Source organism: Flintibacter sp. HCN-6482 (assembly GCF_037892565.1).
Lineage (GTDB): Bacteria > Bacillota > Clostridia > Oscillospirales > Oscillospiraceae > Lawsonibacter > Lawsonibacter aceti.
Genome location: NZ_JBBKBK010000006.1, coordinates 1 through 49,278 on the forward strand (window position 1 = coordinate 1; position 49,278 = coordinate 49,278).

44 protein-coding genes and 3 tRNA genes are annotated in these 49,278 nt (G+C 51.9%); 22 read left to right on the forward strand and 25 right to left on the reverse strand.

Annotated elements, in window-relative coordinates; all coding sequences use genetic code 11:
* Positions 1–60: 60 nt before the first annotated feature.
* Positions 61–996: a hydroxyacid dehydrogenase gene (locus WKS99_RS13085; protein WP_262670479.1), complete on the reverse strand. Its 936-nt coding sequence runs from the start codon at positions 994–996 to the stop codon at positions 61–63.
* Positions 997–1,710: 714 nt separating this feature from the next.
* Here WKS99_RS13085 and WKS99_RS13090 point away from each other — a divergent pair.
* The 3 genes from WKS99_RS13090 to WKS99_RS13100 all read left to right on the forward strand — a co-directional run bounded on the left by WKS99_RS13090 (position 1,711) and on the right by WKS99_RS13100 (position 4,568).
* Complete coding sequence (locus tag WKS99_RS13090) at positions 1,711–3,078, forward strand: TRAP transporter large permease subunit (RefSeq protein WP_147573433.1); 1,368 nt, start codon at positions 1,711–1,713, stop codon at positions 3,076–3,078.
* A gap of 13 nt (positions 3,079–3,091) precedes the next feature.
* Entirely contained in the window at positions 3,092–3,328 is a 237-nt protein-coding gene (locus WKS99_RS13095; RefSeq protein WP_147573432.1) for a hypothetical protein, read from the forward strand.
* Between the two features lie 286 nt (positions 3,329–3,614).
* Positions 3,615–4,568 carry a LysR family transcriptional regulator gene (locus WKS99_RS13100; RefSeq protein WP_240286597.1) on the forward strand — a complete coding sequence of 318 codons (954 nt, stop codon included), beginning with the start codon at positions 3,615–3,617 and terminating at the stop codon, positions 4,566–4,568.
* A 352-nt stretch (positions 4,569–4,920) separates the two neighbouring features.
* On the opposite strand, the gene WKS99_RS13105 is transcribed toward WKS99_RS13100, so the two are convergent.
* Genes WKS99_RS13105 through WKS99_RS13120 form a run of 4 tightly spaced genes read right to left on the reverse strand, consistent with a single transcriptional unit; the run spans position 4,921 to position 8,556 of the window.
* Positions 4,921–6,150: a UxaA family hydrolase gene (locus tag WKS99_RS13105; RefSeq protein ID WP_186853389.1), complete on the reverse strand. Its 1,230-nt coding sequence runs from the start codon at positions 6,148–6,150 to the stop codon at positions 4,921–4,923.
* A gap of 15 nt (positions 6,151–6,165) precedes the next feature.
* Positions 6,166–6,438: a UxaA family hydrolase gene (locus tag WKS99_RS13110; protein WP_240286599.1), complete on the reverse strand. Its 273-nt coding sequence runs from the start codon at positions 6,436–6,438 to the stop codon at positions 6,166–6,168.
* A 60-nt stretch (positions 6,439–6,498) separates the two neighbouring features.
* Positions 6,499–7,806, reverse strand: a complete 1,308-nt coding sequence (locus tag WKS99_RS13115) for a GntP family permease (RefSeq protein ID WP_240286601.1) — start codon at positions 7,804–7,806, stop codon at positions 6,499–6,501.
* Between the two features lie 24 nt (positions 7,807–7,830).
* Positions 7,831–8,556 (reverse strand): N-acyl homoserine lactonase family protein, encoded by a 726-nt coding sequence (locus tag WKS99_RS13120; RefSeq protein WP_340406447.1) that lies wholly within the window; start codon positions 8,554–8,556, stop codon positions 7,831–7,833.
* A 254-nt stretch (positions 8,557–8,810) separates the two neighbouring features.
* Between WKS99_RS13120 and WKS99_RS13125 the strand changes: the two genes are divergently transcribed.
* Positions 8,811–10,607: a sigma-54-dependent Fis family transcriptional regulator gene (locus WKS99_RS13125; RefSeq protein WP_240286603.1), complete on the forward strand. Its 1,797-nt coding sequence runs from the start codon at positions 8,811–8,813 to the stop codon at positions 10,605–10,607.
* 223 nt (positions 10,608–10,830) lie between these two features.
* Here the strand turns inward: WKS99_RS13125 and WKS99_RS13130 are convergent, their stop codons facing one another.
* The 7 genes from WKS99_RS13130 to WKS99_RS13160 all read right to left on the reverse strand — a co-directional run bounded on the left by WKS99_RS13130 (position 10,831) and on the right by WKS99_RS13160 (position 18,400).
* A complete protein-coding gene (locus WKS99_RS13130; protein WP_240286606.1) occupies positions 10,831–11,523 on the reverse strand; it encodes an MgtC/SapB family protein in 693 nt (230 codons plus the stop codon).
* A 14-nt stretch (positions 11,524–11,537) separates the two neighbouring features.
* Positions 11,538–12,248 (reverse strand): MgtC/SapB family protein, encoded by a 711-nt coding sequence (locus tag WKS99_RS13135; protein ID WP_240286607.1) that lies wholly within the window; start codon positions 12,246–12,248, stop codon positions 11,538–11,540.
* A 33-nt stretch (positions 12,249–12,281) separates the two neighbouring features.
* Positions 12,282–12,977: an L-ribulose-5-phosphate 4-epimerase gene (locus WKS99_RS13140; RefSeq protein WP_317246522.1), complete on the reverse strand. Its 696-nt coding sequence runs from the start codon at positions 12,975–12,977 to the stop codon at positions 12,282–12,284.
* Positions 12,978–13,089: 112 nt separating this feature from the next.
* A complete protein-coding gene (locus WKS99_RS13145; RefSeq protein ID WP_147573427.1) occupies positions 13,090–14,202 on the reverse strand; it encodes an extracellular solute-binding protein in 1,113 nt (370 codons plus the stop codon).
* A gap of 80 nt (positions 14,203–14,282) precedes the next feature.
* Complete coding sequence (locus WKS99_RS13150; RefSeq protein ID WP_147573426.1) at positions 14,283–15,935, reverse strand: ABC transporter permease; 1,653 nt, start codon at positions 15,933–15,935, stop codon at positions 14,283–14,285.
* Positions 15,936–15,953: 18 nt separating this feature from the next.
* Entirely contained in the window at positions 15,954–17,072 is a 1,119-nt protein-coding gene (locus tag WKS99_RS13155) for an ABC transporter ATP-binding protein (protein ID WP_340406455.1), read from the reverse strand.
* A gap of 74 nt (positions 17,073–17,146) precedes the next feature.
* On the reverse strand, positions 17,147–18,400 hold the full coding sequence (locus tag WKS99_RS13160) for a sn-glycerol-1-phosphate dehydrogenase (RefSeq protein WP_262670483.1): 1,254 nt from the start codon (positions 18,398–18,400) through the stop codon (positions 17,147–17,149).
* A 220-nt stretch (positions 18,401–18,620) separates the two neighbouring features.
* Between WKS99_RS13160 and WKS99_RS13165 the strand changes: the two genes are divergently transcribed.
* On the forward strand, positions 18,621–19,376 hold the full coding sequence (locus WKS99_RS13165) for a DeoR/GlpR family DNA-binding transcription regulator (RefSeq protein WP_186853396.1): 756 nt from the start codon (positions 18,621–18,623) through the stop codon (positions 19,374–19,376).
* Between the two features lie 89 nt (positions 19,377–19,465).
* On the opposite strand, the gene WKS99_RS13170 is transcribed toward WKS99_RS13165, so the two are convergent.
* On the reverse strand, positions 19,466–20,227 hold the full coding sequence (locus tag WKS99_RS13170) for a DeoR/GlpR family DNA-binding transcription regulator (RefSeq protein WP_186853397.1): 762 nt from the start codon (positions 20,225–20,227) through the stop codon (positions 19,466–19,468).
* 131 nt (positions 20,228–20,358) lie between these two features.
* Between WKS99_RS13170 and WKS99_RS13175 the strand changes: the two genes are divergently transcribed.
* The 3 genes from WKS99_RS13175 to WKS99_RS13185 all read left to right on the forward strand — a co-directional run bounded on the left by WKS99_RS13175 (position 20,359) and on the right by WKS99_RS13185 (position 24,658).
* Positions 20,359–21,081, forward strand: a complete 723-nt coding sequence (locus WKS99_RS13175; protein WP_240286611.1) for a phosphomannomutase — start codon at positions 20,359–20,361, stop codon at positions 21,079–21,081.
* A gap of 23 nt (positions 21,082–21,104) precedes the next feature.
* Positions 21,105–22,454 (forward strand): sn-glycerol-1-phosphate dehydrogenase, encoded by a 1,350-nt coding sequence (locus WKS99_RS13180; RefSeq protein WP_340406461.1) that lies wholly within the window; start codon positions 21,105–21,107, stop codon positions 22,452–22,454.
* A gap of 290 nt (positions 22,455–22,744) precedes the next feature.
* Positions 22,745–24,658, forward strand: coding sequence for an S-layer homology domain-containing protein (locus tag WKS99_RS13185; RefSeq protein ID WP_340406463.1), 1,914 nt, complete (start codon positions 22,745–22,747; stop codon positions 24,656–24,658).
* Positions 24,659–25,032: 374 nt separating this feature from the next.
* On the opposite strand, the gene WKS99_RS13190 is transcribed toward WKS99_RS13185, so the two are convergent.
* From WKS99_RS13190 to WKS99_RS13225, 8 genes are all read right to left on the reverse strand, one after another.
* Positions 25,033–25,635, reverse strand: a complete 603-nt coding sequence (locus WKS99_RS13190) for an IbrB-like domain-containing protein (RefSeq protein WP_240286617.1) — start codon at positions 25,633–25,635, stop codon at positions 25,033–25,035.
* Positions 25,625–26,944 (reverse strand): phosphoadenosine phosphosulfate reductase, encoded by a 1,320-nt coding sequence (locus WKS99_RS13195; protein WP_340406466.1) that lies wholly within the window; start codon positions 26,942–26,944, stop codon positions 25,625–25,627. Before WKS99_RS13195 ends, WKS99_RS13190 begins: the two co-directional genes overlap by 11 nt.
* 470 nt (positions 26,945–27,414) lie before the next feature.
* Positions 27,415–28,785 carry a magnesium transporter gene (gene mgtE / locus WKS99_RS13200; protein ID WP_147573412.1) on the reverse strand — a complete coding sequence of 457 codons (1,371 nt, stop codon included), beginning with the start codon at positions 28,783–28,785 and terminating at the stop codon, positions 27,415–27,417.
* Between the two features lie 168 nt (positions 28,786–28,953).
* Positions 28,954–29,091, reverse strand: coding sequence for a hypothetical protein (locus WKS99_RS13205; RefSeq protein ID WP_186853400.1), 138 nt, complete (start codon positions 29,089–29,091; stop codon positions 28,954–28,956).
* A 272-nt stretch (positions 29,092–29,363) separates the two neighbouring features.
* Positions 29,364–30,470, reverse strand: a complete 1,107-nt coding sequence (locus WKS99_RS13210; protein ID WP_147573411.1) for a DUF3048 domain-containing protein — start codon at positions 30,468–30,470, stop codon at positions 29,364–29,366.
* 128 nt (positions 30,471–30,598) lie between these two features.
* Positions 30,599–31,261, reverse strand: coding sequence for an HAD family hydrolase (locus tag WKS99_RS13215; RefSeq protein WP_186853402.1), 663 nt, complete (start codon positions 31,259–31,261; stop codon positions 30,599–30,601).
* Between the two features lie 109 nt (positions 31,262–31,370).
* Positions 31,371–31,694 (reverse strand): sigma-70 family RNA polymerase sigma factor, encoded by a 324-nt coding sequence (locus tag WKS99_RS13220; protein WP_147573409.1) that lies wholly within the window; start codon positions 31,692–31,694, stop codon positions 31,371–31,373.
* A complete protein-coding gene (locus tag WKS99_RS13225; RefSeq protein ID WP_262670485.1) occupies positions 31,675–31,908 on the reverse strand; it encodes a hypothetical protein in 234 nt (77 codons plus the stop codon). Before WKS99_RS13225 ends, WKS99_RS13220 begins: the two co-directional genes overlap by 20 nt.
* 323 nt (positions 31,909–32,231) lie before the next feature.
* Here WKS99_RS13225 and WKS99_RS13230 point away from each other — a divergent pair.
* Positions 32,232–32,307 (forward strand) — tRNA-Thr (locus tag WKS99_RS13230).
* Positions 32,308–32,316: 9 nt separating this feature from the next.
* Positions 32,317–32,400 (forward strand) — tRNA-Tyr (locus WKS99_RS13235).
* A gap of 353 nt (positions 32,401–32,753) precedes the next feature.
* On the opposite strand, the gene WKS99_RS13240 is transcribed toward WKS99_RS13235, so the two are convergent.
* Together WKS99_RS13240 and WKS99_RS13245 are read right to left on the reverse strand one after the other, a co-directional pair.
* On the reverse strand, positions 32,754–33,164 hold the full coding sequence (locus WKS99_RS13240; RefSeq protein ID WP_147573407.1) for a hypothetical protein: 411 nt from the start codon (positions 33,162–33,164) through the stop codon (positions 32,754–32,756).
* A 113-nt stretch (positions 33,165–33,277) separates the two neighbouring features.
* Positions 33,278–34,603: a glucose-6-phosphate isomerase gene (locus WKS99_RS13245; protein WP_340406471.1), complete on the reverse strand. Its 1,326-nt coding sequence runs from the start codon at positions 34,601–34,603 to the stop codon at positions 33,278–33,280.
* Positions 34,604–34,776: 173 nt separating this feature from the next.
* Between WKS99_RS13245 and WKS99_RS13250 the strand changes: the two genes are divergently transcribed.
* From WKS99_RS13250 to WKS99_RS13275, 6 genes are all read left to right on the forward strand, one after another.
* Positions 34,777–34,852: transfer RNA gene (locus WKS99_RS13250), tRNA-Val, on the forward strand.
* A 394-nt stretch (positions 34,853–35,246) separates the two neighbouring features.
* Positions 35,247–36,014, forward strand: coding sequence for a LamB/YcsF family protein (locus WKS99_RS13255; RefSeq protein ID WP_147573405.1), 768 nt, complete (start codon positions 35,247–35,249; stop codon positions 36,012–36,014).
* Between the two features lie 52 nt (positions 36,015–36,066).
* Positions 36,067–37,341, forward strand: coding sequence for an NRAMP family divalent metal transporter (locus tag WKS99_RS13260; RefSeq protein ID WP_186853406.1), 1,275 nt, complete (start codon positions 36,067–36,069; stop codon positions 37,339–37,341).
* A 69-nt stretch (positions 37,342–37,410) separates the two neighbouring features.
* Complete coding sequence (pxpB, locus tag WKS99_RS13265) at positions 37,411–38,148, forward strand: 5-oxoprolinase subunit PxpB (RefSeq protein WP_340406473.1); 738 nt, start codon at positions 37,411–37,413, stop codon at positions 38,146–38,148.
* Positions 38,145–39,086, forward strand: a complete 942-nt coding sequence (locus tag WKS99_RS13270; protein WP_147573402.1) for a 5-oxoprolinase subunit C family protein — start codon at positions 38,145–38,147, stop codon at positions 39,084–39,086. Before pxpB ends, WKS99_RS13270 begins: the two co-directional genes overlap by 4 nt.
* 55 nt (positions 39,087–39,141) lie before the next feature.
* Complete coding sequence (locus tag WKS99_RS13275) at positions 39,142–39,957, forward strand: putative hydro-lyase (protein ID WP_147573401.1); 816 nt, start codon at positions 39,142–39,144, stop codon at positions 39,955–39,957.
* Positions 39,958–40,260: 303 nt separating this feature from the next.
* Here WKS99_RS13275 and WKS99_RS13280 read toward each other — a convergent pair whose 3' ends face one another.
* Together WKS99_RS13280 and WKS99_RS13285 are read right to left on the reverse strand one after the other, a co-directional pair.
* Complete coding sequence (locus tag WKS99_RS13280) at positions 40,261–40,932, reverse strand: GntR family transcriptional regulator (RefSeq protein WP_147573400.1); 672 nt, start codon at positions 40,930–40,932, stop codon at positions 40,261–40,263.
* A gap of 73 nt (positions 40,933–41,005) precedes the next feature.
* Positions 41,006–42,667 (reverse strand): M20/M25/M40 family metallo-hydrolase, encoded by a 1,662-nt coding sequence (locus WKS99_RS13285; RefSeq protein WP_340406478.1) that lies wholly within the window; start codon positions 42,665–42,667, stop codon positions 41,006–41,008.
* Positions 42,668–43,325: 658 nt separating this feature from the next.
* Between WKS99_RS13285 and WKS99_RS13290 the strand changes: the two genes are divergently transcribed.
* The 6 genes from WKS99_RS13290 to WKS99_RS13315 all read left to right on the forward strand — a co-directional run bounded on the left by WKS99_RS13290 (position 43,326) and on the right by WKS99_RS13315 (position 49,148).
* Positions 43,326–44,387, forward strand: coding sequence for a TRAP transporter substrate-binding protein (locus tag WKS99_RS13290; protein ID WP_147573398.1), 1,062 nt, complete (start codon positions 43,326–43,328; stop codon positions 44,385–44,387).
* Between the two features lie 143 nt (positions 44,388–44,530).
* Positions 44,531–45,028 (forward strand): TRAP transporter small permease, encoded by a 498-nt coding sequence (locus WKS99_RS13295; protein ID WP_340406481.1) that lies wholly within the window; start codon positions 44,531–44,533, stop codon positions 45,026–45,028.
* Positions 45,025–46,305 carry a TRAP transporter large permease gene (locus WKS99_RS13300; RefSeq protein WP_186853410.1) on the forward strand — a complete coding sequence of 427 codons (1,281 nt, stop codon included), beginning with the start codon at positions 45,025–45,027 and terminating at the stop codon, positions 46,303–46,305. The genes WKS99_RS13295 and WKS99_RS13300 overlap by 4 nt, the downstream gene beginning before the upstream one ends.
* 163 nt (positions 46,306–46,468) lie before the next feature.
* Entirely contained in the window at positions 46,469–46,960 is a 492-nt protein-coding gene (locus tag WKS99_RS13305) for a pyridoxamine 5'-phosphate oxidase family protein (protein WP_262670543.1), read from the forward strand.
* A 75-nt stretch (positions 46,961–47,035) separates the two neighbouring features.
* The gene (larA, locus tag WKS99_RS13310; protein ID WP_147573394.1) at positions 47,036–48,322 is read left to right on the forward strand and encodes a nickel-dependent lactate racemase; all 1,287 of its coding nucleotides are present in this window, start codon (positions 47,036–47,038) and stop codon (positions 48,320–48,322) included.
* A gap of 55 nt (positions 48,323–48,377) precedes the next feature.
* On the forward strand, positions 48,378–49,148 hold the full coding sequence (locus WKS99_RS13315; protein WP_147573393.1) for a helix-turn-helix domain-containing protein: 771 nt from the start codon (positions 48,378–48,380) through the stop codon (positions 49,146–49,148).
* The last annotated feature ends 130 nt before the right edge of the window (positions 49,149–49,278 follow it).

Consider the following 49,278-nt stretch of genomic DNA (forward strand, 5'->3'; position numbering starts at 1 on the left):
ATTATTTCCTCCTTCGTATACCTGTTAAAAATAATTGAGTTTGTTCACGTTTTAGAACTCTTATATGAGTCGTCCCACAGGCTCACGGCCAGAAAGATAAGACACAATGTTTTCTGCGGCAATCGTGGATACTCGCATGGCTGCCTCCAAGGTGGTGGGGGCATAGTGAGGAGTGACGATGACATTGTCCATTTGGAACAGAGGGCTGTCTGGGGAGGCGGGCTCCGGATCGGTGACGTCCAGGCCGGCGCCAGCTAGCTTGCCGCTCTGAAGCGCGCTGATCAATGCCGCTTCATCAACCAGAGGTCCCCGTGCGCAGTTGATAAGTAGGGCGGAGGGCTTCATGACGGACAGCCGCTCTTGATTGATGATCTTACGAGTGCCATCTACCAGGGAGCAGTGGAGGGAGACAACATCAGACCGGCAAAGCAGATCGTTTAGGTCGGAAACCAGTGTAATTCCCTCAGGAGCCTCCGTGACAAAGGGGTCATAAGCCAGCACTTCCATGCCGAATCCGTAGAGACACATTTTGGCAAAGCGTGTGCCGATTTTCCCAAGCCCTACCACGCCTACAGTCTTGCCGGAGATCTCCATGCAGGGGGAGGTGTTCTTAGCGGCAAATCCAATCTCCTTGTAAGCCTTAGAGACAGGAATGATTTTTTTAGACAGGGACATCATCAGAGCAAAGGCGTGTTCAGCGACTGACAGGCCGTTGGCATCCGGGGTAATGGTGACCGCGATCCCTGCCTTCTTGCAGTATTCCAGGTCGATGTTATCCACACCCACGCCGTGCTTGCTGACTATTTTCAGGTTTTTCCCAGTCTCCAGCAATGATTGGGGCAACTCGATGATGCGAACAAAGACAGCGTCCGCGTCAACGATTTCACGGCGGATCACATCCATATCCCGATCGGCATAGACCGCCTGATGTCCTGCTTTCGATAGAATGTCAGGCCCTACAGCGTGAACGGATTCTGTAATTAAAATTTTTCCCATGCTGATTGCTTCCTTTCCAGATTTGATTGATTTTGAGTCCCAGTCTGGCATTGCCACGGGCAGCCTGTGAACATCCTCGTTCTGCTTTTCAGCATACCTGATAGATACCGTCTTTTCCAATACTTTAATGCACATGTTTCTATAAGCGAGAACTTATAGTGTGCGGGCTTGCCGTGGCATTATAAGAGTTTACTAATATCGCCATTGGCAACTTTAAAATTGACTTTATCTCTCGTTACTGCTACCATAAAGCATGAAAATGCACAATTAAAAGCGGACAAGTTTGTGCATAATATCCATTATATAGCCTCCTGTTACCCTGCAGCATACGGGTAGAGAGGAAAACTTGCTCCGTCTTAGTACGTGTAAAGATGTTATAAAATTTATATGTCAATCTGTAAATATTGCAGATATTCAAGCCAACGACCACCCTATGGAATACTGAGGCACAGGGGCGGAGAGCCGGTCAGGCTGCGCCTGCCGGGGGTATGTTGGACTACACGTTATGATGACAGCCACTATCGACTTTGTGCTTCCAGCTGAAACCGGGATGCTGACGATACAAAACTATGGTCGGCAAGGGGACACAAAAGGCGATTGGTAGATAGAAAAAGGGGGATTGCCTATCCGCGTAAAAGTGAAACCGTAGAAGAGTAGGAAGTGTATTGCTTCCTTAACCTGAATGTACCAGTATGATAACAAGGAGGGGTTCTTTTGGAAATTGGAATTGGCGTATGGGCATTTGTGGTGTATCTGGCTGTCGTTATTGTGTGGAACGCAGTAATCAAACGGTCTATCACAGAGGCCATGTTGCTGGGCTTTCTCGTTGCGGCCGCATTTGGAGGAATCGACAATTACATTACAACGGTTGTAGAGGCATTCTGTGCGGCAGCTACTGACGAAATTTTCGTGGCCACTATGATGTTCGTCTTTATGTCGGCCATCATGACAAAAACAGGGATTATCGGTGAATTGATTGAGATTCTTAATTCCCTTGTCGGTCGTCTGCGCGGTGGCCCAGGCTATGTGGCTGTACTGGCCAGTGGAATGCTGGGTCTGGTGTCAGGCAACTCTACCGCCAACGCCGCGACTGTGGGTACCATTACTATCCCCTGGCTGGTTAAGACCGGCTGGCCCAGAGAGCTTGCCGCTACTCTGACTGCTGGAAACGCCGGCTCTGGTCAGTCTTTCCCCGCAAGTTCGGCTATGTTCCTGATGCTGGGTATGGCCGAGGTGGCTGCTCTGGTCACCATTGATACTTTCTATGTAGCCATGCTTACTGCAGGCCTTTGGTGTGTGGCCTACCGTCTGCTTGTGGTTCGCTTTTATGTCGGACGCAACCATATCCAGGCCACCCCACAGGATCAAATTCTTCCTCTGGGCGAGTCCCTGAAGAAAAATTGGCCCGCACTGATGATGTTTGTCAGCATTATTGTCCCCCTGGTTCTCACTTTGAGCCCCTTGGCTGGCGTACTGGAATCTATTCCATCCTTTGGTGAAGATGGCGTTGGTTCTATCAGCATTGTCGTCTGGGTCCCCATTCTTATGAGCATTATTGCCATCATTGAGGGCTGGAAGCGTCTGCCTCACAGCGTCAGCGGCTGGATCGGGCTGCTGAAAGAAACACAGAGCAACTTCCTTGGAGTGGGCGGTGTGTTCTTGTTCGCCATCGCCGGCAGCAGCGCTTTGTCCAGCATCGGCTTTGGCGACGATCTGAGTGCTCTGCTGGCCGCTTTGGATCTGCCCAAGGTGGTTATGGTGTTCATTGTGGGTGCTCTGGTAGCGTTGGTTGGAGGCCCTCTGGGCGGTGTAGCCACCACCATGGCTACGGGCCTTGTGGCTTTTACCGCTCTGGTGGGTGTGGGCTGCAGCCCTGTGGCCGCGCTGGCCGCCTTCCTCATTTGGATGTCCACTGAGGGCGCGTCTCCTCCCAGTTCTCCGCCGATCTTTGTCGCCTGCAGCCTAGCCGATGTGAAAGACGTAGGTAAAACCTTCTTCCCACTCGTGTTCCATTACGTTATTCCGATTACAATCCTGGGCGGACTGATTGCTCTGGGAGTCCTGCCTATTGCAAACGCTTAAGGGAGGGTAAGATATGAAGGGATTTTGTAAGCTGCTCGATGTGATATATACTGTTTGCCTGACTGTCTTTGTGTTAAGCTTAATCGCCATGCTGTTGGTTCAGGTTGTCTGCCTGTTCATCATGAACGGTCCTGCCTCTGTATGGATCTATGATTTTATCATGCCAAAAGCTGGCGTTGTGGCCGCGGTGATGGTGGTTGCAGTGGTTCTCCTCAGTTATTTGCGCCCCAATAAGAAAACGAACGATTAAATTGAAATCAATTAGCAGCGCTCCGGCATGATATGCCGGAGCGTGTTTTCATCCTGCTATCCTTTTCTGCTCTGTACAGGGTGAGGGTCCATAAAAAAATTTAATTTTGGATACATAAGAAGATATTTGGCATGAAAAATGGCTCATGAGAACAAATGCGCAGCAGATAAGTGCCTCCTTGTCAGTCAATCAACATCGTGATACAATGGTTAAAGTCATAGACATATAAGTTAATTTTTTTAGTGCCCCAAGGTATCCGCTTTGCTCTGGGAAGGAGATTTATTTTATGGTTATCAATCGAAATCCGGAATATTTTTTAACCATCGCCAGAGAAAAAAGCATATCCAGAGCGGCGGAGAAGCTGTATATTTCTCAGTCCTCTCTCAGCCAGTACATTGCGAAGCTGGAGGATGCCCTGGAAGTCAAACTCTTTGACCGATCCCGGAACCCCATTCAGCTTACTGAAGCGGGACGTATTTACCAGAGTTATTTGGAGAGCAACGACCATTTGTATCAGAAACTCCAGTCCGACCTGTGTAGTCTAAACAGCAATCGCAGTCAGGAGCTCAATATTGGCTTGGGTACTTGGCGGGGATCACTCCTCCTTCCCGAAATTCTCCCCGATTTTTTGGCACAGCATCCCCAGGCTCAGGTGACACTCTTTGAATTTCCAGTGAGCGAGCTGGCAACCCTTACGATCAACGAGCAAGTCGATTTTTCCATCATGAACACTGCTGTGATTGGGATCCCAGACACCCTGGTTCAGGAGGTCATTGCCCATGAGCGCATTTTGCTGGTGATGAACCGTTACAACGAGGCAACACAGAACTTTCTCAATCAGTGGTCGGCGGGTAGGCATCTCGATCTGCAGCCTCTCAGCAGACAACGTTTGATCTCTCTCAGCCGCAGCCTGACTGTGGGCCGGCAAGTGAACAATTTTCTAGAGCGAAACCGACTCCTTTTTCCTGACCGGCTTTATACTACCAACAACAGTACAGCTTTGGGGCTGGTGGCTAAGGGGTTGGGGTTCTGCTTTATGGTGGAGACTGGGCTGAAGGATGCTATGTCTCGACCGGAATTGGTGGCTTTTGACCTGCGGTCCCAAGATTTGATGATTCCGCTCTCTCTGATCTACAAGAAAAACGGTTATCTCACTCCCTTGATTCAGGATGCCATGGACCTAGTTCGTAACTACTACTTGGATCTTTTCCAAAATAATCACCCCCTTCAGCTTACCTGAACCGTTCAGGTAAGGACTCTTTGATCCTGCTATTACCCAGGATATATGTGAGAAAATAGAGATGGAACCCAGTTGCTAAGACGGGAGAGGCATACAACTGCCTCTCCAACCTTTTAATACAACAAAAAACCACCGGCTGTGCCGGTGGTTTTAAAAATCTTTGGCTGTGTAATATTCCGGACAAGAGATGTGCTTGCCCGCGGTGAACACCCCGCGTAGTATTGATGGTGCTATGTATATTGCGGGTGCCGCAGAAAAGCACGTCTCCCTTGTAGCGGTTGAGGCTCTCCTCACTGATCTTATCCCGTAGCGCCTATGGAGCTATAAAAGGCCGCAAAACAATTTCTCCATATTACAAAGGACAACTATGGCCTGCCCAGAGCTCTTCGCGGGTCTTTCTGCGGTAGCCATGACGACGACCTACACAGAATAATTCTGTGCCACCAAACCGTTCAGCGCTGGTTAACTCACCACTTGCTACCCGGACAATCAAATCCAGCAGTTGATGGCCTACTTCATCCACAGGCCGACCTTCAGAGATGATCGAACTGGCGTCAAAGTCAAAGTTTTCTTCCATGCTGTGGAAGGTTCTGGAGTTGCCCGTGATCTTGATTACTGGGGCGATTGGGTGGCCGGTAGGATTTCCCCGGCCGGTGGTAAATGCCACAAGCTGGGCACCGCAGCCAATCATACCGGTGACTACTTCTCCATCATGACTCTCGTAATCCATTAGGAATAAACCATGTTTATCTAATTCGGGGCGGGTAGCATATTCGATGACGTCCACGATAGGCGAGGTACCAGACTTGTGTACACCGCCTAGGGCCTTTTCCACGATGCTGCTCACTCCCCCATCGAAGTTGCCACGGGAAATAAGGAAATTTCTGTTGGCAGGCAAAGTCGGATCCAGGCCGCTGCGCAGTACATCTTCAATTCCGTAGATGGCATCATAGACCTTTCTTGCCACTTCTGGGCTAACCGCCCGCCGGGCCAAATAGTCCTCGGTACCAAGCAGCTCGTTACACTCTGAAAGGATAGCACTGCCTCCAGCTGCAACCAGACGGTCCATCGCACATCCCACGGCTGGGTTGGCAGCCAAGCCGCTGGTAGCATCGGTACCTCCACATTTGGTGGCTACCATCAAGGCGGACAAGGGGCAGGGCTCTCGCTTCATCTGATCCAGCGTTGCTTTCATTTCCTTCCCGGCTTCAACGGCCCGGCGGATAGTAGCGCTGGTACCTCCCTCGTTTTGGATAATAAACATAGCCACAGGCTTTTGTGTTTCCCGAACAGCATCCAGTAACTCCTGGGGATTAAATCGTTCGCAACCTAGGCCAATAATTAATACAGCGCCTACGTTAGGATGACAGGCCATAGATTTCAAAGTCCTGGCAGTCAGCTCCAAGTCAAAGCCCACCTGAGCACAGCCTACTACATGAGGCATTGGAACGGAACCGGGAATCTGAGAAGCAATTTTTTCCACTGTAGTATTGGCGCAGAAAACAGATGGAATGATTGCCAAATAGTTTCTTACGCCCACTGTGTGGTCAGGACGACGGTATCCCATAAATGTTGTTTCCATAGTGAAGGGCCCTCCTTATTTTGTGCCACGGTCGCAGTCCATATTATGGGTATGAATCCAACTACCAGCCGGAGTATCTTCCAATAGATAGCCGATCTCCTCCCCGTATTTTATGACGGGATCACCCTTTTTCTGATCCAAAATGCTGACCTTGTGAGCAAACTCCACATCAGACAACAAAGTGACAGTTTGTCCCTGAGGAGTCTGGATAGTGTCCCCCTTGAGGGCATCCTCTAGAACCATGGCCACAGTATCAGTGGGATTGATAATAAGACTTTTTCGAAGCATAACAGCATCCCTTCTAAAAAAATACTTGTAAAGGCCGTATAGCTTGGCCAAAGCAGGACATCAGCAAACACCCATGGATCCCAAAATGATAGCCAGAATAGCACCACTGGCGGTAATAGCAATATTAACTACTGCCACATCACGATAGGAGTCTTTGTGAGTGACGCCGCATACGGCAAACATGGTCATGACCGCTCCACACCAGGGCATGGAGTCTAAGCCATTAGCGGAGATGGAAGCTACACGGTGAAGAATTTCTGGGTTGAGACCGGTGGCCAGCAGGCGCTCGGATAAGGTTTCTAGGGCAATACTCAGACCGCCGGAAGCAGAACCAGTAACTCCAGCCAGGATATTGACAGAAATAAACTCGTAGATCAGCCCATTTCCGCTGGAAAGAGTATCAATGGCGTTACAAATAATAGTAAAGGCCGCAGAGGCTTGGATCACATTGCCCATACCAACTGTAAGGGAGGTGTTCATGATAGCGGTCATGGAGTTGGCAGCGCCTTGATTGAATGTTTCACGCATACATCCCTTCAACCGAGGGAAGAACAGCAGAGTGGCCAAAAGTACGCCCAGCAATAGGCAGACCATGGTATTCCACTTCACGAAGATGATAGTACATACCACTACCAGCAAAGGGAGGATGGACAACCACACATTGGGTAAGGACATATTTTTGGTGGACTCCATAATAGCCAGATCCTTTTCGCTGGCTACAAAGTGCTCCTGATTTTTCCGGGCCTGATTGGCGCGGTGATTCATATACAAAACGCTGACAACTAAAATGTAGATAGCGACAATGCAGCCCAAGACGGGGGCGGCGGTAGGGTCAGTTCCAAAATAATTGGTAGGAATGATGTTCTGATTTTGGGGAGACCCGGGAATAGCCATGGCGGTATAGCTGAAAGCACCAGTGGCAATACAGCCAGGAAGCAGACGTTTGGGTAAGTCAGCTTCTTTAAACAAATCCACTGCAAAAGGATAGACCACAAATACCACTACAAATAGGCTGATGCCGCCATAGGTCATTACAGAAGTTGCCAGGATTACAGCCAGTACAGCATTTTGAGGGCCAATCAGTTCGGTAACAGAGCGGGCAATGGAGGCGGCCGCTCCCGAAGCCTCCATAATCTTACCAAATAGAGCGCCTAGCATAAATAGCCCAAACCACTGGGCCAGATAATTTCCAGTACCGGACAAAAAGGTATCGGTAATAGAGGTTAGGGGGTTCATCCCGGAGGTGATAGAAACAATGATAGCACAAATGGGGGCAGAAATAAAGACGCTCCAGCCCTTCATACACATATAGGCCAAAAGGACAAAGGCGAAAATAATACCGAAAATCATAACCGGAGTATTGTCCATAGAAGATACACGCTCCTTTCTCAATTACTTTACTGACAGATGGTATACGCCGTTGTCGCCGTCCATACATCCGCGCGGAAGCATAATGTCCAAAACCAATTCTTGCTCAGGAACGACTTTTCCGTCCTGAACCAGCAAATAGCCGTCGTGGCCAGGCAAAACCTTATAAGCCATCGACTTAATCTTTTTGATGCTGGCGGTGCTGGCTTGCTGATCTACATACTGGTCGGAATACTCCAATTCCAGTTCACTGCGGTTTTTCACTGCGTCGCCAGCCAGGACTACTACACCCTTCGGAGTGTCAACGGCCAGACTCATGTGTCCTGGCGTGTGGCCCGGAGTCCAGATTGCTCGGATTCCAGGTAGGATTTCCTCACCATCATCTACCAGACGCACTTGACGGCAATGTTGTAAGTACAGCACGCTCTCTAATGGGGTCCACTCGTCCTTGGAGGTGGTAGCGTATTCCCATTCACTGCGCCCCACAATGATTTGGGCGTTTGGATAATAGGCTGCATTGTTCAGATGGTCATAGTGCATATGGCTGAGAAAAATAGTGTCCACAGTCTCTGGTGCGACCTCCAATCTTGCCAGAGAATTTTGGATGGTCTTAATAACCCCATGAGCCGCTGTGTCAAACAGGAGGGTGTGTCCCGGGGCACGAAGTAGTGCGCAGGTACTCAGTCCCAGCGCACCGGCACTGGACTTGCCAGGAAATACTTTGGTTAGCAAATCAATTTGGTAGTTCAAAATATCGTTCCTCCCTTGAAAAGTAATCAGACAACATCGAATCTCATGCGCAGAGATACACTCTTTGGTATATCCGTCGTTATGGACTACCACTGTATAGAGTATAGTAGCTTAGAAAAGAAAGTAACAACATGGAAAATGAGAAAAAATGACTATTTTTTAAACAAAATGAATTATTTTTTCTTTTCAAAAGTGATTCTATATGTTAAAATATCAAAAAATGTTTGAAATTTAGACGGATGGAGGGGACGGAGATGGACAAGATCAAGATTTTGGCCATTGCGCCTTATTGGGGTATGGCATCTGTTATGAAACAAGTAGGACAGAATCGCAATGATATTGAATTGACTGTAAAGCTGGGTAACTATAAGACTTGCCTTGAGGTATTACGGGAGGAGCCTGATTACCGCTATGATGCTATCGTTTCCAGAGGGGGCACAGCGGAATTGTTGCGTACAGCCGCGTCTATCCCGGTAGTGGAGATTGATGTATCAGTATATGATGTGCTGCGCTGTCTGAAGTCAGCGCAGCATTACTTAGAAAAGTTTGCGGTAGTAGGCTTTTCCGGCATCACGGAGTGCGCGGTGCAGCTTTCGGCTATGATGCAGTATGATTTTACGGTATGTACCATCACTGCTGAGAGCGACATCAAGGGGGAGCTGCAGAGATTACGGGACCAGGGAGTAGAACTGATCCTGTGTGATCGGGTGAGTATGGTCAACGCTGAAGAACTAGGTATGAACGCCATGTTTCTCTCGTCTGATGAGGCCAGCATTGCGGCCGCTTTTGATGAGGCCGTCCATGTGTGCGCAAAATATGGACACTTTCAGAAGCAGAACGCTGCGCTGCAAAAGTTACTAGGGGTGTTGGCACCCGGTACATCTCTGTTTACACCTGGCGGAAGACTAATTTTCTCCAACCTAGAGCAGCAACCGGGTTGGGTGGGCCTGGTGGAGCAGATACAAATGATGCTTCCCTGTCTGACTGTGGGAAATGAGCCCGTGCAGCGAGAATTAGAATGGAAGGGAGAGCTGCTGTTTCTGTCGGCATTTGGATTGGAGCATTGTGGACAACGATGTCTGTGTATTCAGGTGCGGCAGGCACAGACTATGCCTGTGGAGACGGGAAAGGGAGTAACCATCACGCACCGAAACGAACCCTTATTTAACGATGTATCTCGAGTGGGGTGTGCGGTGCTGGTAGGGGAGATCGGCCGAAGGATACCCGCCTATTACCAGAGTATCTGGCCCGTTCTGATCCTCGGAGAGACTGGAACGGGAAAAGACACGGTGGCCTCTATCCTATACCGGAATGGGCCCTTTCATGAGCGGATGATGGTGACAGTGGACTGCCAGGTGCTAACTCCCCGGCGATGGAAGGCGCTTCTCAGCCGGGACAGTTCGCCGTTCTTTCGCACAGGAATTACAATTTATCTACGCTCAGTGGATCGGCTGGAAAATGAAACTGCGGAGGAGCTGTTCCGTTTTATGGAGCAAAGCAATCTGTGCCAACGTAACCGTCTATTGTTTTCTGGTGTGCTGGACCGCCCTGATATAGAAGATGAATATGTGCTTACATATCTGAAAAATCATTTTTCTACTGTTGTACTGCGTCTGCCTGCCTTGCGTCAGCGCCGTCAGGATATACCGGGTATCACCGCGTTGTATATTAACCAGCTGAATATGGAGCTGGGAAAAGGAATTATTGGATTTGCCTCCGAGGCCATGGCTCTGCTCCAGCAATTTGGATTTGATGGAAATTTGGCTCAACTTAGCCGCATGATGCGCACCTTGATGCTTACTACCCCTGGTCCCTATATCCAGGCAGAAGAAGTCCGCAAGTTAATTCGTGAGGAACTTCCTCAACGCAGTCAGTTACTGCCTCGAGGCTTCGCCGCCGTCAATCTAAATCAGAGTTTGGAGGCTATCAATTACGACATCGTGCGTCTCGTATTAGAGGAAGAAGCGGGCAACCGTTGCCGGGCCGCAAAGCGGTTAGACGTGTGCCGGTCTACTGTTTGGAATATGCTTAAGCGTAACAAAGAAAGTTGACGTTATCCCTGTCCTGGTTCCACTGTTTCTTTCATTATTGTGCGGGAAAAGGTATTTGATCCGGCGCTAACAGGCAAAACCCACGCCTCACATCTGCTACGACAGCATAGCGAGGTTCCTGTGACCTTAAAAGATCGTGGGAGAGGTAACTCTTTTGCGTTACCTCTCCCACGATGTAAGACTTACTGTCCATATGGCCGGAAGCAGAGATGGGCTTTCAGGGTCACAGCTCTTCCACGGAAATAACTCCCTCTACCATGAGCACTGAGTTGAGCACACTTTCTACAGTGTGCTTTTTATTGAGCGCCAGAGTAAAGATGGCGCAGGCATTATGGCGCTCGCTGCCGGTTGAACGGGTGATTTCCATGTTTCGCACCTTCACGGCCAGATCCCGGAACAGGACTAATACCTGGTCCAGACATTGGGAATCTGTGTATTCCATGTACAGGTTGATTTCGGGGGCATGGTTTAGGATGCGGTATTCTAACTTGGAGAAAACCAACTCGGCGATCATGACAAGAATGGTGGCGAAAAGCCCCCCTTCATAAAACCCGCTGCCGATAGCCAGACCAACAATGGCAGTGGTCCAGAGGCCGGCGGCGGTGGTGAGCCCCTTGACCCGCTGACGACGGGTGACAATAATTGTGCCAGCTCCGATAAAGCCGATTCCGGCCACTACCTGGGCCCCCAAGCGGGAAATATCTGTATCATAGCCCATGTACATATAGAGATACTGGCTTGTCAGAGTAGTGATGGCGGCACCCAGGCAGATCAGAATATGGGTGCGGAAGCCGGCTGGACGGCGTTTATACTCTCGCTCGATGCCGATGACTCCACCACAGAGAGAAGCCAGCAGCATACGCAGAGCGACAGAGAGCAGGGTGACATCACGCAATTCATGAAATATGGATAACACAGCGGCTTCCCCCCTCATGTTTCTTCAATGGAATAAATGCAGTCCAGCGCCGAGATATCAGCCAGAAGCTTGGTGTGGGGCATCCGCTCCTCCAGCCGGATGGAGAGAATGGCACTGGGGCGAGCCCTCTCCTTGTCACGGTTGATGTCAACATCATAAATATGGGAGTTATGGGCTTTGATGCAGGCAATGATTTGACCAATATCATCTAGTGAGGTGAACTCCACGTAGATATTGATGTTTCGGGAGCGCTCTATGATAAAAACTTCCAGACGGGGGAGCAGCCAGACTGCAAGAAAGATCAGCAGAAATGCCAGAGCCACACACTCGTAGAAGCCAGCTCCAATGGTCAACCCCATGGAGGCCGAAGCCCACAGACCGGCGGCAGTGGTCAGGCCCTTTGCCTCCTGCTTTCCAGTGACCAGAACGGTCCCGGCACCTAAAAAGCCGATGCCGTTGATAACCTGGGCGCCGATGCGGGAAATATCGGTGCGCAGGCCATAGCGTCCTTCCCAGAGGGTGTTGAGGATATAGTGCTCGTACTGCCCCAGGATCATGGTCAGGGCGGCGCCAAGGCATACCAGCATATAGGTGCGAAAGCCAGCCGGCCGCCGTTTACGACCCCGGTTCAGACCTATCATACCACCGAGCAGCATGGCGAGCGTCAGCCTCAGCAAAACAGATACTGTATTCAGCTCTCGGAAATAGTCCAATGCTTCGATCATAAGCTCACCGCCCTTTCAAGAACAGCTCAAAGGTTAATTTTGCCCGTAGTAGGCGTTGGCCCCGTGTTTCCGAAAATAGTGCTTATCCAAAAGATACTGGGGAGCTGGCTCGGCCTGGGGGGAGAACTGGGTCGTAATCAATGCCATGCGGGCTGTTTCCTCCAGGATAAGGGCATTTTCCACAGCTTTTTTGCAGTTGGCGCCCCAGGAGAAGGGACCATGCTTGCATACTAACACTCCTGGGATGGCCATGGGGTCCAATTTCCGATGGCGAAAGGTCTCTGCGATGACAAGGCCGGTATTGGCCTCATACGCTTGGTCCACCTCCTGCTTGGTCAGGTGGCGTGTGCAGGGGATGGCACCGTAGAAGGAGTCGGCATGAGTAGTTCCATAGCACGGCAGATCCAGTTCTGCCTGAGCCCGCGCCGTAGCATAAGGAGAGTGGGTGTGAACCACGGCGCCTACGCCAGCAAAGCTACGGTACAATTCTAGGTGGGTCAATAGGTCGGAGGAGGGGCGAAGCTCGCCCTCCACCACGGTTCCGGACAGATCGGTGACGACCATCTGTTCTGGACACATGGAGGAATAATCCACCCCGCTGGGCTTAATGACGACGAATTTGCCGTCCTCAGACAGAGCGGAAACATTCCCCCAGGTAAGAATAACAAGGCCATACTCTACCAGCTTCAGATTGGCGTCGCAGACCTCCCGTTTCAGTGTTTCCAGCATAAATAGATCCTCCCTGATGTATCAAGAAAGACCGGGGTGGTCAGAACACTGACCACCCCGATCCTTACAAGGTAAAACGAAGAGGTTAGCTAGGTGTTTCCCCCAAAAGGGATTAGCCCATGACCTCAGCCCACAGCTCATTCCAGTGCTCCAGAATGGCGTCCTTATTTTCAGTCAGGTAAGACACATCGCGGTCCACCCACTTGATGTCGGAGGAGGGGGCCAGCCAGGCATTCTCGGGAGCCTCATAGTTAGCGTTGGTGTAGCGCAGGGTGCCCTCCTGATAGGCGGCCAGAGCGGTCTGACCCTCGGCGGAGCAGATGAAGTCGATCATAGCCTTGGCGTTCTCGGGGTTGGGGCCGTTCTTGACCAGAGCCACGCCGAAAGCGGTGGCGGAGGTGCCCTCCTCGGGGTACTGCAGACGGATGTTGTCAGCGCCATCCTTGATCAGGGTAACAGCGCCGTCCTCGTAGGTCAGACCCACGGCGTACTCGCCCTGCTGGACGCTCTTGAAGCCAGCGGAGGAGGAGCCGGCGATGACCAGGTTGGGCATCAGCTTCTCGATGTAGGCCCAGGCCTCGTCGGAGTCCATGCCGTAGACGGCCATGATGTTGGACAGGTTGTTCCAGGCGGAGGAGGAGCTGTTGGGATCGGCGGTGACAATCTGACCCTTCAGCTTGGGATCCAGCAGGTCCTCGTAGGAGTTGATCTCCAGGCCCAGTTCGGCCTCCAGATCCTTGTTGATGCAGAAGACGACAGTGGACAGATGGTCCATGGAGTACAGGCCGTTGGGGGAGGTGTAGCCGGGCATATTCTCGGCATCATGCACGGAGACCCAGGACTCGAAGATGTCAGCGTAGCGGTCGCCGTCGGAGTCAGCCATGCCGCCCCAGACCAGGTCGCCCACGGGGTTGGATGCCTCACCAGTCAGACGGGTGGTCAGCTCGCCGGCGGAGCCGTTGACGACCTCCACCTCAATATCGGGGTATTTCTCATTGAAGCAGGTGATCAGAGCATCCAGGTCGGGGTCGGTCATGGAGGAGTAGAGGACCAGGTCGCCGGACAGCTCAACGGGCTCCTCGGCGCTGGAGCCGGCACCAGTGCTGGTGCTGGATCCGGTGCTGGGGGTGGAGGTTCCGCCGCTCTTGTTGTCATCGCTGGAGCCACAGGCAACCAGAGACAGGGCCATGGCAGAGGCCAGGGCAAGGGCAAGTAACTTTTTCATGGTTCATTCTCCTTTTCATTCTTCTCAGAATAAGGTGTATACTTACATGCGGCAGGGCCGCAGATAAGCCGGGAAGGGGGTTAGAGACGGACGTCTTCCGACTTGGTCACAGCCAGATAGATGAGCAGGGAGATGGTGGTGATCAGCGTCAGGATGGCGGCGAAGGCGGCGGCCAGACCGTAGTTGCCTCGGCTGATGGCCACATAGGTGGACATAGTCAGGGTAATGCTCTTCTGGTTATATAGGATGATGGAGGAGGAAAGCTCCGTCACAATGGCTACCCAGCTGAGGATGGCGCCGGAGAAGATGCCGTTTGCCATCATGGGGACGGTGATCTTTACGAAGGTCTTGGCCTTGGAGGCGCCTAGGCTGATGGCTGCTTCCTCGATACTCATGGAGATCTGCATCAGCGTGGCCGTTGCTGAACGGATGGTGTAGGGCAGACGGCGGATGACCAGGGCGATGATCATGATGGTCATGGTACCGGTGAGGGCAAAGGGCTTCTTGCCAAAAGCAATCAGCAGGGCCAAGCCAATGACAGCGCCTGGCATAATGTAGGGCAGCATAGACAGAGTATCGATGGTGTTGTTCAGGGCGCTGGAGCGGCGGACCACCAGATAGGCGATGAGCACCGCGATCACGATGATGATGACCAGTGCCAGGATACCCATAACGGTGGTGTTTTTAATAGAGCGGCCCAGCAGCTTCTTGGTGGCGGCCTCGTAGTTGCCCAGAGAGAAGCCGGGCTTGAAGACAGCGCCAGAGCAGTTGCGGAAGGACAGGTAGATAATGTACAGCTGGGGCAGGAAGGCCACAGCCACCAGCACATAGCAGTACAGATGCATCAGGAAACCGGACAGGCCCTTGGCGTCCTTCTTTTCCACGGGGTGCAGGGCGTTCATGGAAAACTTGAAGCGGCTGGTGGCGAACTTCTGAATGCCGAAGACCACAGCGGTGATAATGACCGCAATCATAGCAAGGGCTGCGGCGAAGTTGAAGTTCTGGCCGCCCTCACCCAGGTACTGGTTGTAGATCAGCACGGGGAAGGTCTGGAAGCCCTCGCCCATGAGCATAGGGGTGCCGAAGTCGGCAAAGGCCTGCATGAACACCATCAGGCCGGCGGCTAGGATGGTGGGCATGGACAGAGCCAGCACGATGCGGAACAGACGGCTGACACCAGTGCAGCCCATGTTGGCGGAGGCCTCCATCAAGGTGTTGTCGATATTCTTGAATGCGCCGTTCATATAGATGAACACCAGGGGGAAGAACTTGAGCGACTGGACCAACAAGATACCTTTAAAGCCATAGATGCTTCCAATGTCAATGCCTAGACCAAGCAGGAACTGGGTAATGACGCCGGAACGGCCCAACAACATGATCCAGGAGTAGGCCCCGATGAAGGGGGCGGACATGGAGCACAAGATGGAGATGACAAACAGGGCTTTGGCGCCCTTGATCTTATAAAAGGAGTAAAAATAGGCGATAGGGATGCCCAGGATCAGGGAGACTGCGGTGACGGAGACGGTCACCAGCATACTGTTGACCATGGTGTCTGTGTAGTAGGACTTGCTGAAAAATTTGGTGAACTCCGCCAGGGAGAACTGGCCCTCGGGTGTGATGACTGACTGCTTCAGCAGACCAAACATGGGGTAGACCAGGAAGAGCAGGAAGGTGGCCAGCAGGACCAGAGAGACCACCGTCCATAGCTCAAACTTTTTCTTTTTTACTGTCATACTATGCGCCCTCCTCTGTCAGGATGCAGCGCAGTCGTTGCACACGCCGGTGAGGATATTGGCGGAGCCATCGGCGGTGAACACATTGACTTTTTCTGTGTTTAGCTGCAGCTTAATGTGAGTGCCAGGGCGGATGATGCTGTCGATAGAGGACTCCTGGATGATCTCCACTTCCTCGCCGGAATCCAAATGGACAAAATAGTGTGTGTTCAGGCCGAGGAACACACAGTCATCCACCACTCCGTCAATGCCATCCACAGTGGCATCCTGGGTGAGCAGGAATTCCTCCGGCCGGACGGACATGATCACGTCCTGGTTCTGGCGGTATTGGTCCATCACGTTCTGGATCTCGGCCCGATGCCCCTTCTGCGTAAGCAGATAGGTTCTGCCGCCCTCGACTACCAGCTTGGCGTTCATCACATTGGAGCGGCCAATAAAGGTAGATACGAACAAGTTGGCAGGCCGCTGGTAGATATTCTTGGGCGTTCCGACATGCTGGATAACGCCATCCTTCATGACAGCGATCCGGTCGGAAACGGCCATGGCCTCCTCCTGGTCATGGGTGACGTAAACAGTAGTGATATTGACGCTGTGCTGGATGTTCTTGATGACGGTCCGCATCTCCACCCGGAGCTTGGCGTCCAGATTGGAGAGCGGTTCATCAAAAAGCAGAACGTCGGGCTGGATACACAGGGCACGAGCTAGAGCAACACGCTGCTGCTGTCCGCCAGACAGACGTTCCGGCAGGCGGTCGGCATACTGGTCAATCTGCATCAGCTTCATGAACTCGTCGGTTTTGGAGGCAATTTCAGCTTTTGGGAGCTTTTTGTTCTTCAGACCGAACTCCACATTTTTACGCACAGTCATGTGGGGGAAGATGGCGTAGTTTTGAAACACCATGCCAATGTTGCGTTTAGCGGGATCCAGGTCATTGATGCGTCGATTGCTGAAATAGAAGTCTCCTCCCTCGATGGAGTTAAAACCGGCGATCATCCGAAGCAGGGTGGTTTTACCACAGCCAGAGGGCCCCAGCAGAGTGAAGAATTCTCCCTCCTTGATATCTAGGTTCAGGTCAGGGATTATCACATTCTCCCCGTACTTCTTTAAGGCGTGCTTGATCGAAATGGTCACACTCACAGTACATTCTCCTCTCAAATACACACATGGCCGGCAGGCGGTCTGCTTTTTGTCTGTATCTGCTTTTTTATCTTTTAATGGCGGATCATCCGCCGGACGCGCATAAAAGTGAGCCGGTTCCGGATCAGAGGGGAGGCCTCCAAAATCAGTTCCAGAGCCGCTTCAGGGACGCCCAGGTCAGACAGGGAGGCACTTGCCTTCAGGTCCGTTAAAAACTGATGGATCTGAGCGGCGGGAGGGATTTTCGCAATGATTTGCCGTATCTGAGGCCACTGCTGTATCAGCCGCTCCGGCGTTACCTGGGCCAGACAGTCATGGAGGTTTTCCTCCCGGCAGGCGGAGAAAAGCCTGGGGCCAAACACTTCCATCAGCCGCTCATCTGACACAGGGGCATAGGGCAGCGCCAGTGAGGCGATGTTCTCTATCTGGGATAGGCGCTGATATTCCTGAGCGATGAGAAGCGTGCCGACGCCAACCTTCTCTCCGTGGAGAGCGCTGCTATGAGTGCGCAGGGCCGCTGGCTCCACCTCAATGAAATGGGATACATGGTGTTCCGCTCCAGAGGCAGGGCGGGAGGTGCCAATCATCTGCATGGCAAGTCCGCTCATCAAAAGCCCGTAGACTACCGCCTCGTAAGCGGCGGAGCCGCCGCTGCGCAGGTCGCGGCATCTGGTCCAAATGCTGTCAACAGCATCCTCCATAATTTGATAGATGACTGGGCAAAGCTTTTCTCCAGTGAGGAGATGGGAGATGCGCCAATCAGTCAAAGCAATGAATTTGCCCAGCATATCGCCAATCCCGCTTGCGGTGAGCCGCCAGGGGGCGGCGGAGATCACATCAAGATCGGCCACGACAAGGAGCGGTGCCTGACAGGGTATCGTTTTTTTATATCCATGCCAAGTCATGGCCGCCACATTGGAGCAGAAACCATCGCAACTGGCGGCGGTAGGGATAGAAATGAATGGAATACCCCGCTCCGTCGAGCAATAGCGGGTGATATCGTGGACAGTACCCCCGCCAATGGCCAGCATCACTTGAATATCTGGTTCCAGACGAGCTAACACGCTGGCGGTAGAGTTCTCATCGGCATGGAGCCCAGAGGGGGATAGGATGATTTCCTGCTCCGCTCTAGGGTGTATGGAATTTGGGATGGCGCGGTAAGTATTTTCATCGTAGACCGCACAACGCTTTCCAACAACGGGAATGCTGGAAAGAATTTCCTCCAGATGGAAAAGAGCCCCTTCCTGAATGACACATATCTGGGTCGCAAGGAGGTGTTCCCCGCCGCAAGAGCAGGGTCCGCTCAAATGGTTGGCGTCTATTTTCACATTTCAGGACCTCCTGGGTATTCGAACAGAAACGAAAGGGAAACAAGACAAGCGCATTGACTTCAACATTTCCTTTTGTTAATATATAAACAAAAGGGAGGAAAATGGCTCGTGATTTGTACATATTTTATAGCCACTATAATAACTGAAGTGAGCATTTCTGTCAACAGTGTTAATATAGAACAATAAAAAATCATTTTCGCTCATGGAGAAGGGGACTATGCTGAAAGAAGAACGACATCAAAAACTACTAAAGGTCCTGGCGGAGAAGGAATTTGCCACGGTAGAGGAACTGAGCAAAAGCCTTTTGGTTAGTATGCCTACTATCCGGCGTGATCTGACTGAGCTGGCCCGCCGAAAGCTGATCATTCGCAATCACGGCGGAGCTATGCACATTCCGACGGAGAATGTGATAGCTCCGGTGGACTTCCGAAAGAGCGTCAACTACAAGAAAAAGAATCTTTTGGCCCGGGAGGCCGTAAAATTTGCTCTTAACAATATGGTGGTCTTTCTCGACGGTTCCACCACTGCTTCTTATCTGTGCGACTATTTAAAAGGGCGTCCTGATATCATTGTCATTACCAACAGCTTGACGACTGGCGCCCATTTGAAAAGCCTGGGCCTGCGAACCTACTGCCTTGGGGGCGAGGTAATCGGAAGCTCCTCCTCTGTGGGGGGGGCCATGGCCATTGAAACAGCCGCGAACTTTAATATCGACGTAATGTTCTTCTCAGCATCAGGAGTAAATGAGAAGGGAATGATCGTGGATACCTCAGAGAAAGAAACGGAGTTGAGGGCTTTCCTGCTGAAAAACGCGGCGGTCAGCGTGTTTCTATGCGATGGGAGTAAATTTGGCCACTCAGCGGTATATAATATCGCGTCTCTATCAGAGATAGACTATATGATTACCGACAGCCCGGTGCCAGAATCTTATCCTTCCCCCAAAAAGGAAATAATCTTAGTTGAGGAGAAGTGAACAGGCAGAAGGGCGGATCAAGCGCGTTTTGAGACAAAAAAGGCGGTGGAGCTGGAACACCTGTCCGGGTGATCCGCTCCGCCGCCTGTTTATGTTCCGTCCTGAGAGGCGACCAGGATGCCCCGACGGGGCAATGGGTAGGCGGGGGGGAGCGGGGAATCGGTGACCATATAGTCCACCTGATCTAAAGAAGCGACCCGAAAAATGGATCCCTTGCCAAATTTGCTCCCATCACACAAAAAGACGCTTGTGATCGGCCGGCGAAGAAGGTGGCGGCGCAGAAGCGTTTCCTCCTCAGAGGGATCAACAATGGCCCCTTTGGGCTCTACACCATAACAGGAGAAAAAAAGCATATCAATATGAAAGCGGTCCAAAGAGTCATAGGATATCTTGCCCCCGGCCGCAGTAGAACTGCCAAAAAAGCGGCCGCCAGTATAATAGGTTCGGATCCCCCTCTGTGTAAGTTGTACCGCGGCGGAAACCCCGTTTGTGAGTACAGTCAGATCCAAACTGGGACTGAAGCAGTCAATGAGATAGCCAGTGGTGGAGGAGGCGTCCAAAAAGAGAAAGGTATGTGGGCGGACTAGCTCCATGGCCCGGTGGGCGATGGCGGCTTTGGCCTTGGCGTGGATGGTCCGGCGGATATCCAGCGGCATACTGGTCCTGTCAGCGGAGATGCGCATTGCCCCGCCATTGCCACGGATAATCAACATCTGTTCTTCCAGCTCCCTTAAGTCTCGATAGACCGTGGGGGGACTGATAAAGAAGTGGCGGCTCAGGGTATCTACGGTGACAAAGCTGTGGTCATTTAAGAAATCCAGGATGTTTAGCAACCGGTCCTTTCTCGACATAATCATTTCCTCTTGAACATTTGTGATTGTTTTTGCTTTTTTGCGCCGGTCATTGACAAAAATGCACAATAGTGTATAGTTTCAGTATAAATGAAATAACAGAAAAATGCAAGCGGCTGGGAGGAGAAAAAGTGGGGAAAAGGATCCAGATGATCGCCTTTGATATGGACGGTACGATAACGCAGCACAAATGCCCTTTAGGGGAGGAGAATAAAAAAGTGCTGGATCGTCTAGCCCAGCTCTACCGGCTGCTAATTGTGGGGGCCGGTTCAGGCTCCAGGATTTTTCGACAGATGGGCGGCTATCCCATTGATATCCTGGCCAATTACGGGATGCAGGAATGGGAATACTGTCAGGAACGAGGAGAGATGGAGGTAGTCCGGAACATATCGGTGCGCTGTGACCGGGAGTCGGTTGACCGGCGAATGGACCAGCTGCGCCGACAGTTTGGTTACATGAACTATGCGGGGGAATCGGTGGAGTACCATCCTTCTGGATGTGTCACCCTCCCACTGCTTGGAACTGAAGCGGACAGCAGGGAAAAGCTGTCCTTTGACCCGGACCGGAGCCGCCGCCGAGCCATCTACCCCTATGTGAAGGAACTGTTCTTGGACTATACAGTGTATGTGGGTGGATCCTCCTCCTTTGACTTGGCTCCCCGGCCATACAGTAAATATTATGCCTTAGACCGCTACTGTGAGGAGCGGGGGCTGTCCCATGACCAAGTGGTCTATGTGGGGGATGACTACGGCCCCGGTGGCAATGACGAGAGCATATACCGCTCTGACTTTACATTTTATACTATCGACGACTACCGCCAGCTGGGGACGGTGCTCAATGAATTTTTGAGATAAAGGCGAAAAAGGAGAATCGAGAAATGGAATTATATCATACTCCTCATGGGCTGAACGACTATTTGAATCGGACATTTACCTGTCCCTGTGGAAAGACCCACAGCGCTCCCTTAAAGTATGTAAGTGTGAGGAAGGATGCCCTTTCGGACCTGCCGAAATTTGTAAAGGAATTGGGGTTCCACAGTCTTTATCTGGTCAGTGACCACATCACCTATGGGATCGCTGGCCAAAAATGCATGGATATCCTGGCTCAGGCGGGTATCCGGGCTGAGATCATCCAACTGACCCATTTGGAGTTTGACGAGGCTACCCTGGGGGAGTTGGTCATTCATATGCCCCAGGACTGTGACCTGGTGGTGGCCGTAGGCACCGGAACCATTAACGATATGACCCGGTATTTCAGCTTTAAGCTAGGGAGGCCCTTCTTTACTGTTGCCACAGCGGCCCCTATGGATGGATTCGCGTCCAGCATAGCGGCCATCCATGTGAACCATCTAAAGACCACCTTCCAGGCACAGACCCCGCTTGCGGTCATTGGGGACACAGAGATTTTGAAAAATGCCCCCTATCCAATGATAGCGGCCGGACTGGGTGATCTGCTTGGAAAATGTACCTGCCTGTGTGACTGGCGGCTGTCCCATATCATTACGGGGGAGCATCAGTGTGAGCGGATCATGGAGCTGGTGGAGAAGTGTGTCCAGGACCTGCTTCCGGTGGCTGGTCGGGCCAAGGAACGGGACCCAAAGGTGTTGGGAGATATCATGGAGGGGCTTGTCTTAACCGGTGTGGCTATGAGCTTGTACGGCAATTCCAGACCTGCCTCCGGCTGTGAGCACCATATGTCTCATTATTGGGAAACCATCCTGGAGCAGCGGGGCCAGCGGCCAGCTCCCCATGGAGCTCAGGTAGGCGTAGGTACTGTTCTGGTCCTGAAAGCGGTGGAACTGCTGCTGGAGCGGAAGGTGGATTTTGATGCCGCCCGCAGGGCGGCGGAGGCATATGACCCGGTCAAGTGGCGCGAGGAGATTCAGAGAGCCTACGGCCCTGCCGCCCCTGGAGTGATTGAGATGGAAGAAGAGGCGGGTAAGAATGCCTCCGCCGGCCGGCTAGCGCGCATCGATACCATGGAGCGCCGCTGGAGCGAGATCTCGGCCCTGCTTCGGACCTTACCCACTTCCGACTATGTGGCGGACCTGCTGTCCGGCTTGGGGGCGCCCTGCCGGCCGGAGGGAATTGGCATCGACCGGAAGCTGTTGAAGGATACATTCCTCTACTGCAAAGAAATAAGGGCTAGATATACGATTCTTCAGATGATGTGGGATCTGGACCTGTTGGACTCTATCTCTGATCAGGTGATCGAAGAGATCGGGTGAGCAGGGAATAGAAGGGCACACAAATAATTTGCCCTAGATTTAACACAACGGAACTTTCTTCAGCTGGGTAGTTGTTGTATTGTGAAACAGGGTGAGAGAGGAGGTGCGGAAAGCGTCTCCGCCAAAATGGCGGGGGCGACCCAAAGTAAAAAAAGAAGCCGGCAGTTACCCAACCGCTGAAGGAAAAACGACGATGTCGGACTGACAGACGGTTATATAAGAAATTTTTGAATGATGGAGGGACAAACGTGAAAAAGAAGTATCATACCCAAAACTTGTGGAGGCGCGTCATGGCTCGCGTCATGGCATTGGCACTGGTAGTTGGCCTGTTTCCGGCAGGGATGGCCCAATCAGCGTCGGCCGTTGAACTGCCAGAAGACGAGATCAAAGAGATGTGGGAAATCGCCCTGGAAAATGGCTATACCCACTATGATACCATCGACCTGTGCGGTGGCAACTCCCATATGCAGGGAATTTGTGTGGATGACAAGATGGAATACATGTATTTCTCCTATACCAGTGCGCTGGCCAAGGTAGACATGAAGACTGGCAAGGTGGTCGGTTCCGTAGGTGGCTTCGGCGAGGGAAGCTTCGGTACCCCTGGCGGCGCCCACTTGGGCTGTCTGGCCTACTATGACGGTAAGATTTACGGTTCTTTAGAATATAAAGAGCCAGGAGCAAAATTCTTTATTGCCGTCTTTGACGAGGATGCCATTACTGAAGTAGGCATGGATATGAAGGAGATGAATACCGGCGTGTACGGCATCCTACTGGAGGAGCCAACCTCTGACTTCCGTGATCCTCTGAACGATGTCGTCAGCGGCGCGAACGGCTTTGCGGTTAATGAGGAGAAGGCGGGGCATAAATTTGGCTGCTCCGGCATCGACGGCGTTACCTTCGCCCCCATGCCCGGCAGCGATGACGACAAGATGTACCTCTTTGTAGCTTATGGCGTATATGGCAACAATGACTACTGGAAGGGCCGTTATGATAACAATTACAATGTTCTCCAAGTCTATGACCCCGAAGATTTTGACCAGCCATATAACGAGTCAAAGGGAACCGGAGACTCTGTACTCCGCCGCTTTACCTATGAGCGGGGACTGAGTACTGATTATGAGGAGAGCGAAGTGCTCACAGCCACCGATACCCTTTATGCCTGGACTGGAACTACTAGCTACGGTGCCCAGAATATGGAGTACGATAAAGACACAGGCGATATTGTCCTTTATACCTATGCGCCCCAGCAGGAATGGAGCAAGGGCCACACCCTCTATGTGATCGACGGCAGCAAGGTCCCCGTGGAGCGGGAGATCGAGGTGGGACAGAGCAACACAAACTCTGACCAGGATGCCCATGACGCCGCTGTGGCCAAGGCCGAGGAGTATAAGGTGGACGGCAAATATCCCATCGGTAAGCATGGAGTGCTTAAGTGTATCTGCGGCAACGATTGTCAACCTACTGTCTGCGGCGACACCGGCATCACCGCTATGGTCTGTGGCGGAGCACTGCCTGAAACCGCTACCTACGGTATCGCCTCCATCGGTGGTGGATATTATTATATCGTAGATGGCGCCACGACTGCCAGCCTGTTTAAGCGGGATGATAACTATAACTTCACCCGGGTCACTCTGGACCGACCTATCAATGCATTCAACGATATCGTTGAGGGAGACTGGTATTACAAGGCTGTGGATTATGCGCTGACCGAGGGTATTATGTCCGGTACTAGCACAGACACCTTTGCGCCAAACGCCACCCTGACCCGTGCCATGGTGGCCCAGATGCTGTACAGCCTGGAGGGCAAGCCCGCGGCCGGCAGGGCTGACTTCGCTGACGTGGCGGAGGGCGCCTGGTACGCTGACGCCATTTCCTGGGCGGCTGGTGAGGGCATCGTGTCCGGCTATGGCGACACCTTCGGTCCCAACGATCCCATTACACGGGAACAACTGGCCCTGATCCTATACGGCTATGCCCAGATGAAAGAGTATGACACCACCCAGGGCGGTATGTCCATCCGGGAGTTTAGCGACTACACCTCCATCTCCGGCTGGGCGCTGGAAGGTCTGGACTGGGCGGTGAACGCCGGTCTGCTGTCCGGCAAGGGGAACAACACCCTGGTGCCTACCGCCGGGGCCACCCGTGCCGAGGTAGCACAAATCTTTATGATGTTCTGTCAGGAAGTGGCGAAGCAATCAAAATAAAGCAGAGAACAGTGGGGGCCCAGGGACGAGATATGTCCCTGGGCCCCTACTATTAATAGATACTTTGGAAGATGGCCGACGGTTCAAAATTAATCTTATGAAAGACTCCATAAAACAGAAGTAATAATTTTAGAAACTTATCCTATTTTTAGATGTTATGGTATTGCATACATCTACAAGCGCGGGAAGCTGCCATGGAAAACAAGAAAGCAGTGGTGGGGGCAAGATCCGCAAGAGGGAAGATGGATGCTTGGAATACCAATCAATATACTGCGGGCTATACCCAGAAGCAGAAGGCACACAAGACAACTTGAATACCGGTGCGTAAAAATAGGACCATTACGTTGGTGCGTTCCGTGTGAAGGAAAAAAGTTTCACACTGGCTGCTTTTCGTTGTTCTCTGACAGGGCGGGTACAGTTGGTCTGTTCTCTGGAGACAATGACTCCTCATCCTCGTCCACAGGTCGCCACGCCTGACCGAAGTGTACGTCTCGGAACAGAGCGGCAAGACCTGTGATCTGCTTGAGCCGCAGGATCTCGTCCCGATCCATACCTAAGTGGCGGGCGATCCAGGCATCTGACCGCCCCAACTCGTGTAGCTCTTTGATAATATTGCTCATCAGGTCCACGTTATGAGAACCTCTGGCTCGGTTGTGACGTATCGTGCTGGCCATTCGATTAGACAGCGGCTTATCAATCACGGCTACGGGCAACATCCCGTGTTCCCGCTCATAAATGTCCCGGTGCTCCTTCATAATACGCCAGCGATGGAACCCATCCACGATAGCGTACAAGTCCTGTTTTTTGGAATAATAGCAGACGATAGGCTGGGTATAGCCATCCTCCAAAATACTAAGGTAGAGAAGTTTCATTTCCGGCGGAGCGACGCTGTTGGGATTGTATGTATTGGGGACGATCTTTTCAAAGGGCACAGCGATAATATGGTATGCTGGGCTAGAAAATCCATCAATTATCATCCATGATCCCCCCATATTTTCGTTTGATCAGGTCGATGCGTTTCTGCTCCTGGCGGGTCAGCCCGAAGCCCATAAAGCGACAGGTATGGTCATTTTTTAGGATGCAGTAACACATCCTCTTCCAACTGGGTACATCCTTGGTGCTTTTAATATCATCTGTATGGTCCGGAATGGGCCCGGCAAAGATAACACGGGACTTCTTGTCCAATGTATAGTTGGACACGCCATTTCTTTGAATCTGATACCCGTGTTCCTCAAGCTCCCGGATGGTTTCTTCAGATAGGCCACCCCCTGTTTCACGCCAGAATCGGATAGAGGTCTTAAATTTTTTGACATAGTTGTTCCGAAGCCGACTTGGCAGGGTATCCAATAAAAATAGAGTATAGGACTTCCATGTATGGCCCTCAGGAAGAGAGATATTGCGGTAACCCATGGCCTTGGTGCGGCTGTAGATAGCGCCAAAATTGGCACCTCTAACCCGACCTACCAACTTAGTCCAGATCTCTGGATCAATTACCCGGTACAGGTTCAGCGCATCCTTGGAGTAGTCGTTGAAAGGAGAAGCTACACGCATCTGGTCGATTTTCAGCCCCGCCTGATAATAAAGGTCGTAAAGTCGATTATAGTCGTAGCCGAAACGAGCGTTGGCTACCCATACATCGCTATTGGTCCAGTCGTAAAGCGGGGAAGCGCACCATACATCCTTGAACTGCTTGGATATCCAGCACTCGCCCTTATATCCGTATTTTTTATTGAGGAAGGCACTATACCGCTGCAGGGATTCGCTGGCTCGCATTCCCAACAGGCAGACCGTTTTTCCACCCCCTTGCTGCTCTTTGTAAAAGCGGCCGAACTGTTTAGCCAGGTCTTCCTGATGCATCCGATAGCGGTAGTGGTTAAAGGGCCGCTCCATGTTGATTACATAGGGGTAGTTTGGCATAGGCCGCACCCAAAGCTCAGGGTGCCTATCATCCCAAGGATACCAGAACATCTCGTAGCTAGAAAGGGCGGTACGGGTGGCCATAGGAAGACAGACCCAGTAGGGGGCTACTTCCGGCAGCAGCCGCTCGAAGGTCCGTGTGACATACTCGGTTGTTACGGTATACTGGGCTTCAAAATCCTGGTGGAACAGGCCAATGACCCGGTGCGGATAATGAGCGCGTTTATAGTCCATCAGCAGATTTAGCAGCAGGCCGCTGTCCTTGCCACCGCTGAAGGAAACATAGATGTTCTCAAATTCCTGAAACAGATAATCAAACCGGTCCTGAACAGCGTCGTAGACGGACCGATCCAGGTATTCTCGCTTCATATCAATCTCTCTATCTAACAATATGACAACATTACTGATACTGTGGGAAGCGGGTACCTATGGAATCTCCTAACTGAAAGCGGCGAAATCCATAGACATGGACGAAAAGCGGACTGTCCTGCTGAAAAAGGGTTCCTTTTTTTGGAGTAATTTCCTATATATTGTATCACATCCAAAATTTTCTTCAATACCATATCCGTGTGAGGAGAGAGATCCTGCGGACAAAATATATTTTCCGATAGGAGTCCTGTAAAAAATGTCCTTTCCGATTTATAACAAAAAGAAAATAAGCGGATAAATAATACAATTCGTATAGAAAGCGGGCGGTCCAAAGCATTCCATAATCGCGGTTGAAGACACAAACCATGAAGGGAAAGATAAAGATGATTTTGCGCCGTTATCTATCTCAAAGTCAGGACAATAAAAAGGCAGCCGCAAGCCAGACTGGCCTGCGGCTGCCTTACTGCGCTTTATATGCCCAGCACATGAGTAGCGATAGCAAAATAGATGAGCAGGGATAGAGCGTCCACGATGGTGGTTATAAAAGGCGCAGCCATGACTGCTGGGTCGATGCCGACTTTCTCGGCGGCCATAGGCAGAGTACAGCCTACTATTTTGGCGCAAACCACGGTCAACATCAGAGTCAGACAGACTACCAGAGCCACCAGAGGGGTGACCTCTGGATTGTGCATAAGCCAGCGGTCCACCACCATCATTTTAATGAAATTGGCGCCCCCCAGACAGACGCCGCACAGCACGGCCACCCGGATCTCTTTCCACAAAACGGCGAGCACATCGGAAAACTCCACCTCGTCCAGGGACAGGGCACGGATTACCGCCACCGAAGACTGAGAGCCGGAGTTGCCCCCGGTGCCAGACAGCATGGGGATAAAAGAAGTGAGGATCACGCAGGCGTTCAAGGCTGATTCAAAGCTGGTGATGATGATGCCAGTGAAGGTGGCGGACAGCATCAACAGCATAAGCCATGGAATGCGGGATTTCCAGGTCTCAAAGACGCCGGTACGAAGATAGGGCTTGTCAGAGGGCAGAATGGCCGCCATCTTTTCGAAGTCCTCAGTGGTCTCCTCCTCAATGACGTCCATGGCGTCGTCAACGGTGATGATGCCCACCAGGCGGTCTTCGCCATCCACCACGGGCAGGGCGGTCAGACCATATTTGGAGAACATCTGGGCGACGTCCTCTTTATCCTCATGGGTGGTCACGGAGAGGACATTGGTTTCCATAATATCGCCAATACGGGTTTCATAGGCGGACAAGAGCATAGTCTTGACGGTGACTACGCCGAGCAGGACACGGTTCTGGGTAACATAGCAGGTATACACAGTCTCCTTGTCCAGTCCGACACGGCGGATGCGGGCAAAGGACTGCTCCACTGTGGCGTCTGGATGGAGGTATACGAACTCTGTGGTCATAATGGAACCGGCGGAGTCCTTGGGATAATTGAGAAGCTGATTGATCTGGCTGCGGGTAGAGGTATCGGTATTCCGCAGAATACGGGACACCACATTAGCAGGCATATCCTCAATGATATCTACCGTGTCGTCCAGAAACAGCTCGTCCAGCACCTCCCGAAGCTCCTTATCGCTGAGGGCGCCAATCAGCTTCTCTTGGTCTTCGGTATTCTCCAGATAGGTGAAGACCTCCGCGGCTAAGTCTTTGGGCAGAAGGCGAAAGACCAGGATCTCCTGTTCTACATCCAGTTCATCCAAAAACTCGGCGATGTCTACCTCATTCATCTGGCCCAGGGCTTCTTTCAACTGGCGAAACTTTTTTTGGCGGACCAGTTCCATCAGCAGCTCCAAGTCATAGTTTTCGTGCATATGGCTCTCCCCTTTCCGAATTTATGTGAAAGTGGGGCACAAAAAACCACAGGCCAGAGGTCATTTTGAAACTGACAGATAGGGGAGAAGCCCCTTTATCATCTTCAAAATGATCTCAGCGCCTGTGGCTGCGCACGGACAGACCAAAGCCAGAACCGTAAGGCCTGGCTAAACATTGTTCCGGCGGCGGACCAGCATCCGGATCAACCCGGCCAAGCCCGCCGCCTGCTGTCTGTGGCAGCATATCTCTGTGTCCTGATGGCGACTTCGACCGTCCACGCTGGATCCCACTTCCTTTCCGCACAAAAACTCCCTCCCAATACCATTTGGGAGAGGATCAAACGACATCAGTCAAACATGACCGCCATTTTTGTTTCATTATACCATTGTACGCACATCCTTTGCAAGCGGTCGCCAGGGAATTTTCCTTTGAAGATACCGGAAAACAGGAAATTATCTATTCCATAAAAGGGCCGTCCGACAGATTGCCGCCGGACGGCCCTGGATTGCAGACCTATCATGGCTGCCGGCATGGGAGCCCCTCTCTTTTGGTACCACTCCAAAACCGAACAGAGAGGTCAGCCCCAACTGACCTCGGCCGATGTGTCTACCAGATTGATATAGCTGGTCCCGACGCCCAGGCTTACCGGGGCCCCGGACTGGTCTAAGAAAGACAAGCAGTCATTTCGGCTGTCCCGCTGCCAGGTAATCTCATAGAGCATACCGTCCCGGAGGAGGAGACCTTCCCCATTGCCGGTGGTGCGTACCTTCATCCGGCCCGCGGAGTCGCCATTGATCTGGGCTACGTCAGTGTACAGCACAAGCACGTTGCGGAAGCCAACCTCCTGGCCGGTGCTGCCATCGACATATGGTATATCCTTGCCGTTGATATGCTGCTCCACCATATACAGGCCGCTGTCAGAATTGTAGGTGAAGTGGCCCGTCTTATAATGGGAGAAGGGAACGGTCAGCCAAGTCGCATGCTGCTGATCGCCGGCGGGGGCCTCCTTGGAAAAACTCCAGCCCACCTGGAAGTCTTGGTCGTGTTCCCGCTCGATGCGCTTGGGCAGCTGATCCAGCATTTTCTCGCTGGAGGTGAGCAGGGAATGCTCCAGACCGGCAGTCTTTCGCCGGCCTGGGTCCCGCCAGCACATATCGCCATAGGGCCCGTTGACAAAGTCAATGTAGGACATCCCCCAGCCCTGAAGGGCGTCATAGGCCTGGGGACTGCCGCCGGCATGGACGTAGATAGCGTCGTGCCCGCAGGCCAGACTGACGTAATAGTCCCGGGCTGAACGGACGCTGCCCAGGTCGCCCACCCCCTCTATATCCTGGAACACGGCCAGCATCCGAGTGATACCGCCCTCAGCTACAATCTCATAGATCACGTCGGCCTGGGATACGCCGAGTTGTGGCAGAGCCTTTGACAAATTGTTGAGCATGACCGCGAAGGGCCGCTGCCCGCTGATATCCTCCTCCAGCCCCTCTCCGGTGAGGGGATTATGATAGGGATAGACGGGTTCCGGTTCTGGATCTATCGGGGCGATGACGGAGACAGAAGGCTCCTGGGAGGATATCTCTCCTCCAGAACCGCTGCCTGGGTCCTCTGCCGGCTTTCCACAGGATGTCAGAGCGGCGGACAACGCGGCCGCCAGCAGAAGCGCGCCCATACGTTTCACAGTCATAGCTGGTCCCCCTTGCGTTTTTGTATATATCGCTGTGCTTATCATACTGTTTTTTCAGCGGTGCTGTCAACCCTGTCTATAAACAAAAGGGGCGGTAGTGTCCTGCCCATGCCGCCGTCCCCACAGGATCATCTGGCCTGTTTTCTAAGCCAATCCAGCAGCTCTGACAAGTCCGGAGCGATATGGACATGGGGAAAGGGGAAAAAATCCTGCCTTGGGGTGGTCCCGTTGAGGACTGCCGAAAAATGGCATCCGGCCCGCTGGGCCGCCTCCGCGTCCAGAACGGTGTCCCCACAGTATAGCACCTGGGAGGCCGAGACTTCCAATTGCTCCATAGCAAGCAGAAGCCCCTCGGGGTCCGGCTTACTGTTGGAGACATCGTCGCCGCCGAGTACCACCTCAAACTGGTTTGCCACACCCCTGTGCTCCAGAATGCCCCGCAGAGTGTCCGCCCGCTTGGTGCTGACGACGGCTCTCTTGACGCCCTTCTGACCCAGCCAGCGGAGCAGTTCTGTGGCGCCGGGCAGCAGGACGGCTTCTTCCCTCTGGCGGGCCTGAGCTGCTTGGGTGAAATAGGCGCGGAACTGCTCGCGGTGAATCGGGTCACGATCCCCGGTGAGCTTGGTATAGGACTCCTCCAGAGGATAGCCAACAGTCCGACGGATCTCATCCGCGTCGGGGGCGGGCCAGCCGAGCTGGTCCAGGCCGTAGGCAAAGCCTGCCAGAATAGAGGGGGTAGCATCTCCCAGAGTGTAGTCAAAATCAAAAAATATGGCTTGATACGGCACCATTGTTACCCTTCTTTCCCATTTAGTCAGCCTGTCCCCTAGAGGCATGCGGCCCCAGACAGGAGATCACAATTATAACACAGGCGGCCGCGGAGCCACAAGAGGGCGGCCCTTACTCCTGGTCCATGCTTTTCAAATAGGCCTCCGCCCCATAGCGCAGGCAGCGTTGGAGCCGCCGCTCTCCCCGCTTGATGGTCCGGGAAATAGTGGATTTGTCCACCCCCAGCTGCTCACCGATCTCCCGCATATTCAGCCCCTCGGCGTAATACAGCAGGAGGACCTGCCGCTGCTTGGCGGTCACGTCCTCTTTCAGGGCACGGATCAGATTGCGCTTGAGGCGGCTGACCTCCTGGCTGTTGTCCGCCGCCATCTGCCGGGTATACACCGCCATGTCAGCGGCGTATACCTTGCCCCTCCTATATCGTGTATTTGGCATTCCGGCGGTACCCCCTGTCATAGTAGCGTTCGGTAAGGACGGCCAGCTCTCTGGCCTCCCGAAGCATGGTGGCCAGCAGCTTGATCCGCTCCTGAAGCTGGTTGCGGGCGTCCGGGTCCTGCGTCCGTTCCAGCCAGCACTCCAGTTGGCAGATCCTTAGGTCCAGGGACCGAGCATGGGCCCGGTATTCGACAGACAGTTCCATCAGCGTCATGTGATCTCCTCCTCTTTTTCCAGCCTGGCCCAGCAAAGGCGGCAGATCCATCTGCCGCGCCACTGCCAGACTCTGTCCCAATGGTATTGCTCCCCGCCGCACAGAGCGCACAGGCAGCGTGCCCTCTCCTGCTGGCGGTCCTCCAGCGGGGGACGCAGCCGCCGGTTTGGGGAATATGTCGTGGCCCTCTCCTCCTCATATCCAGGTCTGGTAGTCTTTGGAGCAAAGAAACAGCCGCCCTGGAAAAGTTTTTTTGAAATCTGCTTGACAAGTGACGGTTCCTTTGGTAAAATACCACTTGCTGCTGGACAGAAACCTGAGATGCTGGTGTAGCTCAGCTGGTAGAGCAGCTGATTTGTAATCAGCAGGTCGGGGGTTCGAATCCGTCCACCAGCTCCAATTTCATATGGAGGAGTTCCCGAGTGGCCAAAGGGGGCAGACTGTAAATCTGTTGCGTTAGCTTCGGTGGTTCGAATCCACCCTCCTCCACCAAGCCGGAGCAAACGGTCATATCGTTTGCTCCGACTTTTTTATAAAAAGTCAGAGCGCGTTCATTTTGCTGCTCCTCCTTTCCAAAACGGACCCGCTTCGTTGAGACTCGATTTTGCTGGCCGCCCCATGGGCGGCCTTTTCTGTATAAGATATGGCGCCCGACCGTCCTTTCCAGCTTGATAAGAACAATCCGAAATAGAACATATGTTCTATTTCGGACATAGGATACTCCTTTTTTCTTCTGGTGTCAACTATTTCCTCCCATATTTTTGTGTGGAAAAGGCCGGAAAAAGGGACCTTCGAAAATAAAAGCGCCCCGCGGGGAAAACCCGCGGGGCGCTGCCTGTCCGAACTCAGAAATATTTTTTGACGCCGTCAGGAGCCAAATCAGCATCATCGCTGATGGTGATGGTGAATTTGATATTATGCTGCTCACCAAACTTATTCAGCCAATCCAGGAAATTCTCGGTCTCATTGTCGCACTCGCCGCCTGCGATCTTGGTCAGACTGTCGATAAAGATATGGGTGATGTCATAGTTGCTGGCGTACATACCGCTGATAAAGCCCTTCAAAGCAGTATAGCTGCCGATATCATAGTCGCTGGCTTCCACCAGACGAATGTGGTAATGGATATCCAGGGTCAGCTTGTTGCCTTTCTCGATGCAGATCACATTGCCATGCTCGGTCTGAGCGGCGGCATTGATCATCTCAATCATCTGCTTGGTCTTGCCGGAGCCCTTCTTGCCCATGATAACTCGAATCATGTGTATCACTCCTTAAACGAATTGACGTGGGGAACCTCCCCGTTCTTGTATAACACTTTACCATATCACGCCCAGTTTTTCAACCGGATTATCGTGAATTTTTTGTGACAAGCTTAGAGCCGCATCTCCAACTGGGCTTTCAAGTCCTCATAACCGGGCTTGCCTAAAAGAGCAAACATATTCTTTTTATATGCCTCCACACCGGGCTGGTCAAAGGGGTTGACCTCTAGCAGATGACCGGACAGGCCGCACACATACTCGAAGAAATAGATGAGATATCCCACCGAGGCCTCACCAATGGCGGGCAGTTCGATCAGCACATTGGGGACGCCGCCGTCTACATGGGCCAGGATAGTGCCTCGCATAGCCTGCTCCGCCACAAAGGAGAGGGGCTTTCCAGACAGGAAATTGAGGCCGTCCACGTTGTCCGGATCGTTGGGGATGATGAATTGCCCCTTGGGGGCAAACTTAACTACAGTTTCAAACATGAGCCGCTCTCCCTCCTGGATATATTGGCCCATGGAGTGGAGGTCGGCAGTAAATTCTACGCTGGCAGGGAAGAGGCCTTTGCCCTCCTTGCCCTCACTCTCTCCGTACAGCTGCTTCCACCACTCGGCAAAGAAGCGGAAGGGAGGCTCGTAGCAGGCCAGTAGCTCTACCTTCTTTCCGGCCTGATACAGGCCGTGCCGGGCGGCGGCGTACTGCCAGGCGGGGTTTTCCGGCCCACCCGCGGAGAGCTCCTCCATAGCCAGACGGGCGCCGCCCATCAGGGCGTCGATGTCGATACCGGCGGCGGCGATGGGCAGCAGACCCACGGCGGTAAGGACAGAATACCGGCCTCCCACCGCGTCGGGTACAACGAACTTCTCATATCCTTCCGCGTCGGCCAGCCCCTTCAGGGCGCCGCGGCGGGCATCTGTAGTGGCATAGATACGCCCACGGGCTCCCTCTTTGCCGTATTTCTCCTCCAGCATGGCTTTGAAGATACGGAAGGCCACAGCTGGTTCCGTGGTAGTACCAGACTTAGAGATGACGTTGACAGAAAAGTCCCGGTCACCGATGAGGGCGATGAGCTCCAGCAAGCTGTCAGTAGACAGTCCATTGCCAGCAAAGTAAATATCGGGCGTGTCCTTTTTCTTCAGATTATAGTTGGGAGAGGCCAATAGCTCAATGACGGCCCGGGCGCCCAGATAGGAACCACCGATCCCGATGACCACCAGTACCTGGGACTGTTGCTGGATCTTCCGCGCGGCGGCCTTGATGCGGGCAAATTCCTCTTTATCATAGTCCCGGGGCAGGTCCACCCAGCCGGTAAATTCGCCGCCAGGTCCGCTGTGGCTGGACAACATGGAGGCAGCTTTTTCAAGCTTGGCCTGCCGACTGGTCACATAGTCCTGTGGCAGGAAGGGGGATACCTTGGATAGGTCCAATTTCAACATATCGTATTCCTCCTGTGAGAAAATGAGATCCTACAAAACAAATTATACCACAGCTCGTCTCCTTTTTACAGAGAATTTTCCCGGTACCGGGATACCAAAAAAAGATTTGTGGAAATTCTTTGGAAATAGGTTGACAAGGAGGGGAACAGCAGTTATAATAATCTTCGCTGTCTGGACGATTAGCTCAGCTGGTAGAGCATCCGCTTGACGTGCGGGAGGTCACAGGTTCAAGTCCTGTATCGTCCACCAACAAGAAGCCCTGGAACCATAAAATGGTGCCAGGGCTTCTTTGCGTCTGTTAAAAAGTAGTATGCCTTACCATAACTTTATTGGCCAGCTATGGGCCCCCATGACTGCATATGTTAAGATGAAGATGATACAATTTTTTGAATGGTGTCCATATCTTGACTACGATTCGTTTTTAAGTGAATTCACTATTTTTTTAATATAATTGGGTAAAGAATTTAAGAAAAAGTTAAAAGAAAAGAGCGGATGATGAAACACTGATCGAGACAGACGCCCTGCCTAAATTGTGCCCTTGGACAATAAAACGAGATTAGTTTAAATTCATCATTTTTAGCTCTTGCTTATATGCTGGTTTTGTGCTAAATTTATATATATTAAGAAAAAAGGAGGTATGTTTATGTGCAAAGTAGATCTGAACAGCGACTTGGGCGAGAGTTTCGGTGCCTATACCATTGGCCTGGACAGCGAGGTTATCCAGTATGTATCCTCTGCCAATGTGGCCTGTGGCTATCACGCCGGCGATCCTCTAGTGATGGACAAGACGGTGGCCGCCGCCAAATCTGCTGGCGTGGCGGTAGGCGCGCATCCCGGCTACCCCGATCTTATGGGCTTTGGCCGCCGGAACATGGTGTGTTCTCCCAAAGAGGTCAAAGCGTACATCCAGTATCAGTTGGGCGCGCTGATGGCGTTCACTGCGGCCCACGGAGTAAAGTTGCAGCACTGCAAGCCTCATGGCTCCTTGTACAATATGGCTGCCAAGGATATGGATCTGTCCTTGGCCATTGCTGAGGCCATCGTTGAGGTGGACAAAAATATCATTCTCATGGGGCTGGCGGGAAGCAAGATGCTGGAGGCTGGAAGGCAGATGGGCCTACGGGTAGCCAGTGAGGTTTTCGCCGACCGAGCCTATCAGGCGGACGGCTCCCTAGTACCCCGGAAACAGCCTGGCGCGGTGATCCATGACAAGGACGAGGCCATTGCCCGCACCATCCGCATGGTCACTGAGGGCAAGGTCACCGCCATCACCGGCGAGGAGGTATCCATTGACGCCCACTCTATCTGTGTCCACGGTGACAACCCCTCTGCGGTGGAATTTGTCAAGAACATCCGGGCCTCCCTCAGCGCCCAGGGGGTGGAGATTGCCCCCATTGCTGAGATTGTGTGACCGAGTGTATGAGGAGAGAAATCCCTAAATTTCATATCATGGGAGGTACATTATGAGTAAGGAGCCTAACATCCTGAATCAGTCCTCGGCAAAACCCAGCCGATCGGTGCTCTTCGGTGCCGCCTTCCTGATGGCCACCTCGGCCATTGGCCCCGGCTTCCTAACCCAGACGTCCACCTTTACCGCCCAGCACGGAGCGGCTTTAGCCCTAGTCATTGTGCTGGCTATTGTCATGGATATCACCGCCCAGATGAACATTTGGTCTGTGGTTTCTGTCTCCCAAATGCGCGCCCAGGATGTAGCTAACAAGCTGCTGCCTGGTTTGGGCGTGGTCATCGCCATTTTGGTGGCCATCGGCGGTTTGGCTTTCAACGTAGGCAACGTAGGCGGTGTGGCCTTGGGATTCAACGCCATGATCGGTTTGGACCAGAAGGTAGGGGCCGTTGTTGCGGGCTGTTTGGGGATCATCATTTTTATCAATAAGAATGCCAAAACTATCATGGATAAGGTAGCCACGATTCTAGCTGCTGTTATCCTTGTCACTGTTCTGGTGGTGGCCATCATCTCTCAGCCCCCCATGGACCAGGTTGCCCATGGGCTGACACGTGTGGACTATTTGTTTAATCCGGATAACAAGATGTTTACTGCGCTGACCACTCTATTGGGCGGATCCTGTGGCGGTTACATCGCGTTCTCAGGCGCGCACCGCCTGCTGGACGCTGGTATCTCTGGCCCGGAGAACGTGGGCCATGTACGTAAAAGTGTCATCCAAGGCTGTGGTACCTCTGGCATCGTGAGGATTCTGCTGTTCCTGGCGGTATTAGGCACCTGCATGGAGGGTTCCCAGTGGCTGGCGGAAAACGCTAAAATTATTACTGACGCTGCCAGTGGCGGCAATCCCGCTGCCGAGGCATTTCGCCTGGCCGCCGGTGACTTTGGTTACCGCTTATTTGGTCTGTGCCTATTCTCCGCCGGCGTGTCCTCTGTGGTGGGCGCGGCATATACCTCAGTCTCGTTCCTGAAAACCCTGCACCCCTTCATCGCTAAATATGAGCGGCAATTTGTGGTGGGCTTTATTGCCTTCTCCACCCTGATGATGGTGATTGTGGGCAATGCCGCTGGGCTTTTGATTGTCGCCGGCGCCTTTAATGGCCTGATTCTGCCTATTACTTTGGGTGTCATGCTTATCGCCAGCCGCAGCAAGCGTATTGTGGGTGAGGAGTACAAACACCCCATGCCGCTGATCGTGCTGGGCGTAGTAGTGGTGGCTGTCTCCTTGTACTCTGGTATACAGACTGTTCCCAATATTTTGCAGCTATTTGGCTAAGAGGATAACAGATATCCGGAAAACCTGCGTTATGCGGGCTTGCCGGACTGGAACAGAAAGGAGCCGTATATGGCTGAAGTGAAATTTCTCCTCTCCGGGGATACCTCTGTGACGGTGGAGTTCGGCAATGAGATTAGCCCGGCTATTAACGCTCAGATCCGCGCCTTTAACATTGCCCTGGAGGAGAGCAGGATCCCTGGCATTACCGAGACGGTTCCCACCTACCGCTCCCTCATGGTCCATTACGATCCTGGCATCATTCTCTATGATGACCTGGTGAAGGAACTCAAGGGGCTGATGGGCCAGCTTTCCAACATTCAGATTCCCCCCAGCGACGTGCTGGAGATTCCTGTCCTCTATGGCGGGGAAGCTGGGCCTGATCTGGAGTTTGTCGCAGAGCATAACAAAAAAACCCCGGAGGAGGTCATCAAAATTCATACCTCCACCGAATACCTCATCTATATGCTGGGCTTCACCCCAGGCTTTACCTACCTGGGCGGCATGAGCGAGGAGATCGCTGCCCCCCGCCTGAAGCAACCACGGGTGAAGATCCCCGCTGGGTCAGTGGGGATCGCGGGTTCTCAGACCGGCGTGTACCCCATCGACTCCCCAGGCGGCTGGCAGCTCATCGGTAAGACCCCGGTGCGTATGTACCAACCGGACCGGGCGGAGCCCATCCTCCCCAAGGCTGGTGAGTACATCAAATTCTATTCCATTACCCAGGCGGAGTTTGACACCATCGCCGCCCAAGAGGCGGCGGGCACCTATGTGTGCAAGCGCCACCCCAGAAAGGAGGGGGGACAATGAGCATCATGGTATTGAACCCCGGCTTGTTAACTACGGTGCAGGACATGGGGCGCGTTGGCTATCAGCAGTTCGGCGTGCCCGTTTCCGGAGTCATGGACCCCCGAGCGGCGGCCGTCGCTAATATTTTGGTGGGAAACCCGGAGGATGAAGCGGTGCTGGAGTGCACTATGCTGGGCCCACAGCTGCGCTTTGATGCAGCCAACACCATCGCCATCACTGGCGGGGACCTGATGGCCGCTCTAGATGGACAGGTGGTACCAACTTATCGAGCGGTAACTGTCCAGGCAGGTCAGACACTCCGTTTTCAGGCCCCTAAGACAGGTTGCCGGGCCTACATCGCTTTTGCCGGAGGTTTGGACATTCCCGAGGTCATGGGCAGCCGCTCCACCTACTTGAAGGCCAAGATCGGAGGCCTAGGGGGGAGAAAGCTTCAAAAGGACGATGTAATAGGCTTCCGGGCCCCCGGCATCCCTAAGAACCTGTCCGAGCGGTATATCTACCCAGAGTTCATCCCACACCCCGTGTACACCCTGCGGGTAGTTATGGGACCTCAGGACGATGCGTTTACTGACTCAGGTATTGCCACATTTCTGAGGGAAACCTACTCGGTGACCAATGAGTTTGACCGTATGGGCTGCCGCTTGGACGGAATGCCCATCCAGCATGTTACCGATGGCAACATTATTTCTGATGGCATCGCCTTTGGAGCCATTCAGGTGCCCACGGAGGGGAAACCCATCATCATGATGGCTGACCGTCAGACCACTGGTGGCTATACCAAGATCGCGAACGTGATCTCCGCCGACTTCCGCCTCCTGAGCCAGATAAAGGCGGGGGACAAGGTGAAGTTTGAGAGAGTGTCCATTCAGACCGCGCAGGAGGCTCTCCTCAACCAACGTGCTGCCCTGCGCACCCTGCGCCGGTCCCTGGATATGTGATCAATGTGGCCCTGCCTCTGTCGGGTGGGGCCACAGGACAGAAAGGATGATAATTATGGCCTTTGACATTACCCCTTATATAGACAAGAAACCCTCTGAAGTCCGCCAGTTAATTCGTCAGGGTGTCATTGACTTTCCTACCGCCGGTATGTGCCGGGGCTACGCCCAGGCTAACTTGGTGATCCTACCTCCGGAGTACGCCGACGACTTTGAGGAGTACACGCGGAAAAACCCATTTCCCTGCCCAGTGCTGGAAATCATTCGAGGCACCCCAGAGACCCACGCCATGGGACAGGGCGGAAACATTGTCACCGACATCCCCCGTTACCGAGTGTATGAGAACGGGGTGTTCACCAAGGAGCTGACTGATGCCTCTGCATACTGGAAGGCTGGGTATGTGGGCTTCCTAATCGGGTGCTCCTTTTCCTTTGAGGAGGCGCTCATGGCCGCAGGCCTCCCCGTGCGTCATATTGAGCAGGGCTGCAATGTGCCTATGTACAAGACCAATATTCAGACTGTAAAGGCGGGACCGTTTGAAGGACCCATGGTGTGCTCCATGCGCCCTATGACCCCGGAACAGGCCAAAGTAGCCTACGACATTACAGTAAAAATGCCGAATGTTCACGGTGCTCCGGTCCAGATCGGTGATCCTGAGAAGGTAGGCGTTAAGGATGTGATGAAGCCAGACTACGGCGATCCTGTCGAAATTCGGGAGGGAGAAATACCGGTATTTTGGCCCTGCGGAGTCACTCCTCAAGCTGCAGTAGAGAACGCGAAGCCACCCGTTGTCATTACACATGCCCCTGGGCATATGTTTATTACCGATATCCTCAACACAGAGCTAAACGATTATCTGGAAAAAAACAAGTGAAGCTGAGTATAAGGCATGATTGCCTCAAATAATTTGGAGAAAGAGCTGCCTGTGATTTGGAATATCAGGCAGCGCAAATAACCTGCATCGGCAGTACATAACAGAGCATTGAATTACTTCAATGGATCTGTGACAAACGCCTTTGTGGAGGCTCTGAATCATATCACGCAATTTTCTTTCAGTCTGAAGAATATGAATTTGAAGTGTTATAAGAGAACGAGAGCAGCAATCTGATATGGATTGCTGCTCTCGTTTCATATTCCGGAACGATATCTTAAAGCTTACCTCTTAATTGAATAATATTTATTCTAACTTCTTTCGCTCCGTCCGGTCGATGTACCTCTTCTCAATTTGCCGCAAATGGTTATCCATTGCCTGATAGGCGTGATCATATTCTTTTCGTTCCAGGGCGTCCACAATGGCGGTGTGCTCAACTACAGCCGGTTTATAGGAGGAAAGCAGTGTGGTACTGAGTATCAGACAGCGGGTGCTGTGTGTGTTAAGCCGTTCCACCACATCGCAAAGGAAGCGATTTCCGGTCGCCTCTGCCAGCGCGGTATGGAAGACATAGTCCTGCTGAATATAGTACATATAGTCATCGGCATCGGCCATCTTGCAATTTTGCTGTTCCTCAATACTATTGCGCAATTTGCGAATCAGCATGGGGGTGACTCGTCCCCTCAGCTCGTTTATAGTCAGAAGCTCCATTGGCCGGCGAATAACATTAATGCTTGCCGCGTCCTCCTCCGTTAGACGGGAGACTGTCACACTTTTTCCGCGCACTTCAGCCAATCCGTCGTCTACCAGTCGGTGAAGTGCAACCCGAACGGTAGTGCGGCTGATTGACAGTTCCGCGCAAAGTTTTTCCTCTGTCAATACATCATCAGGAGCCAGCTCATTGTAGACAATGGCGTTTCTCAGTACATGATATGCCTTGTCTGACAGTTTCATATTTTTCTTCAGGGGTTCCAGCATGAAATACTCGCTCCTTAAACTTAGTATCCAAAAACGCACTGGGGATCAGAATATTACCGACAAGGCGGTGGTATCATTTTTCGTTAAGATATTTCTCCAAGACGCGCAGCATAATAATGGGTAATTTGCCGAAGGAATACTCCTTATGGACTCGCTCTGTCCACTTATGGGCGTCCTTGCCGTGACAGCCGAAGTTGAAGGCGGGGATATTCAGCCGCTTAATTTGGTCCAGGGGCACGTCATAGTGGCCCTTCATGTCAGGGAAGTTGTCCACCAGAGTCTTGATAGAGGTGTCGGTGTCATCCAGCTTCAGATAGCTGCTGTCAGTGAGCACTGGGAAGAACTGCATCATCTTCAGCTCCTCGCCCATCTCCTGGCCCAACTGATTCAGCAGATCGACTACGCTGTCTAACAACGCGCCTTCCTCCGGAATTTCGCGCTTCAGTGTATTTCGGGGGCAGTAGGGCGGTGCCAGGAACAAAATGACTGTGGGTGTATTAATACTCAAAATATTATTTGCCAGATATTCTACAATCTTCAGACACAGCTCGCGGCGGTCCATGTTTTCCTCAAGCGATTGTTTGGTGATCGCACGGATATCCTCGTCCACGTCAGGCTTGAGGGCCTTGGCCTTCTCATACAGCTCACTGTATTCCATGACCTTCAGTTGGTACTCACGCTTGTAGTAGTCGGCACCGGTCATCTTGCAGTAGACCTTATTCTGCTCATCTGTGTAGGTATCCACAGTGCTCAGGGCATCCTCGGCCACCTTGCGCAGGCGGGCAAAAATCTCATCCATCTCCATATTATGGATGAAGTAGTTGAAGTACACAAAAGCGGAGAAGGCGGTCTGCACGTCGTAGGAAGGCTTCAGGTCCCTCATCTTCAGCACCGTGGGGGGCATAGCGAACTCGCCGTTGTAAACGTCGCTGAACTCGGCACGCATATCTATGTTCCGGGTGATCTCAGCGGCTACCATAGAGGCGCTAAACCCCTCAAAGCCCTGACCGGAATGGGTGGGCTTACCAATGATGTAGAAGCAAGGCAGAATTTTTCCCACCGCTCCGGCATGAAAGTAGTGGGCGGTATCGCCGGGGAAGGCGGGGGAGATGAAGTCGGTGTTCATGGCCATCTTGTAGGTTAAGCCATACTTGGCCTTCAGCTCCTCCAGCACATTTAGAGACTCAATAATTCCGGTATGCTGGTTTTCTTCCACAGGATTGGTCATGAAGATCAAATTTCCATCAAACTGATCCAGGTGTTCTGTAAAATACCGCATCAGCACCATATTGACCGCATCGCCCGATTTCATATCAGAAGAACCGCGACCAAACATCCATTCTCCAGACTCAATATCCGCCAGGACCTCTGGGTCGCTAGTAATGGACTTGATCTTCTCTGGCAGGGCGTCGCAGTCAAAGGCGTACTCCTTGATGGAGCCGTAGTCATCGATACCCACAGTATCGTGGTGGCCGTGGAGGATGATAGTTTCGTTGCTGTTACTACGGGAACCAAAAGCGATGGCGACCACGTTGATGCGGTCATAAGGGTCGTTCTTTAGGGGCTGGGTGATGACTTGATCCGGATGTGCCTTAAAGTAGGGGAGCTCACGAATCCAGGCGGCCATATAATCAGCCACCGCACGCTCCCCACCATCGGAGTTATTCATGCTGGGAATGGAAACCAGCTTTTTTGTGAGGGCCAGTGCCTCATCATAGAAAGGATAATTTTGCATGGCGGGTATGCCTCCTTTGTCCCAGAAAGATGGGACGAATATAATAGAAACATTACCCTGATGTCTTTGTTTGAGAGTTGGCCATTTGTACTTTGTATACAGAACATAAATATTATAGTTGAAAGAAAGTTGAATGTCAACCCAAATATCACGATTATGATAAATAGCAAGAAAATACGAATATCTTTTTGTTGATATAATACAAATGATTTTTGCCAGTCTGTTACCATTAATCGCTGTACACTATAAACAAAAATCTTGGATAATTTTTTCAGAAATAGTAAAATATTTTTTGATATCTTTTTATCTCTTGACAGATAAATGTCGTTTGTGCTATTGTCTTTTTGAACTTCCCTGATATTTTTGGCTATATTCTACATGTTTGTATACAGAACACTATATTACAGAACACTACATAATTACCTTTTGAAAAGAGTATATTTTCTAATACCTTGGCATCCTCATGAAGCCGCAGAATTGTGGCATAGTCAGACCAATTCTGATATGTTTCCTGTCATCGTACTTTCTGTGGGAGAATCCAGTCCAATGTAAACAGGCCGTCCAAATCTGCCCCTTCCTTGGGTTTATGGGCCGGAAGCTTCCCCAGAGTGTATATCAACCAAAACCGATCTAAATGTAATGAGGAGGATGAACAAAAATGAAGAGAAAGACCATTTCCATGCTTCTAGCCTGTGCCATGATGCTGAGTCTGGCTGCATGCGGCAACACCCAAAAACCCAGCACATCCAGCGCTTCCAACGCTGGCGGAACGAGCGGCACCACTTCTGATCCTGAATTTACTTTGATTGTCGGTTCTACCATTCAGGACGACTCTGCCTCCGGTATCGCCCTGATAGAGTATTTTAAGCCTTATGTTGAGGAGAACTCCAACGGCCGTATCCGGGTAGATGTACAGAACAATTCGGTTTTGGGTGGCGACCGTGAGCTGTTTGAAGCCCTGCAGCTGAATACAGTGCAATGCTCTTTTGGACCCATGTCTACTTTAGCCAACTTTGAGCCCAATTATGCTGTGTGTGACTTGCCCTTCCTTTTCAGCAGCAAGGAAGATGCCTATGAGCAGTTAGACGGTGAGTTTGGCGCCAAACTGGCCGAGAACCTCCCCAATGTCGGTATGCGTTTGCTGGCCTACGGCGAAAACGCTTTCCGCAACATCTCCAATAAAGTCCGCCCCATAACTTCCCTGGCGGATATGAAGAATATGAAGATTCGTGTTATGGAGTCCCCTGTTAATATTGCTACTTACGACGCACTAGGAGTTTCTCCTACTCCCATGGCTTTCTCCGAGTTGTACACCGGTCTGTCCCAGGGCGTTGTTGAAGGGCAGGACAACGGCGTAGTGCTGACCTACACTGCTAAACTGTATGAGGTTCAGCCCTACTATACATACACCGGCCACATCTATGCTGCCAACGCTATGGTTTTCTCCGAGGCGTTTTGGCAGAGCCTGCCCGCTGACTTGCAGAAGGTCGTAGAGGATGGGTCAAAGTACGCGATGGAGAATCAGCGCCGTTTGAACACGGAGATGGAAGAGGAACTGGAAGCCACTATGGCCGAGGCTGGGGTGGAATTTATCCATCCCGACGCCGCAATGGTTGAAGAGATGCGTGAGGCGACCAAGTCTGTTTGGGAACTAGAGGACATCAAGAATATGATTGATCCTGAGATCTACGAGATGGCGGTTCAGATTCGAGATAATTAAAGAAATATATTATCGCAAATTACTTGAGTAATGTCTCCTGTTGCGGGCGGGGATGCCGGCAGGCATCCCCGCCCACTTTGCCAATTAACAGAACTCGGTAAAGGCATTTCCTTGTCTACGCCGTTATTATGGGGGCTCAATACATGAAAACCTTGGTTAAAATTTGGGATCATTTAGAGGAATATATTTTGGTCCCTTCTTTGATGCTTAGCACCGCCCTGATTTTCTATCAGGTTGTGATGCGTTTCCTATTTAAAGACGCGCCATCCTGGTCTGAAGAGGCTGTGCGCTATCTCTATGTGTGGCAGACTTGGCTGGGTGTGAGTTATGCTGCCCGCAACGGCACTCATCTCCGCATCACCATGATAAAGGATCGCCTCTCCCCTAAAGGACAGAAAATCCTTGAATTGTTTGTTACTGCCATCTGGATCGGCTTCGCTGTCTTTGTCTTTATTCAAGGCATGGCCGCAGTCCAGACGATTGCCGCTTTTGGGCAGAAATCTACTGCCCTGCGTATTCCCATGCAGATTTGTTACGCCTCCATTCCTGTCGGAATGGTGCTCATGAGCATACGTCTGATCGAAACAACAATTAAGAGTCTTATCGGCAAAAAAACTGTGGAAGGAGGGACCGCTGAATGAACATTCTGCTTCTGTTTGGCGTGTTTTTTGTGCTGATCATGCTGAGTGTGCCAATCGGCGTCGCTCTGGGCGTGGCCACATCGCTGACCATCTGCCTGACCAGCAACATTGGCCCTGTGATGGTGGCCCAGAAAGCGTTTACTGGTCTGGACTCCTTTACGCTGATCGCCATTCCCTTCTTCATGTTGGCGGGCAATTTGATGGCTCTGGGCGGTATCGCCAGACGTATCGTCAATCTTGCCGACGCCGCGGTGGGTAAGTTTACCGGTGGCTTGGGCATGGCTACCGTCATCGGCTGTATGTTTTTTGCGGCCATCTCTGGCTCCGGCCCTGCTACTGTGACCGCCATGGGCTCCATCATGCTGCCAGAGATGGAAAAGCGGGGCTATGACCGGGCTTTTTCCACTGGTTTGACTGCCACAGCTGGTACGATTGGCGTCATCATCCCCCCGTCTATCCCCTTTGTGATCTACGGCGTTGCTTCCGGCACCTCTGTGGGTGATATGTTCAAGGCGGGCTTTATTCCAGGCATTCTGATTGGCATTGGCCTGATGATTGTCTGTTGGGTTATTTCTAAAAAGCGCGGTTATAAGGGAATTGAGCGTACCAAGAACGATGAGAGTTTCCTGAAGGTCTTTTTGGACTCCCTGCCCGCACTGATGGCCCCCGTCATTATTCTGGGAGGCATCTATGGTGGTATTTTTACCCCCACAGAGGCCGCGGTGGTTGCCACTGTTTATTCTCTGTTCGTAGGGAAATTTGTTTACCATGAGCTGACTTGGAAGATTGTATACGAATCTTACCGCAGCACCGCCGATATGAACGGCTTCACAGGGTTGGCGCTAGGGTTCTCCATGTCCTTCGCGGCCTATTTGACCATGGAACAGATCCCGGCCAAGGTAGCCAATGTGGTCCTCAGCGCGGTCTCCTCCAAGATCGCCATTATTGCTCTGATCATCGTCATTCTGCTGGTGGTGGGATGTTTTGTAGACAATATTTCCTCCTGCCTGATCCTGACCCCTGTGTTCCTGCCCATGGTTAAGGCTGTGGGAATGGACCCTGTCCACTTCGGCATTATGATGACTGTAGCGCTGGCCATCGGTTTTGTAACACCTCCCTACGGTGTGAATCTGTTTGTGGCCTCCGCTGTTGCAAAGCTGAAGATAGAGGAGGTCTCTAAGGCTGCTATCCCATTCTTGGCCGCCATGTTTGTCTGCCTGCTGCTCATTGCCTACATCGAACCCATCTCGATGGCTCTAGTCTGGCTGCTATCCTAAAACCTGTTTGATGTGTGCTCCTGCGCATGTATGATTGGTGGAAACAAAGCTGTTGGATTGCCCTGCGCTTTCCTCCGGCTTTGTTTCCATCCAATCTGGACAAAGAATATTCCACGCGGTTTTGTGACACTGTGACATATTTCTGTTTTGAGGAGGAGCTGTTATGTATCCAATGCGAAGAAGCGATCGGGAACAGGGGGAAGAATTTGCGCTGTCCTTGATTGACCACTGCTCTCATGGCGTTATGTCTATTCATACCAGCGAGGCATTTCCCTATTGTCTGCCCCTCTCCTTTGTTCGAAATGGCAACTGCCTCTACTTCCACTGCGCCAAGGCGGGAGGGAGAAAGCTGGACCTGCTGCACGCCAACCCCAATGTGTGCATTACTTTCGTAGGGGGGGACGAGCCGGAATTTGTCGCGCCCAACACATATACTACCTATTTTCAGTCTGCCATCGTTACTGGCACCGCCGTTGAGGTCACGGACCAGGCGGAAATGATTGAAGCTCTGCGTTTGCTGTGTGAAAAGTTAATGCCTGAGCATATGTCTGGCTTCAGCCACGCCATACAGTCTACCCTCGCCGCCACCTCTGTCTGGCGCGTTGATATTGCGGAGGCCAGGGGCAAGCAAAAAAAGAGACCAGTGAACTGTTGACAAGTATTCCTGAACCTTTGGTCGACAGCTTTCACAGTTCATATTTGAATTTTACCGTTATTGGGGACGCTTCTTATGAACGATGACAGATGTATTGCGTTGCGCTGCGGAAACAAGAGCTATACTGTCCGCATCCCGGACGGTATTCGATTTCAATATGCCCGACTAAATCAGACAGAAAAAGTAACTGATTACGGCGGACTGATTCGGGATGCGCTGGACCACCCTATCGGCGCGCCTCGGATCGAAAACCTGCTTCGACCTGGCCAAAGGGTTTGTATCATCAGTGATGACAATACCCGCGTGACACCTGTCCGAACCATACTCCAGGAACTCCTGCCCCGCATTGAAGGGGCTGGGATCCTTCGACGTGATATTTTTATTGTCATTGCGCTGGGCAGCCACCGGCCCATGACACAAGAGGAAATTGCAGCCAAATTCGGACAGGATATTGTGGACCGCTACCAAATTCTCAACAGCGAATTTGAGAATCCCGATATGCTCACCCAGGTTGGCACTAGCGAATTAGGCACGCCGATCCGGGTATATAAGCCAGCTATGGAGGCAGATATACGTATCGGCATTGGAAATGTGGTGCCACACGGCTGTATGGGCTGGTCAGGCGGCGCGAAGATCCTCTATCCTGGTATTACTTCTGCCGATATTGTCTCTGAGTTCCATGTCATGCAGGGACTTCGGGATGAAGTGCTTCTAGGCATGGTGGAATGTCCTGTTCGTCTGGCAGTGGAGGAGTGGACCAAAAATATAGGCTTACACTACATTATCAACACCGTGTTGGACGAGAATATGAATCTGTATCGCGCAGTAGCAGGGCATTATATCCATGCCCACCGGAAGGCGGTATCCTATGCCCAGGCTGTGTGCGGTGTATCTTTGAAGCAACGGCCTGATGTGGTGCTGGCCTCTGCTTACCCCATCGACATCGATTTCTGGCAGTGTGGAAAAGCGGCCTATGGTCCTACTCGTGTGATCGCAAAGGGGGGCGAGTTCCTTCTTTTGGCCGCCTGTACCGAAGGAGTAGGACCCCATCCCCAGATACTGGATTATATGGCATTGGAAAACGGAACAGAGGTTCTCTCCCACCGCATTGCTTCCCAAAATACTGGAGAGGATCTGCTTACCATGGCGGTAGGTGTGAGTATGGGCCGAGTAGTTCGACATTCAAACGTCACGCTGGTGACTGACGGCCTGCTGCCAGAAGATTGCCGGCGTGGGCAAATGTCCCATTGTTCTCCAGCCAATTTACAGCAGGCCCTGCAACAGGCGCTAGAAAGATTTGAAGATCCTTTCCTCCTTATAATTGGAGAAGGCGGCGAAGTGATTCCTCTTTTAGAAGATTAACCTATACCCTTTATGGGCGTTTATGTAGCCTGAACATCACCTGGGGGGTACATATGTGAATTTCAAGACATTTTATATCAACCGCCATCAGATTGGCTATCAGGAAGTCCTGCTGGATGATCCGGTCTTTGAAAAGGCATATCTGCTGGAAAATCCTAAAAAAATTGATATTATTGCCATTCCTGACGGCTGTGTCGATTTGCAATTCACATGGGAGAGCAATGTCTGCCGTGGATATGTATGTGGGAGCTTTCTCCAGGGAAAAAAATCCCTCATCAGTTCCTGCTGCCGTTGTTTTGGCCTGAAGTTGCAGCCGGGTATCCATTTTAAGTTTTTGAAACAGGATGTTGCCTCTCTGGTGGGCAATCGCATCCCGCTCTCTGAATTTCTTGATACCGGTTCCTTTGAGCAGGAATTGGGGGAGATGCCTGACTTCCTCAGTATGGTTGAGGCTACACGCCGGTTCTTCTACAGACAGCAGACCGTTCCAATCCATATAATCGCCAACTGCGTAGCCAAATTGATTGTTAATTCCCCTGGCACCTTGAAGGTATCAGACATGACAAGTACCTTGGGATATAGTCAACGTTATATCAGCAACATTTTTAAATGCCATTTTGGCCTCTCGCTCAAAAAATACTCTGATATCATTCGAGCCCAAACTGCCATCACTTATTTAGAGTATACCGATATAATGGATGTCATTGTTGATCTTGGCTACTACGACCAGCCTCACTTTATCCATGACTTCAAACAATATACTTCTATGACCCCAAGTTCTTTTTTAAATCAGGTATGCCGCAGCAAGGTTGGCTTGGTCGTCTAGGGACTGGATGATATGTCCACTTTTTACAATCTTTCTTTTTCCTCAGATGATACAATGTGGCCAAGTTAATGAAGCATGTTTAAAGAAATTTCTTAAGACCCAAACAATAATGAATAGAAAGGATTGACGT

Excerpts from the sequence above, each read along its gene's own strand:
- WKS99_RS13085 (WP_262670479.1), bottom strand. The coding sequence starts at position 996 with ATGGGAAAAATTTTAATTACAGAATCCGTTCACGCTGTAGGGCCTGAC.
- WKS99_RS13095 (WP_147573432.1), top strand. The coding sequence starts at position 3,092 with ATGAAGGGATTTTGTAAGCTGCTCGATGTGATATATACTGTTTGCCTG.
- WKS99_RS13100 (WP_240286597.1), top strand. The coding sequence starts at position 3,615 with ATGGTTATCAATCGAAATCCGGAATATTTTTTAACCATCGCCAGAGAA.
- WKS99_RS13105 (WP_186853389.1), bottom strand. The coding sequence starts at position 6,150 with ATGGAAACAACATTTATGGGATACCGTCGTCCTGACCACACAGTGGGC.
- WKS99_RS13110 (WP_240286599.1), bottom strand. The coding sequence starts at position 6,438 with ATGCTTCGAAAAAGTCTTATTATCAATCCCACTGATACTGTGGCCATG.
- WKS99_RS13115 (WP_240286601.1), bottom strand. The coding sequence starts at position 7,806 with ATGGACAATACTCCGGTTATGATTTTCGGTATTATTTTCGCCTTTGTC.
- WKS99_RS13125 (WP_240286603.1), top strand. The coding sequence starts at position 8,811 with ATGGACAAGATCAAGATTTTGGCCATTGCGCCTTATTGGGGTATGGCA.
- WKS99_RS13135 (WP_240286607.1), bottom strand. The coding sequence starts at position 12,248 with ATGATCGAAGCATTGGACTATTTCCGAGAGCTGAATACAGTATCTGTT.
- WKS99_RS13140 (WP_317246522.1), bottom strand. The coding sequence starts at position 12,977 with ATGCTGGAAACACTGAAACGGGAGGTCTGCGACGCCAATCTGAAGCTG.
- WKS99_RS13145 (WP_147573427.1), bottom strand. The coding sequence starts at position 14,202 with ATGAAAAAGTTACTTGCCCTTGCCCTGGCCTCTGCCATGGCCCTGTCT.
- WKS99_RS13150 (WP_147573426.1), bottom strand. The coding sequence starts at position 15,935 with ATGACAGTAAAAAAGAAAAAGTTTGAGCTATGGACGGTGGTCTCTCTG.
- WKS99_RS13165 (WP_186853396.1), top strand. The coding sequence starts at position 18,621 with ATGCTGAAAGAAGAACGACATCAAAAACTACTAAAGGTCCTGGCGGAG.
- WKS99_RS13170 (WP_186853397.1), bottom strand. The coding sequence starts at position 20,227 with ATGTCGAGAAAGGACCGGTTGCTAAACATCCTGGATTTCTTAAATGAC.
- WKS99_RS13180 (WP_340406461.1), top strand. The coding sequence starts at position 21,105 with ATGGAATTATATCATACTCCTCATGGGCTGAACGACTATTTGAATCGG.
- WKS99_RS13185 (WP_340406463.1), top strand. The coding sequence starts at position 22,745 with ATGGCTCGCGTCATGGCATTGGCACTGGTAGTTGGCCTGTTTCCGGCA.
- WKS99_RS13190 (WP_240286617.1), bottom strand. The coding sequence starts at position 25,635 with ATGATAATTGATGGATTTTCTAGCCCAGCATACCATATTATCGCTGTG.
- WKS99_RS13195 (WP_340406466.1), bottom strand. The coding sequence starts at position 26,944 with ATGAAGCGAGAATACCTGGATCGGTCCGTCTACGACGCTGTTCAGGAC.
- mgtE (WP_147573412.1), bottom strand. The coding sequence starts at position 28,785 with ATGCACGAAAACTATGACTTGGAGCTGCTGATGGAACTGGTCCGCCAA.
- WKS99_RS13210 (WP_147573411.1), bottom strand. The coding sequence starts at position 30,470 with ATGACTGTGAAACGTATGGGCGCGCTTCTGCTGGCGGCCGCGTTGTCC.
- WKS99_RS13215 (WP_186853402.1), bottom strand. The coding sequence starts at position 31,261 with ATGGTGCCGTATCAAGCCATATTTTTTGATTTTGACTACACTCTGGGA.
- WKS99_RS13220 (WP_147573409.1), bottom strand. The coding sequence starts at position 31,694 with ATGCCAAATACACGATATAGGAGGGGCAAGGTATACGCCGCTGACATG.
- WKS99_RS13225 (WP_262670485.1), bottom strand. The coding sequence starts at position 31,908 with ATGACGCTGATGGAACTGTCTGTCGAATACCGGGCCCATGCTCGGTCC.
- WKS99_RS13240 (WP_147573407.1), bottom strand. The coding sequence starts at position 33,164 with ATGATTCGAGTTATCATGGGCAAGAAGGGCTCCGGCAAGACCAAGCAG.
- WKS99_RS13245 (WP_340406471.1), bottom strand. The coding sequence starts at position 34,603 with ATGTTGAAATTGGACCTATCCAAGGTATCCCCCTTCCTGCCACAGGAC.
- WKS99_RS13255 (WP_147573405.1), top strand. The coding sequence starts at position 35,247 with ATGTGCAAAGTAGATCTGAACAGCGACTTGGGCGAGAGTTTCGGTGCC.
- WKS99_RS13260 (WP_186853406.1), top strand. The coding sequence starts at position 36,067 with ATGAGTAAGGAGCCTAACATCCTGAATCAGTCCTCGGCAAAACCCAGC.
- pxpB (WP_340406473.1), top strand. The coding sequence starts at position 37,411 with ATGGCTGAAGTGAAATTTCTCCTCTCCGGGGATACCTCTGTGACGGTG.
- WKS99_RS13270 (WP_147573402.1), top strand. The coding sequence starts at position 38,145 with ATGAGCATCATGGTATTGAACCCCGGCTTGTTAACTACGGTGCAGGAC.
- WKS99_RS13275 (WP_147573401.1), top strand. The coding sequence starts at position 39,142 with ATGGCCTTTGACATTACCCCTTATATAGACAAGAAACCCTCTGAAGTC.
- WKS99_RS13280 (WP_147573400.1), bottom strand. The coding sequence starts at position 40,932 with ATGCTGGAACCCCTGAAGAAAAATATGAAACTGTCAGACAAGGCATAT.
- WKS99_RS13285 (WP_340406478.1), bottom strand. The coding sequence starts at position 42,667 with ATGCAAAATTATCCTTTCTATGATGAGGCACTGGCCCTCACAAAAAAG.
- WKS99_RS13290 (WP_147573398.1), top strand. The coding sequence starts at position 43,326 with ATGAAGAGAAAGACCATTTCCATGCTTCTAGCCTGTGCCATGATGCTG.
- WKS99_RS13295 (WP_340406481.1), top strand. The coding sequence starts at position 44,531 with ATGAAAACCTTGGTTAAAATTTGGGATCATTTAGAGGAATATATTTTG.
- WKS99_RS13300 (WP_186853410.1), top strand. The coding sequence starts at position 45,025 with ATGAACATTCTGCTTCTGTTTGGCGTGTTTTTTGTGCTGATCATGCTG.
- WKS99_RS13305 (WP_262670543.1), top strand. The coding sequence starts at position 46,469 with ATGTATCCAATGCGAAGAAGCGATCGGGAACAGGGGGAAGAATTTGCG.
- larA (WP_147573394.1), top strand. The coding sequence starts at position 47,036 with ATGAACGATGACAGATGTATTGCGTTGCGCTGCGGAAACAAGAGCTAT.